57 protein-coding genes and 1 pseudogene (1 of these 58 running past the window's edge) are annotated in these 54,899 nt (G+C 66.0%); 34 read left to right on the forward strand and 24 right to left on the reverse strand.

The window, feature by feature from the left end; translation table 11 throughout:
• The 4 genes from AC6EKW_RS10165 to AC6EKW_RS10180 form a co-directional block, all read left to right on the forward strand.
• Nucleotides 1-684 (forward strand): C40 family peptidase (locus AC6EKW_RS10165; protein WP_498514311.1); only part of this gene is annotated, 684 nt, incomplete at its 5' end.
• A 219-nt stretch (nt 685-903) separates the two neighbouring features.
• Nucleotides 904-1,356 carry an ATP-binding protein gene (locus AC6EKW_RS10170; RefSeq protein WP_498514312.1) on the forward strand — a complete coding sequence of 151 codons (453 nt, stop codon included), beginning with the start codon at nt 904-906 and terminating at the stop codon, nt 1,354-1,356.
• A gap of 88 nt (nt 1,357-1,444) precedes the next feature.
• Nucleotides 1,445-2,695, forward strand: a complete 1,251-nt coding sequence (locus AC6EKW_RS10175) for a glycosyltransferase (protein WP_498514313.1) — start codon at nt 1,445-1,447, stop codon at nt 2,693-2,695.
• A gap of 38 nt (nt 2,696-2,733) precedes the next feature.
• Entirely contained in the window at nt 2,734-4,182 is a 1,449-nt protein-coding gene (locus AC6EKW_RS10180; RefSeq protein ID WP_498514314.1) for an alpha,alpha-trehalose-phosphate synthase (UDP-forming), read from the forward strand.
• A 23-nt stretch (nt 4,183-4,205) separates the two neighbouring features.
• Here AC6EKW_RS10180 and AC6EKW_RS10185 read toward each other — a convergent pair whose 3' ends face one another.
• Nucleotides 4,206-4,664: an Asp23/Gls24 family envelope stress response protein gene (locus AC6EKW_RS10185; RefSeq protein ID WP_273886529.1), complete on the reverse strand. Its 459-nt coding sequence runs from the start codon at nt 4,662-4,664 to the stop codon at nt 4,206-4,208.
• Between the two features lie 134 nt (nt 4,665-4,798).
• Entirely contained in the window at nt 4,799-5,503 is a 705-nt protein-coding gene (locus AC6EKW_RS10190; RefSeq protein WP_498514315.1) for a hypothetical protein, read from the reverse strand.
• 180 nt (nt 5,504-5,683) lie between these two features.
• Between AC6EKW_RS10190 and AC6EKW_RS10195 the strand changes: the two genes are divergently transcribed.
• The 8 genes from AC6EKW_RS10195 to AC6EKW_RS10230 all read left to right on the forward strand — a co-directional run bounded on the left by AC6EKW_RS10195 (nt 5,684) and on the right by AC6EKW_RS10230 (nt 12,046).
• A complete protein-coding gene (locus tag AC6EKW_RS10195) occupies nt 5,684-6,322 on the forward strand; it encodes a hypothetical protein (RefSeq protein ID WP_420541996.1) in 639 nt (212 codons plus the stop codon).
• Between the two features lie 18 nt (nt 6,323-6,340).
• Complete coding sequence (locus tag AC6EKW_RS10200; protein ID WP_273886533.1) at nt 6,341-7,693, forward strand: cytochrome ubiquinol oxidase subunit I; 1,353 nt, start codon at nt 6,341-6,343, stop codon at nt 7,691-7,693.
• Nucleotides 7,694-7,737: 44 nt separating this feature from the next.
• Nucleotides 7,738-8,448: a QcrA and Rieske domain-containing protein gene (locus AC6EKW_RS10205; protein WP_273886534.1), complete on the forward strand. Its 711-nt coding sequence runs from the start codon at nt 7,738-7,740 to the stop codon at nt 8,446-8,448.
• Between the two features lie 22 nt (nt 8,449-8,470).
• Nucleotides 8,471-9,241: a cytochrome b gene (locus AC6EKW_RS10210; RefSeq protein ID WP_273886535.1), complete on the forward strand. Its 771-nt coding sequence runs from the start codon at nt 8,471-8,473 to the stop codon at nt 9,239-9,241.
• Between the two features lie 83 nt (nt 9,242-9,324).
• Nucleotides 9,325-9,810 (forward strand): cytochrome b family protein, encoded by a 486-nt coding sequence (locus AC6EKW_RS10215; protein WP_273886536.1) that lies wholly within the window; start codon nt 9,325-9,327, stop codon nt 9,808-9,810.
• 3 nt (nt 9,811-9,813) lie between these two features.
• Entirely contained in the window at nt 9,814-11,181 is a 1,368-nt protein-coding gene (locus AC6EKW_RS10220) for a cytochrome ubiquinol oxidase subunit I (protein ID WP_498514316.1), read from the forward strand.
• Nucleotides 11,144-11,296, forward strand: a complete 153-nt coding sequence (locus AC6EKW_RS10225; protein ID WP_273886539.1) for a hypothetical protein — start codon at nt 11,144-11,146, stop codon at nt 11,294-11,296. The genes AC6EKW_RS10220 and AC6EKW_RS10225 overlap by 38 nt, the downstream gene beginning before the upstream one ends.
• Nucleotides 11,297-11,404: 108 nt before the next feature.
• Nucleotides 11,405-12,046, forward strand: a complete 642-nt coding sequence (locus AC6EKW_RS10230) for an LON peptidase substrate-binding domain-containing protein (RefSeq protein WP_273886540.1) — start codon at nt 11,405-11,407, stop codon at nt 12,044-12,046.
• A 16-nt stretch (nt 12,047-12,062) separates the two neighbouring features.
• Here the strand turns inward: AC6EKW_RS10230 and AC6EKW_RS10235 are convergent, their stop codons facing one another.
• The 6 genes from AC6EKW_RS10235 to AC6EKW_RS10260 form a co-directional block, all read right to left on the reverse strand.
• Entirely contained in the window at nt 12,063-13,004 is a 942-nt protein-coding gene (locus AC6EKW_RS10235) for a mechanosensitive ion channel family protein (RefSeq protein WP_498514317.1), read from the reverse strand.
• 7 nt (nt 13,005-13,011) lie between these two features.
• Nucleotides 13,012-14,070 (reverse strand): D-alanine--D-alanine ligase family protein, encoded by a 1,059-nt coding sequence (locus tag AC6EKW_RS10240; RefSeq protein ID WP_498514318.1) that lies wholly within the window; start codon nt 14,068-14,070, stop codon nt 13,012-13,014.
• 72 nt (nt 14,071-14,142) lie between these two features.
• On the reverse strand, nt 14,143-14,697 hold the full coding sequence (locus tag AC6EKW_RS10245; protein ID WP_420542005.1) for an HDIG domain-containing metalloprotein: 555 nt from the start codon (nt 14,695-14,697) through the stop codon (nt 14,143-14,145).
• A gap of 58 nt (nt 14,698-14,755) precedes the next feature.
• Nucleotides 14,756-15,244: a hypothetical protein gene (locus AC6EKW_RS10250; RefSeq protein WP_498514319.1), complete on the reverse strand. Its 489-nt coding sequence runs from the start codon at nt 15,242-15,244 to the stop codon at nt 14,756-14,758.
• Nucleotides 15,245-15,323: 79 nt separating this feature from the next.
• A complete protein-coding gene (locus AC6EKW_RS10255; protein WP_273886545.1) occupies nt 15,324-16,025 on the reverse strand; it encodes a uracil-DNA glycosylase in 702 nt (233 codons plus the stop codon).
• On the reverse strand, nt 15,994-17,202 hold the full coding sequence (locus AC6EKW_RS10260) for a 2,3-bisphosphoglycerate-independent phosphoglycerate mutase (protein WP_498514320.1): 1,209 nt from the start codon (nt 17,200-17,202) through the stop codon (nt 15,994-15,996). The genes AC6EKW_RS10255 and AC6EKW_RS10260 overlap by 32 nt, the downstream gene beginning before the upstream one ends.
• Nucleotides 17,203-17,297: 95 nt before the next feature.
• On the opposite strand from AC6EKW_RS10260, the gene AC6EKW_RS10265 reads away from it, so the two are divergent.
• Nucleotides 17,298-18,209: an MBL fold metallo-hydrolase gene (locus AC6EKW_RS10265; RefSeq protein ID WP_498514321.1), complete on the forward strand. Its 912-nt coding sequence runs from the start codon at nt 17,298-17,300 to the stop codon at nt 18,207-18,209.
• Between the two features lie 34 nt (nt 18,210-18,243).
• On the opposite strand, the gene AC6EKW_RS10270 is transcribed toward AC6EKW_RS10265, so the two are convergent.
• The 3 genes from AC6EKW_RS10270 to AC6EKW_RS10280 are packed head-to-tail and all read right to left on the reverse strand — an operon-like array spanning nt 18,244 to nt 21,244.
• Nucleotides 18,244-19,659: an NAD(P)(+) transhydrogenase (Re/Si-specific) subunit beta gene (locus tag AC6EKW_RS10270; protein WP_498514322.1), complete on the reverse strand. Its 1,416-nt coding sequence runs from the start codon at nt 19,657-19,659 to the stop codon at nt 18,244-18,246.
• Nucleotides 19,656-19,967, reverse strand: a complete 312-nt coding sequence (locus tag AC6EKW_RS10275) for an NAD(P) transhydrogenase subunit alpha part 2 (RefSeq protein WP_273886549.1) — start codon at nt 19,965-19,967, stop codon at nt 19,656-19,658. Before AC6EKW_RS10275 ends, AC6EKW_RS10270 begins: the two co-directional genes overlap by 4 nt.
• Nucleotides 19,967-21,244 (reverse strand): NAD(P) transhydrogenase subunit alpha, encoded by a 1,278-nt coding sequence (locus tag AC6EKW_RS10280; RefSeq protein WP_498514323.1) that lies wholly within the window; start codon nt 21,242-21,244, stop codon nt 19,967-19,969. The genes AC6EKW_RS10275 and AC6EKW_RS10280 overlap by 1 nt, the downstream gene beginning before the upstream one ends.
• 152 nt (nt 21,245-21,396) lie before the next feature.
• Here AC6EKW_RS10280 and AC6EKW_RS10285 point away from each other — a divergent pair, with 152 nt between their 5' ends.
• Together AC6EKW_RS10285 and AC6EKW_RS10290 are read left to right on the forward strand one after the other, a co-directional pair.
• Nucleotides 21,397-21,969 carry a class E sortase gene (locus AC6EKW_RS10285; RefSeq protein ID WP_273886551.1) on the forward strand — a complete coding sequence of 191 codons (573 nt, stop codon included), beginning with the start codon at nt 21,397-21,399 and terminating at the stop codon, nt 21,967-21,969.
• A 20-nt stretch (nt 21,970-21,989) separates the two neighbouring features.
• Nucleotides 21,990-22,454 (forward strand): hypothetical protein, encoded by a 465-nt coding sequence (locus AC6EKW_RS10290; protein WP_498514324.1) that lies wholly within the window; start codon nt 21,990-21,992, stop codon nt 22,452-22,454.
• 3 nt (nt 22,455-22,457) lie between these two features.
• On the opposite strand, the gene AC6EKW_RS10295 is transcribed toward AC6EKW_RS10290, so the two are convergent.
• Nucleotides 22,458-23,150 (reverse strand): 2'-5' RNA ligase family protein, encoded by a 693-nt coding sequence (locus AC6EKW_RS10295; RefSeq protein WP_498514325.1) that lies wholly within the window; start codon nt 23,148-23,150, stop codon nt 22,458-22,460.
• 116 nt (nt 23,151-23,266) lie between these two features.
• Between AC6EKW_RS10295 and AC6EKW_RS10300 the strand changes: the two genes are divergently transcribed.
• Nucleotides 23,267-23,710, forward strand: coding sequence for an SRPBCC family protein (locus tag AC6EKW_RS10300; RefSeq protein ID WP_273886554.1), 444 nt, complete (start codon nt 23,267-23,269; stop codon nt 23,708-23,710).
• Nucleotides 23,711-23,714: 4 nt separating this feature from the next.
• Here the strand turns inward: AC6EKW_RS10300 and AC6EKW_RS10305 are convergent, their stop codons facing one another.
• Nucleotides 23,715-25,328, reverse strand: coding sequence for an L-lactate permease (locus AC6EKW_RS10305; RefSeq protein WP_273886555.1), 1,614 nt, complete (start codon nt 25,326-25,328; stop codon nt 23,715-23,717).
• A gap of 235 nt (nt 25,329-25,563) precedes the next feature.
• Here AC6EKW_RS10305 and AC6EKW_RS10310 point away from each other — a divergent pair.
• Nucleotides 25,564-26,115: pseudogene (locus AC6EKW_RS10310) on the forward strand (glutathione S-transferase family protein); the annotation flags it as partial.
• Nucleotides 26,116-26,221: 106 nt separating this feature from the next.
• Here the strand turns inward: AC6EKW_RS10310 and AC6EKW_RS10315 are convergent.
• From AC6EKW_RS10315 to AC6EKW_RS10325, 3 genes are all read right to left on the reverse strand, one after another.
• Nucleotides 26,222-26,584, reverse strand: coding sequence for an ArsR/SmtB family transcription factor (locus AC6EKW_RS10315; protein WP_498514326.1), 363 nt, complete (start codon nt 26,582-26,584; stop codon nt 26,222-26,224).
• Nucleotides 26,585-26,648: 64 nt separating this feature from the next.
• Nucleotides 26,649-27,764: an N-methyl-L-tryptophan oxidase gene (gene solA, locus AC6EKW_RS10320; RefSeq protein WP_498514327.1), complete on the reverse strand. Its 1,116-nt coding sequence runs from the start codon at nt 27,762-27,764 to the stop codon at nt 26,649-26,651.
• Complete coding sequence (locus AC6EKW_RS10325) at nt 27,761-29,365, reverse strand: aldehyde dehydrogenase family protein (protein ID WP_498514328.1); 1,605 nt, start codon at nt 29,363-29,365, stop codon at nt 27,761-27,763. The genes solA and AC6EKW_RS10325 overlap by 4 nt, the downstream gene beginning before the upstream one ends.
• Before the next feature lie 246 nt (nt 29,366-29,611).
• Here AC6EKW_RS10325 and AC6EKW_RS10330 point away from each other — a divergent pair, with 246 nt between their 5' ends.
• The 4 genes from AC6EKW_RS10330 (at nt 29,612) to AC6EKW_RS10345 (ending at nt 34,193) form a co-directional block, all read left to right on the forward strand.
• The gene (locus AC6EKW_RS10330; protein ID WP_420542007.1) at nt 29,612-30,988 is read left to right on the forward strand and encodes an amino acid permease; all 1,377 of its coding nucleotides are present in this window, start codon (nt 29,612-29,614) and stop codon (nt 30,986-30,988) included.
• Nucleotides 30,989-31,005: 17 nt separating this feature from the next.
• Entirely contained in the window at nt 31,006-31,935 is a 930-nt protein-coding gene (locus tag AC6EKW_RS10335; protein WP_498514329.1) for a proline dehydrogenase family protein, read from the forward strand.
• Nucleotides 31,936-31,950: 15 nt separating this feature from the next.
• A complete protein-coding gene (pruA, locus tag AC6EKW_RS10340; protein ID WP_498514330.1) occupies nt 31,951-33,501 on the forward strand; it encodes an L-glutamate gamma-semialdehyde dehydrogenase in 1,551 nt (516 codons plus the stop codon).
• 83 nt (nt 33,502-33,584) lie between these two features.
• Entirely contained in the window at nt 33,585-34,193 is a 609-nt protein-coding gene (locus AC6EKW_RS10345; RefSeq protein WP_273843652.1) for a GntR family transcriptional regulator, read from the forward strand.
• A gap of 1 nt (nt 34,194) precedes the next feature.
• Here the strand turns inward: AC6EKW_RS10345 and AC6EKW_RS10350 are convergent, their stop codons facing one another.
• The 3 genes from AC6EKW_RS10350 to AC6EKW_RS10360 all read right to left on the reverse strand — a co-directional run bounded on the left by AC6EKW_RS10350 (nt 34,195) and on the right by AC6EKW_RS10360 (nt 35,758).
• Nucleotides 34,195-34,722 carry a Crp/Fnr family transcriptional regulator gene (locus AC6EKW_RS10350; RefSeq protein ID WP_498514331.1) on the reverse strand — a complete coding sequence of 176 codons (528 nt, stop codon included), beginning with the start codon at nt 34,720-34,722 and terminating at the stop codon, nt 34,195-34,197.
• Nucleotides 34,719-35,249 (reverse strand): cyclic nucleotide-binding domain-containing protein, encoded by a 531-nt coding sequence (locus AC6EKW_RS10355; protein WP_498514332.1) that lies wholly within the window; start codon nt 35,247-35,249, stop codon nt 34,719-34,721. The genes AC6EKW_RS10350 and AC6EKW_RS10355 overlap by 4 nt, the downstream gene beginning before the upstream one ends.
• A gap of 110 nt (nt 35,250-35,359) precedes the next feature.
• Nucleotides 35,360-35,758 (reverse strand): septal ring lytic transglycosylase RlpA family protein, encoded by a 399-nt coding sequence (locus tag AC6EKW_RS10360; RefSeq protein ID WP_273886565.1) that lies wholly within the window; start codon nt 35,756-35,758, stop codon nt 35,360-35,362.
• Between the two features lie 208 nt (nt 35,759-35,966).
• Here AC6EKW_RS10360 and AC6EKW_RS10365 point away from each other — a divergent pair, with 208 nt between their 5' ends.
• From AC6EKW_RS10365 to AC6EKW_RS10380, 4 genes are all read left to right on the forward strand, one after another.
• Nucleotides 35,967-37,781, forward strand: a complete 1,815-nt coding sequence (locus AC6EKW_RS10365) for a S9 family peptidase (protein WP_498514333.1) — start codon at nt 35,967-35,969, stop codon at nt 37,779-37,781.
• Nucleotides 37,778-38,647 (forward strand): EamA family transporter, encoded by an 870-nt coding sequence (locus AC6EKW_RS10370; protein WP_498514334.1) that lies wholly within the window; start codon nt 37,778-37,780, stop codon nt 38,645-38,647. The genes AC6EKW_RS10365 and AC6EKW_RS10370 overlap by 4 nt, the downstream gene beginning before the upstream one ends.
• A gap of 122 nt (nt 38,648-38,769) precedes the next feature.
• Entirely contained in the window at nt 38,770-40,122 is a 1,353-nt protein-coding gene (locus AC6EKW_RS10375; RefSeq protein WP_498514335.1) for a TrpB-like pyridoxal phosphate-dependent enzyme, read from the forward strand.
• Nucleotides 40,123-40,171: 49 nt separating this feature from the next.
• Nucleotides 40,172-41,143 (forward strand): aldo/keto reductase, encoded by a 972-nt coding sequence (locus tag AC6EKW_RS10380; RefSeq protein WP_498514336.1) that lies wholly within the window; start codon nt 40,172-40,174, stop codon nt 41,141-41,143.
• Here AC6EKW_RS10380 and AC6EKW_RS10385 read toward each other — a convergent pair.
• Together AC6EKW_RS10385 and AC6EKW_RS10390 are read right to left on the reverse strand one after the other, a co-directional pair.
• The gene (locus tag AC6EKW_RS10385; protein WP_273886570.1) at nt 41,140-42,486 is read right to left on the reverse strand and encodes an FAD-dependent oxidoreductase; all 1,347 of its coding nucleotides are present in this window, start codon (nt 42,484-42,486) and stop codon (nt 41,140-41,142) included. The genes AC6EKW_RS10380 and AC6EKW_RS10385 overlap by 4 nt on opposite strands.
• Nucleotides 42,487-42,579: 93 nt before the next feature.
• Nucleotides 42,580-43,197: a superoxide dismutase gene (locus AC6EKW_RS10390; protein WP_273886571.1), complete on the reverse strand. Its 618-nt coding sequence runs from the start codon at nt 43,195-43,197 to the stop codon at nt 42,580-42,582.
• 123 nt (nt 43,198-43,320) lie between these two features.
• Between AC6EKW_RS10390 and AC6EKW_RS10395 the strand changes: the two genes are divergently transcribed.
• The 3 genes from AC6EKW_RS10395 to AC6EKW_RS10405 all read left to right on the forward strand — a co-directional run bounded on the left by AC6EKW_RS10395 (nt 43,321) and on the right by AC6EKW_RS10405 (nt 46,551).
• Complete coding sequence (locus AC6EKW_RS10395; protein ID WP_273886572.1) at nt 43,321-45,042, forward strand: SpoIIE family protein phosphatase; 1,722 nt, start codon at nt 43,321-43,323, stop codon at nt 45,040-45,042.
• Nucleotides 45,043-45,128: 86 nt separating this feature from the next.
• On the forward strand, nt 45,129-45,596 hold the full coding sequence (locus tag AC6EKW_RS10400) for an NfeD family protein (RefSeq protein ID WP_273886574.1): 468 nt from the start codon (nt 45,129-45,131) through the stop codon (nt 45,594-45,596).
• A gap of 1 nt (nt 45,597) precedes the next feature.
• The gene (locus tag AC6EKW_RS10405) at nt 45,598-46,551 is read left to right on the forward strand and encodes an SPFH domain-containing protein (RefSeq protein ID WP_273886575.1); all 954 of its coding nucleotides are present in this window, start codon (nt 45,598-45,600) and stop codon (nt 46,549-46,551) included.
• 25 nt (nt 46,552-46,576) lie between these two features.
• Here AC6EKW_RS10405 and AC6EKW_RS10410 read toward each other — a convergent pair whose 3' ends face one another.
• Nucleotides 46,577-48,217 carry an APC family permease gene (locus tag AC6EKW_RS10410; RefSeq protein WP_498514337.1) on the reverse strand — a complete coding sequence of 547 codons (1,641 nt, stop codon included), beginning with the start codon at nt 48,215-48,217 and terminating at the stop codon, nt 46,577-46,579.
• A gap of 191 nt (nt 48,218-48,408) precedes the next feature.
• Here AC6EKW_RS10410 and AC6EKW_RS10415 point away from each other — a divergent pair, with 191 nt between their 5' ends.
• On the forward strand, nt 48,409-49,302 hold the full coding sequence (locus tag AC6EKW_RS10415) for a TIGR01777 family oxidoreductase (RefSeq protein ID WP_273886578.1): 894 nt from the start codon (nt 48,409-48,411) through the stop codon (nt 49,300-49,302).
• Nucleotides 49,303-49,322: 20 nt separating this feature from the next.
• Here the strand turns inward: AC6EKW_RS10415 and AC6EKW_RS10420 are convergent, their stop codons facing one another.
• Together AC6EKW_RS10420 and hisC are read right to left on the reverse strand one after the other, a co-directional pair.
• Nucleotides 49,323-50,372 (reverse strand): prephenate dehydrogenase/arogenate dehydrogenase family protein, encoded by a 1,050-nt coding sequence (locus AC6EKW_RS10420; RefSeq protein ID WP_273886579.1) that lies wholly within the window; start codon nt 50,370-50,372, stop codon nt 49,323-49,325.
• Nucleotide 50,373: 1 nt separating this feature from the next.
• Nucleotides 50,374-51,435 (reverse strand): histidinol-phosphate transaminase, encoded by a 1,062-nt coding sequence (gene hisC, locus AC6EKW_RS10425; RefSeq protein WP_498514338.1) that lies wholly within the window; start codon nt 51,433-51,435, stop codon nt 50,374-50,376.
• A 140-nt stretch (nt 51,436-51,575) separates the two neighbouring features.
• Here hisC and AC6EKW_RS10430 point away from each other — a divergent pair, with 140 nt between their 5' ends.
• The 5 genes from AC6EKW_RS10430 to rpiA all read left to right on the forward strand — a co-directional run.
• Nucleotides 51,576-51,857 carry a chorismate mutase gene (locus AC6EKW_RS10430; RefSeq protein WP_273886581.1) on the forward strand — a complete coding sequence of 94 codons (282 nt, stop codon included), beginning with the start codon at nt 51,576-51,578 and terminating at the stop codon, nt 51,855-51,857.
• Between the two features lie 3 nt (nt 51,858-51,860).
• Nucleotides 51,861-52,676: a 3-deoxy-7-phosphoheptulonate synthase gene (gene aroF / locus AC6EKW_RS10435; protein ID WP_273886582.1), complete on the forward strand. Its 816-nt coding sequence runs from the start codon at nt 51,861-51,863 to the stop codon at nt 52,674-52,676.
• Between the two features lie 59 nt (nt 52,677-52,735).
• Nucleotides 52,736-53,863, forward strand: a complete 1,128-nt coding sequence (locus AC6EKW_RS10440; RefSeq protein ID WP_498514339.1) for a S1C family serine protease — start codon at nt 52,736-52,738, stop codon at nt 53,861-53,863.
• 140 nt (nt 53,864-54,003) lie between these two features.
• Entirely contained in the window at nt 54,004-54,213 is a 210-nt protein-coding gene (locus AC6EKW_RS10445; protein WP_273886584.1) for a cold-shock protein, read from the forward strand.
• Nucleotides 54,214-54,234: 21 nt separating this feature from the next.
• Nucleotides 54,235-54,899, forward strand: the 5' portion of a protein-coding gene (gene rpiA / locus AC6EKW_RS10450; RefSeq protein ID WP_498514340.1) for a ribose 5-phosphate isomerase A. It continues 58 nt past the right edge of the window; only the first 665 of its 723 coding nucleotides appear in the window; it begins with the start codon at nt 54,235-54,237; its stop codon lies off the right edge, out of view.

A 54,899-nucleotide genomic window follows, 5' to 3' on the forward strand; every position in this document is an offset into this window, starting at 1 on the left:
GAGGAGGCCGCCGCGAGTGAGGCCGCATCCACCGGCCAGAGCACATCCCCCGTCGCCTCGTCCCCTTCGTCTTACTCCAGCGTGGCGAGCGCCGGAGCGTCCGGGACGGACCCGGCTTCGGGGACGGGGGGGACCGGGCGATCCCCTGCCGCGAGTCCCAGCCCGGACTCCTCCAGGACCGGCGGGTCGTCCGGAGCATCTTCCTCCGCGGCGAGCGGCGCCGCTGCCACCCCGTCCGGCGGGGCGCAGCAGAGCAGCGGCGCGTCCTCCGGGCCCTCGCAGCCTTCTGATCCCTACTCCTCGTCTCCGGCCAGCGGGCAGGGCGGCTCAGCCTCCGGGTATGCGGTGGTCGAGGAGGCCAAGACGTGGCTCGGGGTTCCTTACGTGTGGGGAGGTGCCTCGCGGCAGGGCGTCGATTGCTCGGGGCTGACGATGGAGGTCTACGCCCACTTCGGCATCTACCTGCCCCACTCCGCCGCCGCGCAGTACTCCTACGGAACCGCGGTCTCGAGTCCCTCTCCCGGGGATCTCGTCTTCATGAACTTCGACGGGGGGAGCTCCATAACCCACGTCGGCATAGTGGTCGGTGGAGGGCAGATGATCGACGCCCCCTATCCAGGGACGGTCGTGCGCTACGATCCCATCTACCCGCAGTACACGATAGGGTACCGGCACCTCATCTGAGGACGTAGGAGGATTTCCGGGGGGAGGAGGGGCCCCTCCTCCCCCCTTGGGCTTCCGCCTTTTCGAGGAAGATGGGTTCCTCGGGGAGGAGATTTTCCTTCGGCCTGGTTAACTGCGGGCACCAGATGGGTAAAGATACGCTCGTAGACATGGATTTTACAGAGCTTTCGCGGGGAAGCCCGTCACGATGATGGAGATGGTCGGAGGCCAGAGGAACAGATGAACCGGGAGACCACGAAGTCCGAGAGCAGGGCCGGGAGGGGATTCTCTGAGCCCGTCTCGCTCAAGCTTCCGAGTCACCCGGAATATATCCTGCTCGCCCGGCTGGTCGTTGCGCGGATCGGTCAGCTCGCCGGCTTCGGCCCCGAGGACGTCTACGATCTCAAGCTGGCCGTCACCGAGGCGGCGACCAACGTCATCAGGCACGCTTCGGTCGACTCTTTCGAGATAGAGTATTTCGCCCGTCCGGGGTTCGTCGAGATTACGGTCATGGACGAGGGGGGAGGGTTCGACGTCGAGGATCTCACGCGTTCTCCGGATGGCGAGGGAGGGTTCGGGCTGGCGGTCATCCGCGGGCTCGTCGACGAGGTGATCCTCAACTCCACCCCCGAAGGGACGCGGCTGAAGATGATCCGACGCCTGCAGGAGGAGGGTGGCAAGAGGGACCGCTAGTTTACCCCGCGCTACTTGCTTATTGCGCAGGGAACAATAAACTACGCTGCGTGAGTCGGTTGCCATCTTCCGTCGCTGAGAGGGTACGGTGCTGCAGCGCGTAAACCCCGGGAACAAGGCGCTCGCGGACTACCGCAGCATAGTCCGCCGCGAGCTCTACGAGGAGATACAAGAGCTCCGCCTGCGGCTCAAGGGCCGGCGCGTGCTGCACATCAACGCGACCAGCTTCGGCGGCGGGGTCGCGGAGATCCTCTACACCCTCGTCCCGCTCACCCGCGACGCGGGGCTCGAGGTAGAGTGGGGAGTGATGTTTGGGGCCGAGCCCTTCTTCAACGTCACGAAGGGCTTCCACAACGCTCTGCAGGGGGCCGACTACGAGCTCTCCGTCGAGGATAGGGCGATATACGAGGAATACAACCGGCAGTCGGCGCGGGCGCTGGTGGAGGCCGGGGAGGAGTGGGACATAATCTTCGTGCACGACCCGCAGCCCCTCCTCATAAGGCACTTCTCGCAGGGACTCTCCGAGCGGACTCGCTGGATCTGGCGCTGCCACATAGACTCCTCCACGCCCAACCGGGCCGTGCTCGATTACCTCTCGCCCTACATAAAGGATTACGACGCGCAGGTCTACACGATGCGGGATTACACCCCGCCGGACCTCGAGCTGCCGAACCTCGCGATCGTGCCACCGGCCATAGACCCGCTCTCCCCCAAGAACATGGCGCTCTCGGCCGACGACGCGAGCTACATCGTCAGTCAGTTCGGGGTGGATGCCGAGAGGCCGTTCCTGCTCCAGGTCTCGCGCTTCGATCCCTGGAAGGACCCTCTGGGCGTCATAGACGTCTACCGGCTGGTCAAGGAGGAGATCCCGGAGATACAGCTCGTTCTGGTCGGTTCGATGGCTCACGACGACCCCGAGGGGTGGGAGTACTGGTACAAGACGACGAGCTACGCCGCCGGAGACGAGGACATCTTCCTCTTCTCCAACCTCACCAACGTCGGGGCCATCGAGGTGAACGCCTTCCAGTCGCTGGCCGACGTCGTGATCCAGAAATCCATCCGGGAGGGGTTCGGCCTGGTCGTCACCGAGGCGCTCTGGAAGGGAAGGCCGGTGGTCGCGAGCCGGGTCGGGGGGATCCCGATGCAGCTCGAAGGGGGAGGGGGCATCCTCATAGACACCGTGCCGGAGGCCGCCGCCGCCTGCGTCAAGCTGTTGCGGGACCCGGAGTTCGCCTACACGATGGGCCGGAGGGGCAAGGAGCACGTGCGGGCGAACTTCCTGATACCGCGTCTGCTGCGCGACGATCTCCGGCTCTTCGCTAAACTACTGGGGGTGTAGAGAAGAGGGAGTCCCGGCAGCGCTTTCGAGGGGGTGAGATGCCCGGCGGTCGTTTCGTCATAGTGTCCAACAGGGGGCCATTCACGTTCTCCCGCGACGAGTCAGGCAAGAGGACGTATAGCAGAGGAGCGGGGGGGCTGGTGACCGCCCTCACCGCCGTGGCGCGTCGCAGCGAGGGCTCCGTCTGGCTCGCCTCGGCCACGACCCCGGAGGACGTCGAGGTGGCCCGCCGGGGAGAGGTACTCGAGGTCGAGGAGCTGCGGGTGAGGCTCGTCGAGCACGACGAGGGCGCTTACGACATGATGTACAACCGGATAGCCAACCCGTTGCTCTGGTTCGTGCAGCATGGGCTCTACGATCTCCCCTACCATCCCCGGCTCGGGGAGGGGACCAGAGCCGCCTGGGAGGAGGGGTACCTGGCGGTGAACCGTAACTTCGCCGAAGCCGCCGCCGAGCTCGCGCGCCGCGAGAAGGCCGACGCCGTGCTGCTGCACGACTACCAGCTTTACATGACCCCTCTCTTCCTGCGCGAACGCCTCGGCGAAGATGGTTTCGTCTCCCTCTTCGTGCACATCCCGTGGCCCGGGCCCGAGGAGTGGCGCGTACTTCCCCGCTACATGAGAGAGGGGATTCTGGAGAGCCTGCTGCAGACGAACGTTCTGGCCTTCCACACCGCGCGCTACGCCCGCAACTTCCTGGATACGGTCGCAGACGTGCTCGGCGCCAGGGTGGACCGGGACGAGAGTATGGTGCTCCATGAGGACAGACGCGTGTGGGTGCGACACTATCCTATCTCCATAGACCCGGCGGAGTTCGAGGAGCTCTCGCGCAGCGAGGCCGTCCTCGAGCAGGAGGAGTTCGTGAAGAGGCTGCCCGGCAGGCTCGTTCTGCGGGTCGACAGAATGGATTTGTCGAAGAACATCGTGCGCGGATTTCTGGCCTACGGGCGCATGCTGGAGCGACATCCCGAGATGCGGGGGGAAGTCACCTTCCTCGCCCAGCTCCAGCCCTCCCGCGGTGGGGTGCCGGAATACGCGGCCTACGCCAGGGCCATAGAAGAGGCGGCGGAGGAGGTCAACCGGAGATGGGGTGGCGGAGGTTGGCGCCCCATAGAGCTCTCCATGCAGGACAACTTCCCCCGCTCTGTGGCGGCCTACAAGAACTACGACGTGCTCTTCGTCAACGCCGTGCGCGACGGGATGAACCTGGTCGCCAAGGAGGCGGCCGTGGCGAACGAGACGGACGGTACCCTCATCCTCTCGGAGACCGCCGGAGCGCACGAAGAGCTCGGCGAGTACGCCATCAGCGTCAACCCCTTCGATCTCGACGAGCAGGCCGAAGCCATCTACCGCGCTCTGACCATGCCCGAAGACGAGCGGCGCGAGAGGGCCCGTTTCCTGAGGCGGGCCGTCGAGAAAAATACCATCGAGGACTGGGTGTCCGATCAGGTCAGCGACATGGAGGAGTACCGCAAAAGCGTGGGATGACCCGACCGGAACGGAGAAAGCCTCTATGTATCCTGCCGCTGGCTCTTCTCTCCTGACGCTTCCTGTGGGAAGAAGATGTTGCTCACGGTTATGTTCACCTCCGTGACCCTGAGGCCCACGAGGTTCTCGATGCGGTTTATGACGTTGCGGCGGACGGCCTCGGTGAGCTGCGGGATCGACCGCCCGTACTCGGTGGACATCACGAGGTCTATCGCGGCCTCTTCCTGTCCCACCTCGACCGAGACCCCCTGCGTCTGACCGCCGCCGGTGAGGCTCCCGATGAAGCCTCCCATCGCCTGGGAGGTCGCGCCGCCCATCCTGATGCCGTCCACCTCCTGCGCCGCGATGCCGGCCACCTTGGCCACCACGGTCTCGGATATGCTCGTGCCGCCGCGTTCGGTCTGTAGCGGGCTCGGACGCGCCTCGTGGGGCGCTCCCTGTTCGGGGATTCGGCCTGCTGCGGGGGTTTGCTGTTCGCTCACTGACGGGCTCCTTTCCGAAAGCGTCTCCGGTTCGCGCTCCGAACCAGCCGGGAAAGGAATCTTTGGCCTCTCCATGGCTGGTCGCGCGAACGTAGTCTTACTCTACCCCCATCGTCGTCCGCGGAAACCGGAGTTCAGTGCTTGACGAGCGGGGTGTTGCGGCGCCAGAGCAGCCAGATCACGGACAACGCCCAGACGGCGAAGATGATGGAGTAGGTCGGGAAGATCCGGCGATAGTAGCCGGGCGTCTCGCCGGTCTCCACCACCGGTATGCTGCGGTCGCGCGGCAGGTGTGCCTGCTGTAGAGCGGCCTGGGTCGTGCTCGGGAAGATGACGCTGCCCACCGTAGAGAGCTTGCCCTTCCAGACCCGCTTCCCACGCTCGTTGACGTTCGGGGCACCCTGAGCGATCGTCCCCGGCGCTCCCTTGCTCGTCTGGATCAGTAGGTGGTCGCCCGTCTCCTTGAGCCTGAAGTAGAAGTAAGAGACCTCGTAGCGAGAGGAGACCGCTATCTTCGAGGCCGGGCTGCCGTAGGTCTTGAAGTCTTTGCCGTAGTCCGGCGTGCCCCGGACCTCCACGTAGTCGCCCGGGTGCACGTTCTGCGGCAGGTGCCCCGAACGCAGCTCACCGGCCGTCAGCACCTTGGGCTCCTTCTGCAGGCCGTAGATGAAGTTGGAGACGACGAGCGAGGCGGAGAGCGTGAGCACGAGCACGAAGAAGAGCCTCGAGAGCAGCGAATAGTTACGCTTCATCCAGGGCCAGAGGCCCCGCTTGCCGTATCCCTCCCGGCCGTAATGGTCCGGGGTGTCCCGCCCGGTGTCGCTCCTGTGAGTCTCCATCTCCCACATTCTAACCGAAGCCGGCCCCCGGTTCGGCGGGGTGCAGAGAGGAGACGGGGAAGCGTGTGAAAAAATTACTTCCCGGGTGTTCGAGGGGGGTGGTTTGCGGGGGGCGAGCAATGGTAAGCTGGTTCCGCTAGAATCGCGCTACAAGCGGGGCTGGAACGTGGAGGTGTGAGCTTGGAGAAAGGGCAGGAGTCACCGAAGCCCGAACCCGAGTACACGGTCGTGGGCGTCATAGACGACGGGGAGCCGCTCAACCGGGCCATCAAGGAGATAAGGGATCTCGGCGTGAGGAACGACGACCTCACCGTGATCCTCAAGCGCAAGGACATCGACGAACCCGAGCCCTTCCCTGCTGGCACCCGCTACATCGTGGTCCCCGACGACCGGCGGGGGCTGGAGGTTCCGATAGGATTCTCCATAGTGTTCGTGCTCGTGGGCATCTTCTTCGCTCTCATAACCCCTCCCGTGGGAGTGCCGGCGCTGGTCTTCTTCATCGCCATCGCCGCGATCCTTCTTGCGTCCTCCTCGTTGCGGGTGGGCATCGCTCCCATCCTCACCGACATGGAGCCCCCGCGTGAGGAGGCGGACATCTGGGGTGAGCAGTTCGAGATGGGGAAGGTTCTCATCTTCGCCAGCACCAAGGAGAGGCGTCTTATCCGGCCGATAAGGGAAGCGCTTCAGTCGGCGGGCGCCACGTACTACATAGTGGACCGCAGGCTCGAGCCGAGGGCCATACCGCAGGCCGTGATGCGGCGGGCGGGAGAGCGGCGCCTGCGAAGTGAATCTGTTGCGGACCGCTCCGGGAGCGTCTAGAGAGGAAGGGTTGATCCTGTGGGTGAGGTGATCTTCTCGGGTTTGCACGCTACGCTCGCTCAGGTGGACCTGAAGTCGGGGATACATTTCTCTCCCCGGGCCTTTACGGCCATCGTGATCCTCATACATATATTCTTCGCGGAGCTGTTCGTCGGGTTTGCGATAGCCTCGCCGGTTCTGCAGGCGTGGGGGGCACGGACCGGCAGCGCCAGGATGGACAAGCTCGCGCACTCGATGATCCGCTTCAACGTGCTCACGTTCAGCACGGGAGCGACCTTCGCGGTGCTCTTCCTGGTGCTCCTCGTGGGTTTCTACCCACAGGTTACGGCCTCGCTCTTCACGCACTTCTTCTACTTCTTCCCGGTGATCGCGATGATCTCGATGATCGCCGCGCTGTGGTCCATGTACTCCTACTACTACAAGTGGGACCGCTACAGCGTCCTGAACAAGAGACGGCACATCGCGATCGGGTTCCTCTCCGGGTTCGCCATCTGGGTGTGGATGGTCATCCTGAGCGGGGTGGACACTTTCATGGTCGACGGGGGTGGGCCGAACGGCAAGCTCACGAGCGGCAACATCGCGAGCGTAGGTTCGGCTTTCAAAGGTATCTTCAACCCGATGCTCACGGAGATGGTCCTGCACCGCACCGTCGCGAACCTCTCCTGGCCCGCCTTCGCCCTCGCCGCGTGGGCGGCATTTCGGTACATGCGCTCGAAGAGCGCCGAGGACAAGGCCTTCTACGACTGGGCCTCCTCGCTCGGCCTGACGTGGGGGGTGGGCTTTTTGCTGCTGCAGCCGTTCGTGGGCTTCGGGCTCGCCTACGCCATGAAGCAGGCGCAGCCGGCCAACCCGGCGAACCCCCAGTACCCGGGCTCCTTCGACCGTCTGATGGGGGAGGGGCCGCAGGCGGGCAGCTTCACCTCGCACCTGCTGTACTTCAACCTCATCCTGGTCGTCGCGCTCTTCGTGCTCTCCAACCTTGGAATGTATCTCGGTGCCGTACGGCATCCCGACCGGGGAGGGCAGGTGGCCATAAGGGCGTTCGGGCTCGTCGCCACGATAGCGGGCCTCTACTCGATCGCCCCGCCCGCGATGTTCCCGGTCTTCTGGGTACGCTACATCGCGATGGCGGTGATGGCCGTGGCCACCTTCGGGACGCTCGTCGCCTACGTGCGCGGGAGGCTGCGTTTCCGCTACGGTAGCCCCAGCGCCTGGTACCGGGTCACGATCATGGCGCTCGGGGTCATCGCCGCGACCACGGCCCTGAGCATGGGGCTCATGAAGTCCAACTCACGATATCCGTACACGGTATATAATCAGCCGGGGTATACGGTGAACGAGAGCCCGCCGCCGACGAACTTCGGCAAGTAGCTTGGCCTGCGCAGGAGGAGTTTCCGGAGAAAGGACGGCAGAGGTTGGCAGAGCTACAGAAAGATCCCATCACCCGCAGCGACTTCCTGGGGTTTGGGGCGATGGGGGTGGTCATGGGAGCCGTACTCACGATACCCCCAGCGGCTTATCTGCTCCAGCCCGTCATACAGGCAGACTTCGAGGGGAAGACGAACGTCTCGCAGAAATGGGTCAAGCTGGGGTCGATCGAGGAGATCCCCCACGACACGACACCGAAGCTCTACAGGGTATCCTTCCCGATCTCCCAGATCTACGGCAGCGAGAAGATCCAGAAGGAGAGCGGGGTCGGCGACACCAAGTGGGTCGTGGAGAACGCCATCTACGTCTCGTGGAAGGCCCCGATAATCAAGAACGTGCCCACGGGTGTGGGGCCGGACAAGATAGGCAAGAGCCAGCCGCCACAGTTCGTCCTCAAGGGGCTGAAGAAGCCCCTCTCGCAGGCGCAGATAAAAGAGGCCGAGCAGAAGCTCAACGTCATGAGCAACTCCTGCGCGCACCTGGGGTGCCCGGTGCGCTGGGTGGACAACCAGCAGCTCTTCCTCTGTCCCTGCCACGGAGGGCTCTACGACATAAACGGCAACTGGGTGGGGGGCCCGCCGCCCCGGGGGCTCTACCACATGGAGCACAAGGTGGGAGAGGATGGGGCTCTCTACGTCAGGCACAAGTACGTGAACGTCGGCGGCAAGAACGGCTTCCAGCGTCCGTTCGTGGCCTAGAGAGGAACCGGGAGGAGCTTCGATGGGCAGGATAAGAACCCAGACCTCCGAGCTCGGGAGGTCGCTGGTGGACTGGATGGAGGATCGCACCGGCATCGTCACGTTGCTGGAGCATTTCCTCTACGAACCGGTCCCGAAGAGGGGAGCGTGGCTCTACACCCTGGGGAGCGCGACCCTCTTTCTGATAACGCTGCAGTTCCTCACCGGGATCCTGCTTCTGTTCTACTACGTGCCCACCACGGACCACGCGTGGAACTCGATCTACTACATAATGCACGACGTCTACTTCGGGAAGCTCATCCGGGGGATCCACTACTGGTCGGCGAACTTCCTGATGGCGGTCATCGGGCTGCACATGGCACGCACGTTCTTCTCCGGCTCCTACAAGGCACCGCGGGAGATGAACTGGGTGGTCGGCGTGGTCCTTCTGCTGCTGACCGTCGGGCTGGCGTTCACCGGGTATCTCCTCAGGTGGGACCAGGACGGCTTCTGGGCGTCGGTCGTCGGGATGAAGATCGGCTCCTACACGCCCTTCATCGGGCCGTGGGTGATCCACTTCCTCCTCGGCGGGGACGTGGTCGGGCCGGCGACCCTCTCCAGGTTCTTCGCCATCCATGTGTGGCTCTTGCCGGCGCTTTTGGCCCCCTTCATCGGGATACACCTCTTCCTCCTGCGGCGTCACGGCGAGTTCGGCGCCGAGTTCGAGTACACCAACCGGCTGGCCAAGCTGCGTGAGAACCGGCAGGCCGAGGAGTACAGCCGCTACGAGCTCGATGAGGAGGAAGAGGAGTGAGAGTTCTTACTTTGCGGAACGGGTTTCTCCCGCATAATGGCGGGAAAATCGGGTCGGAAGCCGAGAAGAGAGGGTTTTAGGCCATGGAAGTAGCGCCAGGAAGATCCAGGCCCGTAGAGGAAGAAGTAATAACCGAGGAGAACGTCTACGACCGTCCGGACGAGACGATGGCGTTCTTCCCCGGACAGGTGCTCAGGGACGGGTACGTTTCGACGGTGCTGCTCATCGCCATCTGCGTGCTTTCCTATGTCTCGCCGGCGCCGTTGACGCACCCGGCGAACCTGGCGACGCACACCTACGTGCCGCGGCCGGAGTGGTTCTTCTTCTTCTACGAGCAGATGTTGATGTTCTTCCCCGGCTACGCTCTCATCTCCTTCGGGGCGGTCATCGTGCCGCTGTTGTTCATCATCCTGCTCTTCGCGCTGCCCTGGCTCGACCGCACGCCCAGCTACAGCCTGACCAAGCGACCCTTCGCTATAGTGGTCGGGTTCCTCATAATCGCGACGATAATTTTGAACATGCTCCTCGGAATCAGCCGGGTGATGAACTTCCCCGGGGCAGGAGGTTGATAGATGCCGATAGGTGACCTCAACGTACCTGTAATCGGTAAGAACGTCGTCATCGCGACGCTGGTTCAGACGCATGTGCTGATAGCGACGTTCATCCTCGGGTCGGCGCTCATCGCACCCACCGCCGAGTACCTGGGTATGATCACCAAGCAGAAGCGCTACGAGCGCTTCGCCCGAAACCTGGCCCGGTTCATCGTGCTGTTGTTCGCCTCCGGGGGGGCGCTCGCGATAGCGTTCGTGCTCGCGCTCATCACGCTCTTCCCGGTGTTCTTCTCCTACCTGCAGAACATCTTCTTCTGGGTGTTCATCTTCGAGGCGTTCCTGTTCCTCGGGGTCATCATCGTCATCTACGCCTGGTACAACACCTGGGACAAGCTCGCCTACCGCAAGACGGTACACATAGTCTTCGGCTTGGTGGCTGGTGGTGTCGGGCTCGTCCAGATGACGATGATCGACGTGGTCGCCTCCTACATGCTCACGCCGTCTGAGGCCCCGATACAGGACGTGGCCCGCACCTACCTCGACCCGACGTTCATCCCGCTCAACATGCACCGCTTCGTCGGGAACTTCTCCTACGTCGGGTTTTTGATCGCCGGCTGGGCCGGATGGCGTTACCTGAGGAGCACCAAGCAGGAGGATAGGGAGTACTACGACTGGATGGGTCACTGGGGCCTTCTGTGGGGCTTCGGCTTCATGCTGCTGCAGCCGGTCATCGGCTACGGGTACCTCAAAGCGATCCGTGAGGCCTCCCCGAAGGCATTCGACGTGATGATGCTCGGCAACGAGGCCTGGCACTTCAACTTGCTGATGCTCCTGCTCGCCATCCTGGGGATCTCTTCGGTCGCGTACTTCGTGCACAAGCTGCGCTTCGCGATAAAGCCGATGGAGACGACGCGCAAGATCACGATAGGTGCCCTGGGCTTCACGGCGCTGTTCTCGATTTTGAACGTCATCCCGTTCACCGGCAACATAGCGCCGCAGGTCGGGCTCGTCTTCGGCAACTCGCAGATACCGCTCGGGGCTATGTACCCGTGGAAGTTCATCGGCCTCATCGGGCTGATGCTCGTCGGGTTCGTCGCGGTGGGGCTCTACCTGAAGGCCTCGGCGACCGGGTTCCACTGGGGTCGGGCGAGCCGCTGGAGCCAGTACATGCTGATGGTGTGTGCGGTCACGATAGTGCTGACGATGATAGATATGGGCTCGGCGCGCGAGTCGGCCCGCCGGCTGGACAACAACCCCGGCTACCTGATAAACGGCTGCATCACGCTCAACCAGAAGATAACGCCCAAGACCTGTCCGGCGGGTGACAGCCTGTTGAAGGGGGTGAAGAACAATGGAGGTAGCGCCGTTCCTGGCTCTTCTGGCAAGTAAGCCCACCGAGCCTCTGACCGGAGGCCCGCTGAACCTGTTCATAGGGTTCTTCCTGATCCTGTGCATCTTCAGCGGGGCCCTGCTCTTCACCTACTGGATCAGCAAGAACGAGTAAGCGGTCAGGAGAGGTTTACCGGGGCCGCTCGCCTTCCGCGGCGAGCGGCCCCGGCTTCTCGGCGGGTGGGTTAGAATCCCGTTCGAGGAGACCGGAAAGGAGTGCGTGGTGGCCGAGGACATACCTCTTTTCCCGCTCAACGTCGTGCTCATGCCGGGGGCACCGCTGCCGCTGCACATCTTCGAGGAACGATACAAGCAGATGATCGGGGAGTGTCTGGAGGAGGACAAAGAGTTCGGGATGGTGCTCTCCGACGAGTCCGGGACTCGCGAGGTCGGGTGCACCGCGCGGATCGTCGAGGTTCTGGAGCGCTTCGAGGACGGGCGGATGAACATCCTTGTCGAGGGCTCACGACGTTTCAGGCTCAACAACATCCTCACCGGCAAGCCCTATTACGTCGGGGAGGTCGAGTACATAGAGGACGAGCCGGAGGATGGGGAAGAGATAGAGGGGTTGGCCCGGGAGTGCATCTCCCTACTCGAACGGGTCGTGAAGGCTGCCACCGGGGGATCGGTGGGGATAGAGATAGAGCCGCCCTACCAGAACCTCTCCTTCGCCATCGCCGGGCGCATAGACTTCGAGTCCGAGGTTCGCCAGCAGATCCTGGAGCTTCCCACCGAGAAAGAGCGGCTGGAGAGGCTGAAGGTGCTCTTGGAGCGCGCGGCCGAGAGGCTCGAGCGAGAGCGCGAGAACCAGCGCAGGGCCGAGAAGAACGGCTACCTGCACAAGGGGTGGGAGCGTCCCTCCTGAGGGTGATAGGAGGTTGTCAGCCTCCCTTCTCCCGGGGGACGAGCCTTCTGATCCTACCGAGGCTCGAGCTGTCCACGTCGTAGATCAGGGGCTCCGCGAGGAGGGCGTCTTCCCCGGCTGCCGCCTTTATCCGGCCGACCAGCCCCTCCCTGACGAGCCATTCCGTGGAGGGGAGCACGCCGACCCGTATCCTCAGGCGGACCATCCCCTCCCGGTCCTCGCGGCTGATGAGCCGGGGAGGGCTGACGTAGAGGCTGGCGGACTCCTCCAGCGACCTCGACACCCGCGTGGCCGCACCATCGTCCTTGAGCTGAACCTCGACGGTGAAGCGCTGCTGCCCCGAGACGTAATTGGTCACGCCCGTGATGGAGCCGTTCGGGACGAACACCAGCTCTCCCGAGGGGGTTCTGAGCTTGGTCGTCCTGATCCCGAACTCCTCGACCAGGCCGGAGACCTTCGTCGGCTCGAGCCGGACGAAGTCGCCCACGCCGTACTGCCCCTCGAAGAGGATGAAGAACCCCGCGATTATGTCCCTGAGGAAGCTCTGGGCGCTGAACCCTATTATGGCCACGAGGATCGATGCGCCGGCCACCGCGGGCAGCGTCTGGCGCAGGAAGATGCTCAGGATGACGAGCGCGACGGTCCCGAAGACGCTGTAGCGCAGGATGTGGCGCGCGAGCGTGATGGCAGTGTCCTGATGCTTTATTCGCGCCAGCGCAGCCTCGTCCAGGACCCCTTCTTCCCGGGGGCGGCCCAGCCGGAAGAGCCTCGGGATGAGGCGTGAGGCGAGTTTGTAGAAGGCGGTGGCCAGCACGATGAGCGCCACTGCGGAGATCACGTTCCCGACGAACTCGGAGCTTTTCAGGTACTGGATCAGGCTCTCTGCGAGTCCCCCAGCGCCCTGCAGACCGTGTGCGGCGGCGTCCTGCAACACGGCGGGCGTCCAGGATCGGGACATGCCTCGCTCAGGTGGAGGTCACGCTCTCTCTGCCGTGCCGGTCGAGAGCGAGTTCTATGAGACGGTCGAGCAGGCGTTCGTACGGCAGGCCGCTCGCGGCCCACAGCCGGGCGTAGACGCTGGTGGGGGTGAAGCCGGGGATCGTGTTTATCTCGTTTATGAGCAGGCGTTCCGTGCCGCGCTCGAGGAAGAAGTCCACGCGGGCCATCCCGGCGGCGTCCAGCGCTTCGAAGGCTGATCGGGCCACACGCCTTATCTCTTCTTTGATTCCCTCGTCCACCGGAGCGGGGACGTGCAGCTCGCTTTTGCCCTCGGTGTACTTGGCCTCGTAGTCGTAGAAGTCGTTGCTCGCGACCACGATCTCCCCGGGGACCGAGACGTCGGGGTTCTCGTTGCCGAGCACGGCGACCTCCACCTCTCGCGCGTCCACCGCGGCCTCGACGATGATGCGGCGGTCCAGGGAGGCGGCCTCTTCGACCGCCGAGGTCAGGGACTCTCTATCACGGGCTTTGTTTATCCCGACGCTCGATCCCAGGTTCGAAGGTTTGACGAAGCAGGGGTAGCCCAGGGAGCGTTCGATCTCGCGGGTTATCGTCTCGCGGTCCCGCGCCCACCGCTCGCGGGAGAACCCCAACCACCGCACCTGCGGCAGCCCGTGGTAGGCGAAGACCTTCTTCATCGTGATCTTGTCCATCGCCACCGCGCTCGCGAGCACCCCGGAGCCCACGTACGGGACGCCGGCCATCTCCAGCAGCCCCTGCAGCCTGCCGTCCTCCCCGTAAGGGCCGTGCAGGACGGGAAAGACCACATCACCCTCCAGCGAGGCCGGGAGCTGAGCGGGGGATGTCGCCGGGAGGAGGTCCGCGCGTGAGGTCTCACCGTCCGCGGCGCGTCTCTCCTCCAGTTCCCGCATGGGGTCCCCCCCGAGGAGCCAGCGCCCCTCGCGGGTTATCCCGACCGGCACTACCTCGTGGCGGCCTTCGAGCCCCGCGATGACGGCCCGGGCCGAGGCGAGGGAGACCTCGTGCTCCCCGCTCCTTCCCCCGAAGATGACCATCACCCTCATCCTGTCCTCTTCCTCCCCTCCGTTTCCGGGGAACAGTATCCTAGCAGAGAGGTGCCGGAGAAGCCCCTCTCTTCAGGCGACGAGGTGCAGCTCGCCGTTTCTCTCCCGCAGGGCGGAGGCGACGAACTCTATGTGTTCGTTCAGGTCGACGCCGAGCTCCTCGGCTCCCCGGACTATGTCCTCGCGGTTGACGCTCGCCGCGAAGGACTTCTGCTTCATCTTCTTTCGCACGCTCTTTGCCCCGAGGCCCTCCAGGCCCTGCGGCCGCACCAGGGCGCAGGCCACGATGAACCCGGTGAGCTCGTCCACGGCGTACAGGGTCTTCGCCATGAGCGTCTCGCGCGGGACGTTCAGGTAGGTCGCGTGCCCCTTTATCGCGTCGATGACGTCCTGCGGGTAGCCGAGCCGCTCCAGCTCGCGTACCCCCGTCATGGGGTGTTCCTCCGGGGTAGGGTGCTTCTCGTAGTCCAGGTCGTGCAGAAGCCCGGTTATGCCCCACTTCTCCTCGTCTTCGCCGAACCTGCGGGCGTAGGCGCGCATGGCGGCTTCCACCGCGAGCATGTGCTTGCGCAGCGATTCGCTCTCGGTCCATCGGCGGACGAGATTCCAGGCTTCCTCACGGTCCATGCTCATCCTCCTCCCTCTTCGAGCTTCGTGTGCGGCTGCGGCTCGTCGCGAGCCGGATTCATCTTCCACCGGAGTAGGAGACGTGGATGGTACCCTTGCGTACGCTGGTCTGCTGCACGGAGCGGGTCGTGTTGCCCACGAGGAGCGTCACCCGCAGGGCGCCCTTGCCTCCCTGCTTCTGTATCCTGCAGGAGAGCCCCTGTCCTTGCAGCCTGTAGCTGAAGAGTTTGGGGACGGTCCCGCTTATGACCGTCTCCTTTCCCCCAGACTCACAAAGCCCGGAGAACTTCACCCCCCGGTCCCCTTCCACGCTCAGCGTGACCTTCCGAGGTGGTGCAGAGGTGGTTCCGGACGCGGTATCTCCCTCCCTCATCGTGGCGGCGGGGGCGGAGGAAGTCCGGATCGTGACCTGCGCCGCGCTGCTCGCGGAGATCGTGGAGGTTCCCCCGGGCGCCCCGGGGGCTTCTCCCGTGCTGCGCTGGGAGCAGGCTGAGAGGAAGAGCAGCGCCACGACCGCGACGAAGGCCACCCCACGGACGCCGACCACGCTATGCCACGCTTTTCCGAACACCCGGATAATTCTAGCAGCCGAGCATGGCGGCGCGTTTTCCTCCGGAATGCGGCGATCATCCCAACCCGGCGAGCTCCTTGCTTTGCCGCAGAACCTCGTCGAGCATCGCCGGGGTGAGGACGCCGGTGAAGGTGTTCTGCTGGGAGACGTGGTAGGAGCCGAGTAGCACGATGTCCCCGACCCTGTGCTCGGCGCCGTGGGCGAATTTGGGCTTCGGGCGCACCGCGAAGAGCCTGAGCGCCGCGTCCCAGGCGAAGGCTCCCAGGCATAGCAGGACCCTGGCCTCGGGCAAGAGCTCCAGCTCGCGCTCGAGGTAGGGCAGGCACGCGTCACGCTCTGCGGGGGCGGGTTTGTTCTGCGGTGGGGCGCAGCGGACGGCGGCGGAGATCCAGACCCCCTTCAACCTGAGCCCGTCTTTTCGGTGGGTGGAGGTTGGCTGGTTCGCCAGGTACGCCCGGTGGAGCGCGGCGAACAGGAAGTCCCCCGAACGGTCGCCGGTGAAGATGCGACCGGTACGGTTCGCGCCGTGGGCGGCGGGGGCGAGGCCCAGGATCACGACCCGCGCCTGCGGGTCCCCGAAGCCGGGGACCGGACGCCCCCAGTACTCCTCGCCCCGGTGGGCGGCCTTCTTCTCGTGTGCCACCTGCTCGCGCCAGGCTACGAGCCTGGGGCAGCGGCGGCAGGAGACGATCTCGCGCTCGAGCGCCGCCAGCTCCGCGGGGAGCTTACGCCCCGTAGCGCTGGAGCTTGAGGGCATGTCCCATCAGCAGGCCCATTATCTCCTCGGCCGGGAAGACGCCGAGCGAGCCGCCCGCGCACGCCCGCTCGCCGAAGGAGTCTGCGGTGGGCAGGGTGTAGGGGGAGTGGAGCAGGAACGGGACGCCGTGCCAGGAGTGGCTCTTGAGCTTGGCGGGGGTGCCGTGGTCGCCGGTCACCGCGAGCACGTCGGGTCCGAGGTCGAGGAGGCGTGGGATCTGGGCGTCGACCGTCTCGATGACGCGCGACTTCCTCTCGTGGTCGCCGTCCTCGCCGGCGGAATCGGTCGGCTTGACGTGGACGAAGAAGAAGTCGTGGTTTTCCCAGTTCTCCTCGAGCGCGGAGAACTCGTCGGCTATCTCGCTCCCGGTCTTAAGGAGCTGCATCCCGGCGAGCCGGGCCAGCCCCCTGTACATCGGGTAGACCGCGATAGCGCCCGCGTCGAGCCGGTAGGTTTCGTCGAAGGAGGGGAGGGCCGGATGCATCCCGAAGCCGCGCATCAGTACGGTGTTCGCCGGGTGGTCGTCCGCGAGGATCCCGTTCGCCTGCTCGATGAAAGCGCCCGCGATCCGGGCGCTTCTTTCTGCCTCCTTCGAGCCGTCGGTCGGCTTTACGGGGAGCGGCTCGAGGCCGGTGCGCTGCGGGTCGGAGTCCGAGAGCGCGTCCGAGAGACCCTCGCCCCGGAAGATCACCACGGCCCGGTACTCCTTCTCGTGCAGGACGAAGGTCTCGACGCCCTCTATCTCGACGCCCGCGTTCAGCTTCTTCACCAGCTCTTCGCCCTTCTCGGAGGGGATGCGCCCGGCTCGCCGGTCGGAGATCTTGCCGGAGGAGTCTTTGGTCGCGAAGTTGAGCCGGGCGGCGAGGTCGCTCTCCTTGAGGTCGAAGCCGACGCCCAGAGCGCTCAGGACGCCGCGTCCGACCCGGTAGCGCAGCGGGTCGTACCCGAAGAGGCCCAGGTGTCCCGGGCCGCTGCCCGGGCTCACCCCGGCCGCGACCGGGCGCGAGAGACCGAGGTCCGAAGCGGCGGCGAGGGTGTCGAGGTTCGGGGTGTCCGCCGCCTCGAGCTCGGTCTTGCCGCCGGGCTCCATCGGGAGCCCCCCGAGCCCGTCCATGACGAGCAGCACGATCTTCGAGTCGGTCTTGACGGAGAGCTCGCGCATGAGGTTCAGGTCCATCTCAGAAGGTCCTCCTCTACTCCAAAGAAGCCACAGCGAGTCTACCAGAGAGCCCCTGTATAATCCGGGTCTGTGGCGACCTGCAGAGGGGGAAGATGAGAATAGAGACCATCGATTTGAACTTCCTCGGCACCGAGCACATCATAGCCTCGTATCTTCTGCGCGGCGAGGGCGCGGCGGCGCTGGTGGAGACCGGTCCCACCACCTGCCTTGAGGCGCTCGAGGGCGGGCTCAGGGAGCGTGGCGTCGCACCGGAGGAGGTGACCCAGGTCTTCCTCACCCACGTCCACCTCGACCACGCCGGGGCCTCCGGTCATCTGGCGGAGATGCTGCCCCGGGCGAGATTCTACGTGCACCGGGTGGGCTACCCGCACCTCGCGGACCCCACGAAGCTTCTGGCGAGCGCGACCCGCATCTACGGCGAGAGGATGGACGAGCTGTGGGGTGAGGTGCGTCCGGTGCCGGAGGAGAGGCTCGAGGCGCTGCCGGGCGAGGGGGAGGAGATAGAGCTCGACTGCGGCGGGGCGCTGGTCGCGCACGACACGCCGGGGCACGCCTACCACCACCTGGCCTACCACGAGCCGGAGAGCGGGACGCTCTTCGCCGGGGACGTCGCCGGCATCCGGATGCCGGGACGCTCGTACGTGCGTCCCCCGACACCGCCGCCGGAGGTGGACGTCGAGGCCTGGAAGGAGAGCATCCAGAAGATCCGGCGGATCTCCCCCGCGAGCCTCCGTCCGACGCACTTCGGCTGCTACGAGGACGTCGAGCGGCACCTGAACGAGCTGGAGCAGCGCCTGGAGGACTGGCTGCTCTTCGTCGAGGAACGAATGGAGCGGGGAGCGGAGCGCGACGAGATCGTCGCCGCGCTCGAGAGCAAGGGCGACGAGGAGCTTCTCGCCGAGGGGGTCGACCGGGAAGAGGGCGTTCACTACGACCTGGCGGGCAACTACCCGATGCTCGTGGACGGTCTGATGCGCTACGTGCTGAAACGCGGCAGAAGGTAGGATCACCTCGCCGGAACGGCGGGTCTGAATGCCGCTACTGGCCGCTCTTTACGGCCGCGATGACGTCCTGCAGGCCCTGTTTGGCGTCGGCGAAGAGCATCATCGTCTTCTCGGTGTCGTAGAAGAGCGGGTTGTCCACCCCGGCGAAGCCCGGGGAGAGGGAGCGCTTGATGAAGACGACGTGTCGGGCGGACTTCACGTCGAGGACGGGCATGCCGGAGATGGGGCTCTCCACCTCCGGGTCGCTCGCGGCGGGGTTCACGACGTCGTTGGCTCCGACGACGATGACGACGTCCGTCTCGGCGAACTCGTCGTTTATGTCCTCCATGTCGTAGAGCCGGTCGTAGGGGACGTCGGCCTCGGCGAGGAGCACGTTCATGTGGCCCGGCATCCTCCCGGCGACCGGGTGGATGGCGAACTTCACCTCCTTGCCGCGCTCCTCCAGCAGGCGGGCGAGCTCGGCCATCGCCCCCTGCGCCTGGGCTACGGCGAGGCCGTAGCCGGGGACCATGATCACCTTCTCCGCCTCGTAGTTCAGGAGCGCGGCCACGTCTTCGGGACTCGCCGCGTTGACCGGGCGCTCCTCGTCCCCTTCAGACTTCTTCACTGCCCCAGAGACGCTGGCGAAGAGGATCTTGCCCAGCGGTCTTCCCAGGGAGCTGCTCATCAGTCGGGTCAGGATGGTGCCCGAGGAGCCGACGAGCGTCCCGCTTATGATGAGGACGTAGTTGCTCAGGACGAAACCGCTCATCGCCGCCGCGAGCCCGGTGAAGGCGTTCAGGAGCGAGATCACGATCGGCATGTCCGCCCCGCCTATCGGGACGACCAGGAGCACCCCGAGCCCGAGGGCGAGGAAGAACAGGACGGCGATCGAGGCGAAGGGGGAGAGGAACGGGAGTATCGCCCCGCCGGCGATAGCGTTCGCTCCGCACAGCAGCGCGACGAGGAGGACCGCGGCGTTTACGGTGCGCTGCAGCGGGAAGGAGACCGAGCCGGTGAGGAAGAGGTCCTGCAGCTTGGAGAATGCGATGACGCTCCCGGCGAAGCTCACGCAGCCGATCAGGATGCTCAGGACCGCGGTTATCGAGCCGACGAGCGTCTCCGGGCGGGTGCCGAGCACGTCGGCCTGGTAGAACTCGGAGAGCGCGATCAGGGCGGCCGCGCCGCCTCCCACCCCGTTGAACGCGGCGACCATCTGCGGCATGGCGGTCATCTTGACCTTCTGGGCGCTTACGGCGCCTATCGCCCCGCCGATGACCATCCCGGCGAGGATCTCCGGAAGGCTCAGCGTCCCGGTGATGAAGAGCGTGGTGCCGAGCGCGATGAGCATCCCGAAGGCGGAGATCGAGTTGCCCGAACGGGCGGTCTCGGCCGAGCGCAGCCGGCGGATGCCGAAGATGAAGAGGACGGCGGCGAGCAGGTAGGCGAGGAAGGCGGGGGCGGCCGTCACCGGGGGCGCCTCCTTCTTCGCGCCGGGCGGGCGCGGAACATCTCGAGCATGCGGTTGGTGACCCAGTAGCCGCCCATCACGTTCATCGAGCCGAAGACGACCGCGATGAAGCCTATGACCCGGGTGAAGGTGTCGCCGGGGGCGGCGAGCGCGAGGATCGCCCCGACGAGCACGATCCCGTGGATGGCGTTCGTCGCGCTCATGAGCGGGGTGTGCAGCAGGCTGGGGACGCGGGTGATCAGCTCGAAGCCCAGGAAGGCGGCGATGACGAAGACGGCGAACTCGGAGAGAAGGAGCGTGCTCGACACTAGCCCCGCCCCCTCTCCAGCGCCTCGCGGGTGGGCTCGTGGCGGATCTTGCCGGCGTGCGCGATGCAAGCGGAGGCGGTGATCTCGTCCTCGAAATCGAGCGAGAGCTCACCTTCCGGGGCGAGGTGTTTTAACACGTTCTCCATGTTGCGCGAGTAGAGCTGGCTCGCGTGGATGGGCATCATGCCGGGGACGTTGACCGGACCCATGATCTTGACCAGCCGGTGCTCGACGGTCTTGCCGGCCTCGGTGAGCTCGCAGTTGCCCCCGCTCTCGGCGGCGAGGTCGACGATCACAGATCCCGGCGCCATCTCCTCTGCCATCTCGCGCGTTATGAGGATCGGAGCCCTCCTCCCCGGTATCTGGGCTGTCGTTATGACGAGGTCCGTCGTGCGCAGCTCCCTGCGGATGAGCTCCCGGTCCTGCCGCTGCTTCTCTTCGGGCTGGAGCGTGGCGTAGCCGCCGGTCCTCTTCATCGATTCGGCCTCGGCGGAGGTCTTTCGCCCGTTCTTCTCCCGTTCTTCCGGGGGCTCGGCGAAGGAGTTGAAGCCCAGCGCGACCATGATCCTGGCGAGCCCCTTCGGCTCGTACTCCTCGTAGGGCTCCTCTTCCTCCTCCGGTTCTTCTCTCTCGGGCTCCAGAAAGCGGGCTCCCAGGGATTCCACCTGCTCCTTGACCTCCGGGCGGACGTCGAAACCCGTGACCTCGGCGCCGAGCCTGCCGGCTGTGGCTATCGCCTGCAGCCCGGCGACCCCGGCCCCGAGCACCAGGACCTTCGAGGCCCTCGTGGTCCCGGCTGCCGTGGTCATCATCGGCAGGTATTTGCCGAGCGCGTTCGCCCCGAGCAGCACGCTCTTGTAGCCCGCGATCGAACTCATCGAGGAGAGGGCGTCCATCGACTGCGCCCGCGAGATGCGCGGGATGGCCTCGAGCGAGAAGACCGTCACGCCCTTTGCCGCGAGCCGCGCGACGAGCTCCGGGTACATCGGACCGTTGAGAAAACAGACGAGGAGCTGCCCATCGTGCATCATCTCGGCCTCCTCCGGGGAGGGACGGAGCACCTTGACCACGGCGTCGGATTCGCCGTATACCTCCTCCCGGGCTTGCAGCACCCGCGCTCCAGCCTCCTCGTAGGCGGAATCCGGGTTGTACTCCCGGCCCGCCCCCGTCTCGACCAGAACCTCGAACCCCAGGCGTACAAGCCGTGCGACCGTCTCCGGTACGAGCCCGACCCGATTCTCTCCCGTCGCCCTCTCCCTCGGGACCCCCAGTTTCATGGAGGGCATTCTATCGTATCGGATGGAGCTTGACACCTTGATTGGAGCTGGAAATGTAACCTGCAGGGAATCTTTCTGTAACCGGGTTGTTATCCATCCGGTGTATCCTTCTCACGGTCCGTTTCGGAAGGACTTCGGCCGGAGGAGGGAAGATGAGAACCTACCGCAGAAGGAGAAGAGGGCGGGTGCTCTTCGGGAGCCTGCTCTCTCTGGTCATGATCCTGGCCGGGCTCACGATAATAAGCTATTCGATGTTCGGCAACCCGCTCTCGGCCTACGCGGCCCGCAGCGCGCCGGACAACACGAACATGCGCCTCACGGTGCCGGCGATGGCGCGGGTGCACGACGTCCCGGTCTACAACGGCCCGACGACGGACGAGGAGGACCTCAACCGCGGGGCGCTGCACATCTCGAGCACCGGCTACCCCTGGCAGGCCGGTTCGAACACCTACATAGCCGGTCACAGGCTCGGGTACGCGGGAACCGGGAGCTTCCTGCTCTTCTACGACCTGAACAAGCTGCACAACGGGGACGAGATCATCATCACCGACTCCAACGGCACCCGCTACACCTACCGGGTCTTCCGCAAGGTCGTCGTCTCGCCGGACAACCTGAGCATCATGCAACCGGTCCCCGGGAAGACCGTGGTGAGCCTGCAGAGCTGCACGCTCCCAACCTACACCCACCGCCTCGTGGTACAGGGTGAGCTGGTGAGCGTGAGCTAGGGGTCTTTCGGAGCCGCCGCGTGAGCACGGTCTACTTCGCCGAGGAGCAGTGGTTGTGGCGGAACCGGATCCTCCAGAGGGCGCTGGCCTCGGGGGTTGCCTTCTGCGCTCTGCGGTGGCGGGCCGTCGGCAGGGGACGAGCCCTCGCGGAGGGTATATCGTGCGCCGCTGCTGCATCTTTTCTCGCCACCGTGCGGCTCGATGTGCGCGTGGGCCCCGGGATGCTCGAGATCGAGTTTTGGCCCTTCGTGCGCCGCCGGATCCCAACCCGGGAGATAGTCTCCTGGCAGGCCGTTGGATACCGTCCGCTGGTCGGGTGGGGTGGATGGGGCATCCGCTGGCGTCCCGGCGGGTGGGCTTACACGGTCTTCGGGGACCGTGGGGTTCGGGTCCGGCTCGCCGGTGGGAGGGAGGTACTCGTCGGCTCGCGGCGTCCGGAGGAACTCGCCGAGGCGATAGCGGCTTCCAGAGGGGAGCGTCTCTAGGGGTCAGGGCTCCGCGAGCGTGAAGGATGGAGTGTGTCCTCCCAGGGGTATACTCGCCAGGACTCTTGGCTTCGGGTAGGGGGCACGCAGGTCCAGGAGCGAGAGCTCCACTTCCTCCACCAACACCTCTCCGACGGGCCACTCTCTGAAGCGTTCGAGAACTTCGATCAGCTCCACCGGGGCGCGGGTTCCGTCCGGGGCGTGAAAGTACGCGAGTGTGAGGTGCGGTGGACCCGCCGGGCGTCTCATGCCGCACCCCACGCTCAGGAGTTCCTGCAGGCGTTCGAGCCCTCCTTCCGGGTGTGCCTCGATGAAGGCCGCGGAGGGGAAGGCGTTGAGGTTGGCGAGGCGTACCCGGAAAGGCCGGACGCGAGAGAGCGTCGTGCGGGCCCGCGTCTCCAGCTCACGGAGTCTGGCGTGGGAGATCTCTCCTTTGCGGCGGGGTGTCTGGACCGGGAAGCCGAGCATGAGCAGCGTTATGTGCATGAAATGGTCCGGGTGGAGCGAGACGAACGGGAATCTCCCGAGCGCCCTGCGTATCGGATCGAGTCGCTCGCGCATACGCCGGGCGTCCACCCGGACGATGAAGGAGGCGGAGGTCGCGTGTCCGTGGCGCCAGGAAGGGTCCGTGTGCCCGCCGAACTCGAGCTCCCCGGCCACCGCGAACCGTCGCCAGACCTCTTCGTAGTCTCCCACCACGAGAGACTCTACCAGGGAACGGGGGTTCCTGAGACCCTTTTGCGGGTAACAGAGTATAAGATTCTCTGAGTCGTGCATGACGGAGGAAGTTTTCCGGGAGGAGGTGCTTCGCAGTGGCACACGTGAAGGCGACGGCGGAGAGGACGGTGTCGGCCGAGAAGCAGAAGGTCTACGAGTTCATCTCGGACTTTCGCGAGAAACACCCTCGGATACTCACCGAGGCTTTCGCGGATTACGCTGTCGAGGAGGGAGGGAAGGGAGCCGGGACGCTGGTGCGCTACCGGCTGCGAGCCGGCCGTGAGCGGCCCTTCAGGATGCGCGTCGAGGAACCGGAGCCGGGGAGCACGCTGAAGGAGAGCGATGAGGACTCCTCGTTCACGACGACGTGGCGCCTTTTCCCGCAGGGGGAAGACGAGACCCGGGTGCGTGTCGTCGTCGAATGGAACGGAGGACGGGGAGTGGCCGGCTTTTTCGAGCGGCTCTTCGCCCCCGCCGGGATAAGGCGCGTCTACGAGGGAGTGCTGGAGAAGCTGGATGAGGCCGTGAGGGAAGAGTAGCCCCTCACAGCCTCATCACGCCCGGCAGCACGAAGTAGTAGAAGAGTCCGACCACGATCAGGTACCCGAGGAGGATGAGGGTCCAGCCCATGTTGTGCCGGATCACCTCGCCCTCGTTGCGGACGAAGCGGCTGGTGGAGACGCCCACGCTCGCGGTCTGCGGGGCGACGGGCTTGCCGACCTCCGCGCCGACCGAGCCGAGTGAGGGAGCGAGCAGGACCGGGAAGCCGAGGAGCTTCCCGGCAGTGGCCTGAACCGCCCCGAACATGGTGTTGGTGGAGGTGTTCGAGCCGGAGAGGGCGACCCCGATCCAGCCGAGTATCGGGGCGAGGACTATGAACGCCGGACCGATGCGCGAGAACCCGTAGGCCAGAGAAGGCGCCATGCCGGAGTAGATGAACACGTAGGCGAGCCCGAAGATGAAGACGCCCACCAGCAAGGCTCCCCACATCTGGGAGAAGGTGCGCGAGAAGACCTGCCTCAGGTCGGCGGCGCTGGGCCTGAGCACCGCGAGCATTATGATCCAGGAGACGAGTATCGCCGTGCCGCCTATGAACGGGGCGAAGTTGAACGTGGAGGAGACGGCCTCGTGCGTTATGGCGGATCTGGCCTGCACCTCGACGGAGAAGAGGCTCACCCCCGGAAGCGGTGACCAGGGACCGGTCCACAGCACGACTACCAGGAGCAGGATTATGAAGGGAGTGAAGGTGGCGGCGAGGTCTCTGCCGGAGAGCCGGGGAGCACGCGAGGCTTCGCTGTAGGCGGCGTTCTCCTCTACCGGCGTCCCGCCGAATCCCAGCACCGTGCGGGGGCGCCAGACCTTGAGCAGGCCGAGCAGGGCGGCGAAGCAGACGATCGAGCCGATGATGTCCGGCAGATAGGGGCCGAGGTACTGCGAGGTGGGATACTGCCCGGCGATGTACGCGAGCGAGCCCACGATCGCGAGCGGCCAGCCGTCCCTGAGCCCGCGCCTGCCGGTGACCAGGTAGATCAGGACCCACGGCGGCAGCAGAGCCAAAAGCGCGACGATCTTACCGATCGAGGCGGAGAGCGCAAGAAGCGGCAGCCCGGTCACGGCCGAGAGCGCGATGATCGGCACCCCGAGGGCCCCGAAGGAGACCGGGGCGTTGTTTGCTATCGCGGCGACGCGTATGGCGTCGAGGTCGCGGATCCCGAGGGTTATGAGGATGGGCGCGACGAGGGCCCAGGGGTACCCGAAGCCCACGAGGCCCTCGAGCAGGGCCCCGAAAGCCCATGCCAGAAGCAGCGTCTGCACCCGCACGTCGGCGGTGGCCTGCTGGATGAGCCATCCCTGCAGCTTCTCGAAGGAGCCTGTGACCACCAGGGTGTTGAAGATCACGACCCCCCAGAACGTGATCCAGTCCACCGCCCACACGCCGGTCGCGGCGCCGTAGACGTAGGCTTGCAGCGCGTTGCCTACTGGGGCTTGCCAGACGACCACGGCGATGATGAAGGTAACTATCGAGGCGATGATCACCGAGAGCCAGGCCGTGATCCTGAAGACGGCCAGAAGGAGCAGCAACACCACCAGCGGGATCAGAGCCAGTGCGACCGTGGCCCCCAGGTTGCCCGTAGGGTTGAGTATCTGCTGGAACACCCCCATACCCCCCTTGTCCCACCCAGAAACGTACGAACTTTTGCGCGGGCAGCATAAATGAGAAGCGGACTCTCGTCAACCCTTCCCCGTTCTCCTCGGTGTGGGTGGGTAAACTTGGGGGCGGGGGCACGAGCGTCCCGTGGCATGCAGAGGATATTTCGGAGGCTGTGTTTTCAAGGAGGTGCAGAGGTTGGAGATCCGGCTGTACAACACCCAGGCCTGACCCTACGCCCGGCGGACCAGGATGGTCCTGCACGAGAAGGGCGTTGATTTCGAGACGCGCGAAGTGGACCTCGCGAACAAGAGCAGGGAGTTTCTGGAGGCGAGCCCCACGGGGAAAGTCCCGGTGGTCGTCGTGGACGGGGAGTCGCTCTACGAGTCCAACGTGATAAACCAGTACCTCGACGAGGTCTTCCCGGAGCCTTCGCTGATGCCCGGTGATCCAAAGGCGAGGGCGCACGCCAGGATCTGGATGTCGTTTGCCGACACGAAGTTCTTCCCGGCGGTCTTCGTGGCCGCCTCCGGGCGGAGGAGGGGTCTCCCGGAGGAGCGCATCTCGGAGGGAATGCGGAGGCTGAAGGAGCATCTCTCGGAGCTGGAGGTGCGCCTCGAGGGACGGGAATATCTGGCGGGATCCTTCTCGCTGGCGGACGTCGCCTACGCGGGCAACTTCGTCCGTCTGCGGGAGCTCGCGGAGGGGAGAGAGCTCTCCTTCGAGGAGTGGCCGAGGGTCGCTTCCTGGATGGAACGCATCGAGTCGAGGGAGAGCTACGAGAAATCCCTCTGAGCGCGCAACCCGGAGAGGGGGTGGAGCGTATGAAGGGTGAGGATAGGCCGGTTCCCCCTACCTGCCGCCTGGCCGGCCTATCTCCTTCTTTCCCCGCCGTGTGCGATCAGGTAGCGAGGCGGCCGTCGTGCAGCAGCGATTCCCCGAGCCGAAGCATCTCCAGCACCCGCACGTCGGCGACGGAGTAGAAGGCGTTGCGACCGGCGCGCCGCACCTGCACGTACCCGCAGCGACCCAGACAGCGCAGGTGGTCCGAGACCCGCGGCTGCGGGGCGCCCAGGATCTCCACGAGCTGTCCGACGCTCATCTCTCCTCTGCAGGCCAGCAGGATCAGGATCGAGAGCCGGGTGGGGTTGGCCAGGCCGCTGAAGAAGGATGCCAGATGGCACATCTCCTCGCTCTCCCGTCCGACTTCTACTTCCCCTACTCCTGCGAGCCTGCCCGTCAACGTGACCTTGTCTTCCTGCATGCGCGCTCCTTCGTTCCGCCACCAATATACACCGCTGCGGCGGTGAGGAGGGGGTGAAAAGACCTCAGGCTTGGAGCTGGAGCCGGGCGGGGGAGAAGAGTTTTATGGGATGATCCGTCCTGCCTGCGGTCACCAGGTCGGCTGTGACCTCCCCGATGAGCCCGCTGAACTTGTAGCCGTGCCCGGAGAAACCGCAGGCGAGGATGATCCGTGGATGGCGCGGGTGGGGCCCCACCACGAAGTGAAGGTCCGGGCTGTTGGTGTACATGCACACGGAGCCCTCTACGAGGGCTCCTGCGAGGGCGGGGGCGTACTTCCTCAGATATCCCTTTATCGCCTCCACGTCCTCTTCGTGCACCCGGCGGTCCAGCGTCTCCGGGGTTGTCCTTTTGCCTCCGTGATGCAGCGCCGCCTTGATCCTCTCCGGACCCTCCGGGATGCAGTAGAAGATGCGTCCGTCATCGGCCTCCCACATGATGACCGGCAGCCCGTCGCAGGAGGCCGAAAACCACACCATCACCTGCCGCTCGACATACAGCGAACCCCCGAGCTCCCCGAGAAGCTGCGGAGCCCAGGGTCCGGGGGCGAGCACGAGATGGGAGGCACCGTAGGAACCCCGGCTGGTTTCGACGAGCACGCCGCCATCACTCTCTTCCCAGGAGAGGAGGCGTTCTTCGAAACGGAGCTCGGCTCCGAGGGATCCGGCGAGTTGCAGATGGGCCTTCACCCCCTCCTCGGGCACGATGAAGCCGGCCCGCTCCTCGTAGAGAGCTAACGTGTCGGGAGGGGGATCGAGAGCCGGGAAGCGCCGTCGGATCTCCCCCTCGTCGAGCACTTCGTGGGGCAGGTCGTGCTCGGTGGCGCTGCGCAGGCTGCCGCGGAAGAGTTCGCTCTCCGAAGAACCGACCATCAGGGCCCCGGTCCGGGAGAGGAGCTTGCGCGCGCTCCTCTCCTCGAGCTCCTCCCACAGCTCCCATGCCCGCAGCAAGAGCGGCACGTACTCGGGGGATTCGTAATAGGCGAGGCGGATGATGCGCGAGCGACCGTGGCTCGAGCCCCGCTCGTGGGCCGGGGAGTATTGCTCGACGCCGAGCACGCGCAGCCCGCGCGATGCCAGGTGGAAGGCGACGGCGCTTCCCATCGCCCCCAGACCCACGACGATGACGTCTTGGGAGGTCAAACGCCATCCCCCTCAGGATCGAGGCGGAAATCCTCGTCCGCGGGGAGCTCGATGAGATCCATCTGTGCTTTCTGCAGCCTGCCGGAGTAGTCCCAGTTCATCGACTGCCAGCGGGTGAACTGGTCGAGCACCCAGATCCCGGAGAGGCGGCTGCCGTTGCCGCTCTTGCCGTTGCCGCCGAAGGGCAGGTGCGCCTCGGCCCCGCTGGTCGAGTTGTTGATGCTGAGCATCCCCGCCGAGATGCGCTCGCGGAAACGCAGGGCCTCTCTGGCGTTCTCGGTGTAGATGGACGCCGACAGCCCGTAGCCGTGGCCGTTCGCGAGCTCCACTGCCTCGTCGAAGGTCGAGAACTTCGCGACCCCGACGATCGGGCCGAAGGTCTCCGTCCTGTAGAGCTCGTCCTCGGGAGTGATGCCGTCGACTATGGTCGGGTGGCAGTAGAGACCGTCCTCGGGGTTTCCGACGAAGTTCTCGCGCGGGTTTTCCTTCGTGATCCTGCCGGTCCCGGTCGAGCCGTGCAGGCTGTGGTGGTCTCTCGTGAGCTCCAGCCAGCCCAGGAAACGCTCGTAGAAGCGCTCGCTGAGCATCGGGCCGTAGAGCACGTCCTGCATCGGATCCCCTATCCTGGCCTCCCCGACGGCCCCCGAGAGGCGCCTCAAGAACTCGTCGTGCACCGACTCGTGGACGATCGCGGTCCCGAGCGAGGTGCACCGCTGCCCGGCGGTACCGAAACCCGAGAAGAGCGCACCCTCGACGGCGAGGTCGAGCCGGGCGTCGGGCATGACGACGAGCGGGTTCTTGCCGCCGAGCTCGAGGCAGGGGGTCTGCAGGTGACGCCCGGCGAGCTCGCCGATCCTCCTGCCGACCTCCGTGGAGCCGGTGAAGCCGATCTTGTCGACGAGCCCCTCCTCGAGCGCCCGCTCGAGACCCTCGAAGGCGACCGCCCCCTCGGCCTGCACGACGTTGAAGACCCCGTCCGGCAGGCCGCCGTGGGTGAAGATCTCGTAGAAGGCGTCGGCGGTCGCCGGGGAGTACTCGGCGGGCTTCCAGACGACCGCGTTGCCGCACAGAAGCGCCGGGACGATGTACCAGGAGGGAACGGCGACCGGGAAGTTGCCGGCGGTGATGATCGCCGCGACCCCCACCGGCATCCGGAAGGTGAACAGCTGCTTGTCCGGCATCTCCGAGGGAACGGTCTGCCCGTAGAGCCGTCTGCCCTCGCTGGTGAAGAAGTCGCAGGTGTCTATTATCTCCTGTACCTCTCCGAGCGCCTCGGCGTAGGGCTTGCCGATCTCACGCGTCACCAGACGTGCCAGCGCCTCCTTGTTGGCCATCGTCAGATCCCCGATCCGACGAATCACTCGCGAGCGCACCGGAGCCGGCACCTCAGCCCACCCGCTCTGCGCCTCCCTCGCCGCCCGGCAGGCCGCCACGAACGTGCCCGCGTCCCCGAGCGAAACCTCCGCGACCACCTCGTCCAGATGCGCCGGGTTGATCGAACGAAGCTCCCCTCCGGACGCTCCATCCCATCGCTCTCCACCTACCCTCGAAGATACGCGCAGAGCCGGTACACGCTCCCCGCGAGCTCCAGCAGATCCCATTATCAACCTCCCTTCTCCCCGACAGGCCCCTCCCGGAGTGTCCCCGGAAGACCCGGGGCCGTAGCCATGGCCCTGGACTCGACTCGAAAGTATACTTTATACTTTCGTTCCCGAAGGAAGCTTTCGAGTGGGTGTGCTCTGCGGTGAGGGAGTGGGGCGCATCCTGGAGAGGAGGGGGCTTTGGCGAGAATCGCTGATGTAGAAGGAGGTAGGGAGAAGGCTCCTGAGCTGAGGAAGCAGCTCAGGATGCGGCACATGACGATGATCTCCTTGGGTGGGGTCATCGGGGCCGGGCTCTTCGTGGGCAGCGGGGCGGTCATAAGCACGGTGGGGCCGGCGTCGTTCATCTCCTATGCGATAGCTGGGCTGATCATCGTGATGGTGATGAGGATGCTCGGGGAGATGGCGGTCGCCTCGCCGCAGATAGGTTCGTTCGCGGAGTATGCCCGGATCTCTCTGGGAGATTGGGCCGGGTTCGCGGTCGGGTGGCTCTACTGGTACTTCTGGGTCATCGTGCTCGCGGTGGAAGCGCAGGCGGGTGCTTTGATCATTCAGGGGCTCTTCGACCTCTCCTCGCAGTACCAGTGGCTGATCTCGCTGGTGCTGATGTTGCTTTTGACCGGCACCAACCTGTTCTCGGTCGGTTCCTACGGCGAGTTCGAGTTCTGGTTCGCCTCGATCAAGGTCGCCGCGATAATAGGGTTCATCGCGCTCGGGGCGCTGTACGTGCTGGGGCTCTGGCCCGGGGCGAGCCTGGATTTCTCCAACCTCACGGCCCACGGGGGGTTCCTTCCCCACGGCGCGCTCGTGATGTTCGCCGGGGTTACTACCCTGATCTTCTCGTTCGTCGGCGCCGAGATAGTCACGCTGGCCGCCGCAGAGTCGCGTGAGCCTGAGCGCAGCGTGGCGCGGGCGACCAACTCGGTCATCTGGCGGGTCATGCTCTTCTACGTGCTCTCGATCTTCCTGATCGTGACCATAGTGCCGTGGAACGACCCGGCGCTCGAGCCCAGGGGACAGACCCGCGGGCCGTTCGTGGCGGCCCTCGAGCAGATCAACTTCCCCGGCGCCGCCACGATAATGAGCGTCGTCGTGCTGGTCGCGGTACTCTCCTGCCTGAACTCCGGCCTCTACACCTGCTCGAGGATGCTCAACGCCATCGCCCGGCGTGGGGACGCCCCGAAGGCTTTCCTGCGGGTCAACGGACGCGGCGTGCCGGTGTGGTCGATACTCATAAGCACGGCGGTCGGGTACCTCTCGGTCATCGCGGCCTTCTACGCTCCGAACGCCGTTTTCACATTCCTGCTCAACACCTCCGGGGCGGTCGCGCTCTTCGTCTACCTCCTCATCGCCATCTCCGAGCTCAGGCTCAGGCGGCGCATAGAGCGGGAGAATCCCGAGAGGCTCGCCATAAAGATGTGGCTCTACCCCTACCTGACCTGGCTCACCATAGGCGTCTTCGTCGTGGTCATCGTCGCCGTGGGCATCAACGCCGACACCCGCTCGCAGCTTCTGCTGACCCTGCTCAGCATAGGAGTCGTGCTGGTCGCCTACGCGCTCACGTGGTATTTCGGTAAGAGAAACCGGGAGGCCGGCCCATCGCGAGCGCCGGCGGACCGCTAGAGAACGGGGGAGGTGAGGTGGGGCTCTTCGACAGGGTGATGGCCGGTGCGGTTCCGGTGATGCCGCGTCCCATCGTGCGCGAGGTCTCGAGCCGCTACATCGCCGGGACCCGCCTGGAAGATGCCGTGCGCGTCATAAGGGCGCTCAACTCCGAGGGGTGCGTGGCGACGGTAGACGTGCTCGGCGAGAGCACGACCGACAAGGCCCGGGCCTCCGCCACGCTCTCTGAGTACAAACGCGTGGTCGACACCCTGGAGAGAAACGGCCTCGAGAGCGGCATCTCGGTCAAGCTCACCGCCCTCGGGCTCGCGCTCGACGAGGAGCTCTGCCGGGCGAACTTGGAAGAGCTCGTGGGGTACGCCGGAGAGCGGGGCCGCTTCGTGCGGGTGGACATGGAGGACTCGCCCTACACCGAGAAGACCATACGAATGGTACTCGACGCCCGCTCGCGCCACGAGAACGTCGGGGCCGTAATCCAGGCGTACATGCGGCGCAGCATAGACGACGTGCAGCGCCTGGTTGAGGCCGGCGTCTCGGTCCGGCTGTGCAAGGGCATCTACGACGAGCCGCGCGAGATCGCCTACAAGGACTACGACACCGTGCGTCAGAACTACGTGTTTTTGCTCGAGGAGCTGCTGCGCGGCGGCTGCTACGTCGGGGTGGCCACCCACGACGAGTACCTGGTCTGGCACGCGCTGCGCCTCGTCCACCAGCTCGGGGTTTCGAAGGACCGCTACGAGTTCCAGATGCTCCTCGGTGTGGACGAGGAGCTCAGGCGCATACTCGTCCGGGACGGTCACAAGGTGCGCGTCTACGTGCCCTACGGCGAGCAGTGGTACGAGTACTCCACCCGGCGCCTCAAGGAGAACCCGAAGATAGCGGGGTACGTCACGTTGGACGTACTTCAGAGTGTGGGCGGTGCATTGAAGAGGGTCGCCGGACACTGAGACAGGAGGAGAGACATGGGACTTCCGCCCTTCAGAAACGAGCCTTACCTCGACTGGAACGACCAGGAGAACGTAAAGAGGGTGCGCGCCGCGCTCGAGAAGGTGGGAGGAGAGCTCGGCAGGAGCTATCCTCTGATCATCGGGGGCAAGGAGGTAGAGACCGAGGGTGAGATCGTCTCGGTAGACCCCGCGCGACCGCAGCAGGTCGTGGGCCGCGTGGCCCGGGCGACCGAGCGGGAGGCCAGCCTGGCGCTCGATGCCGCGACGCGGGCCTTCTCGGACTGGAGCCGCACCGCTCCGGAGGCCAGGGCGCGCATCCTGCTGCGCGCCGCCGCCATCATGCGCCGCAGGAAAGCGGAGATGATCGCCTGGGAGATCTACGAGGGCGGGAAGCCGTGGCCCGAGGCCGACGCCCAGGTCTCGGAGGCCATAGACTTCCTCGAGTACTACGCCCGCGAGATGCTGCGCCTGAAGGAGGGGGCGGAGGTGCACTCGGTCGCGGGTGAAGAGAGCCGCTACTTCTACCAGCCGATGGGGGTGGGGGTCATCATCGCCCCGTGGAACTTCCCGACGGCGATCCTCACCGGGATGTCCTCGGCGGCCATCGTCACCGGCAACACCATCGTCATGAAGCCTTCCGAGTTCACCAGCGTGATCGGGGCGAAGGTCGCAGAGATCTTCTTCGAAGCCGGGCTGCCCGAGGGGGTGCTCAACTTCTGCGCCGGGTACGGCTCCGAGATAGGCGACTACCTGGTCTCCGACCCCAGGACCCGCTTCATCTCGTTCACCGGCTCGATGCGGACGGGACTCAGGATCAACGAGCTCGCCGCGAAACCCAACGGGCAGAAGTGGATAAAGCGCGTGATCGCCGAGATGGGCGGCAAGGACGCGATGATAATCGACGACTCCGCCGATCTCGAGGCCGCGTCCTCGGACATCGTGAGGAGCGCCTACGGGTACGCGGGTCAGAAGTGCTCGGCCGCGAGCCGCGCGATAGTCCACGCCGACGTCTACGACGAGGTCCTGCGGAGGGTCGTCGAGAAGGCTCGGGCACTCCGCGTCGGTGCTCCCGATGGACCCGAGGTCTTCGTCGGGCCGCTGATCAGCGAGCCGCAGTTCGAGAAGGTCTCGGGCTACATCGAGGTCGGCCGGGAGGAGGGCGAGCGGGTCCTGGGTGAGGACCCCGGCGATCCGAAGGACGGCTACTTCGTGACGCCGACGGTCTACGCCGGCGTGGACCCCAAAGCGAGGATAGCGCAGGAGGAGATCTTCGGCCCCGTCCTCGCGTTCATAAAGGCCCGCGACTTCGAGGACGCCCTGGCGATAGCCAACGACTCCCCCTACGGGCTCACCGGAGGCCTCTACTCGAACGACCGGGAGCACCTGGAGAGGGCCCGGCACGAGTTCCACGTCGGCAACCTCTACTTCAACCGGCACATCACCGGCGCCCTGGTCGGCGTGCAACCCTTCGGCGGCTTCGGGCTCTCGGGAACCGACTCGAAGGCCGGCGGCCCGGACTACCTGCAGCAGCACATGCTTCCCAAGACCGTCGTGGAGAGGTTCTAGGGCGCCGGGAGGGCGCCTGGAGAGGACACACTCTGGAAGATCTCGCTGGGAGAGCGGGCAGGGGATACCGCACGGCGCAGGACATGGTCGCCGCCGGGCTGCGCGACGCCATACTCAGCGGCGTGCTCGCGGGTGGTACACCTTTGCGGCAGGAGGAGATCGCCCGCCGCTTCGGGGTCAGCAAGATCCCGGTGCGCGAGGCGCTCAGGCAGCTGGAGGGCGAGGGGCTCGTCTCCTTCTACCCGCACCGCGGCGCGGTCGTCTCCCGGCTCTCGCGGCTCGAGGTCGAGGAGATAACCGAGATCCGGGAGATGCTCGAGCCCGTGGCGCTGGGGAAGGCCTTCCCCAGGCTGGGAGAGGAGGAGTTCGCCCGCGCGGAGGACATCCTGCGCCAGATAGACGAGGAAGAAGATCTCATCTCACGCTGGGGGGAGCTGAACTGGCGCTTTCACGCCACGCTCTTTGCCCCGGCCGGAAGGCCGCGGCTCATGGAGATCATCCGGATGCAGCACGTGGCCTTCGAGCGCTACATCAGGATGCACCTGGCTCTTTCGGACTACGAGAAGCCCCAGCGGGAGCACTACGAGCTGCTCGAACTCTGCCGACGGGGTGATGAGGAGGCCGCGCTCGCCCTCCTCGCCCGCCACGTCCGGGAGACCGGGGATCTGCTGCTGGAATCTATAAAGGAGTAGCTCAGGTCTCCCATTCCTGGATGAGGGTGTCCCGGAAGATCTCCGGTCCCTGGATGTCTCCGCCCTCCTCCAGCCGGGTCACGAGCTGCGCGATGGTATCGTCGGTCTTCGCCATGCGCTCGGCGAGGAGCCGCCCCAGCTCGTAGACTACCTTGAGGGCGGCGAGTGAGCCTTCCTCGACGAGCCCGACGAAGGCCTCGCGCGGGATCTCGTACCCTCGTGTCCTGGTTCGCGCCCGCACGAGAGCCGTGGACCGCGCTCCTCCGGCGAGGAGCCCCACCTCACCCACCACGGTCGGGGCCTTGAGGACGGCGAGCTGGCGGGTGCTGCCCGGCAGAATCTTCTTGCGTACCTCGACGGTTCCGGAGGCGAGCACGTAGAGTGCCCGGCACGGCTCCCCTTCGCGTATCAGCGTGGCGCCCGGACCAAACTCGATTTGACGGGCTATCCTGCGGATCTGCTCCAGCTCTGCAGGATCCAGACCCCCGAAGAGATCCAGCTCTTCCAGTGGGTGCGGCGCCTCCCTCATCGTCCCTCCCGCGCGGACCACTCGGTCATCAACCTGTCTCGGAATGCCTCGAGGTCCACGTCTCCTCCACCTTCGAGGTCGCGTGCCGTGCGCGCGACCTCTTCGTCGAGCCGGGCCAGACGCCGGGCCAGCGTGCGCGCGATCCCGTAGGAGAGCTTGTAGGCGGCTGGATTCCCGCCGGAGATCATCCGCCGGAACCTTGCGCGCGGGATCTTTAGCGCCTCCACCTTCGTCCGGGCCCGTACGGTTGCGGTAGCCGCGCTCTCCGCCAGCAGCCCGACCTCCCCGACGACGGCCCGTTCCCTGCCGGCGTCCATGCGCGCCAGCACCCTGGGCCTGCTCCCCGGCACCCGCTTGAGAACCTCCACCTCGCCCGAGAGTATGACGAAGAGGTGCTCGTGGGGCCTGCCCTCCTGGATCAGGACCTCCCCTGCACCGTAGACCGCTTTCTCCGAGACCTCCGCGAACTCCTCCAGCTCCTCCTGCCCGAGAGACTCGAAGAGCGGCATCTTGCTGAGCTCTTCCATCTGCATCCCTACGCTAATCCTAATACAGGATCACGGTCAGCGGGACCGGCACACGAAGATCGGGGCCCTTTCGAAAGGGCCCCGATCTTACTGACCTCTCCGTTGGCGGCTTAGTAGTAACCGTAGCCGTAGTAGTAGGGGTTGTAGTAGCCGCCGCCGACGATCGTGGCGTCTATCGTGCCGACGCCGACGGAGGTCAGGCCGATGGCCTGCGCCGCACCGTAGGAGAGGTCGAGCTGCCTGCCCGCCACGTACGGACCCCGGTCGTTGACCGTGACCACCACGCACCCGTCGTAGCAGACCCTAAGCTTGGTGCCGAACGGCAGGTACGGAGAGGCGGCCGTGTAGTCGTACATGTTGAACGGCTCCCCGCTCGCCGTCAGCGCACCCTGAAAGCCCGGCCCATACCAGCTGGAGACCAACGGCTCGGCCTGCGCGTTCTTCTGGACGAACGCTACCGATAGGGCCAGAACACCAGCAACGAACAGCATCTTGAGTAAAGACTTCAAGGAAGCCCCCTCCAGATCTTTGCCTTCACAACAACAACGGTGCGAGAGAATAGCAGAAAGCCCCCCTTGCGCAAGCACGACGCAAGAATGTTTGTGAAATAGTTCACAAACATCTCGTAACAGGAAATTCCACAGATGCATAGTAAGAAGACGACATTCGAGGGACATTCGACGTGAAGGTTGCGTTTTTGCTGCGGTTTTCGCTGGGATGTATGCTTTGGGTCCGGCTACTGGCGTACGGGAGGAGGAAACTGTGGCGAGGCCTTTTCACCGATATTTGAAGATAAGAAGTTCCTACGGAGCGTCCTGGTCCCCGGACGGTCGCTCGCTCTCTTTTCTGACCGACGTCACGGGGGTGCCGCAGCTCTGGGAGGTTGGGGTGGAGGGCGGCTGGCCGGAGCAGCGGACGTTCTTCGAGGAACGGGTCGTGCGGGCTGAGTACTCGCCGGTGGACGGGCGCATCGTGTTCGCGATGGACGCCGGGGGGAACGAGCGGATGCAGCTCTTCGTGCTCGAGGGTGGGGAGGAGAGGGATCTGACGCGGATGCCGCAGGCGATCCACAACTTCGGGGGGTTCTCTCCGGACGGGAGTTGCATCGCCTACACCGCGACCCGGCGCAACGGCACCGACTTCGACGTCTACGTGCAGCGCCTCGACGGGGAGCCGGAGATGGTCTGGGAGGTCTCCGGGTACCACGGCGTCGCCGGCTTCTCGCCCGACGGTGGGGTGCTCCTCGTCTCGCGACATCACTCCAACGTCGACGGCGACCTCTACCTGCTGGATCCCGGCGACGGTAAAGCGCGCCTTCTCACCCCGCACGAGGGTGAGGCCCGGTTCGTCTCGCCCGTCTTCTCGGCCGACGGTCGGTCCATATATCTGGCCACCGACCTCGGGGCGGAGTTTTTGAGGCTTGCGAGGTTGGATCTCGAGACGCTCGACCTCGAGTATCTCACCCCGGACGAGTGGGACGTGGAGGAGGTCGAGGTTGCGAGGGATGGCCGCTACGTCGCCGCGGTGCGCAACGTCGAGGGCTACTCGGAGCTCTTGCTGTTCGACGGGGAGGGCAAAAAGGTGGTGGGCTCTGTCCTTCCCGGCGGTGTCTTCGGGGGGATAGCCTTCTCGCCGGGCTCCGACCACCTCGCCCTCACCCTCACCGGTCCGGACCGCACCCCCGACGTGTGGGTCGCCGAGCTTCCCGACGGCGAGGTGCGGCGTGTCACACGCTCATCCCTCGCCGGGATACCGCGTGAGAGCTTCGTGAGACCCCGGCTCGTGCGCTATACGTCCTTCGACGGGCGTGAGATCCCGGCCTTCTTCTACGAGCCGAAAGAGGATGGTGCCCCGGTGATCGTGAACGTACACGGCGGCCCCGAGTCGCAGGCGCGCCCCGCCTTCGCGCCCGTGACCCAGTACTTCGTGCACCGCGGGTACGCGGTCTTCGCACCCAACGTCCGCGGCTCGACCGGCTATGGGAAGACCTACACCCGGCTCGACGACGTGGAGAGGCGGATGGACTCCGTCGCCGACCTCGCGCACGCGGCTTACTGGCTCAGGGAGAACGGGCACGAGAAGATGGCCGTCATGGGCGGCTCCTACGGCGGGTTCATGGTCCTCGCCGCGCTCACCGAGTACCCGGAGCTTTGGGACGCCGGGGTGGACATCGTCGGGATCGCCAACCTCGTCACCTTCCTGGAGAACACCGGCAGCTACCGCCGGGCGCTAAGGGAGCGGGAGTACGGATCCCTCGAGCGCGACCGCGAGTTCCTGGAATCCATAAGCCCCATATACAAGGCCGAGCGCATCCGGGTCCCGCTCATGGTCATCCACGGCAAGAACGACCCGCGGGTGCCGGTGGGGGAGGCCGAGCAGATAGTGGCGAGGGTCGAAGAGAACGGCGGGGTGGTCGAGTACCTCCTCTACGAGGACGAGGGGCACGGGCTCGCCAGGCTGAAAAACCGCCTCGACGCCTACCCCAGGATAGCCGCCTTTCTCGACCGTCATCTCATGGACGATGATAGATGACCACCCTCGCTCTGGTTCTCGTCGTCTGCTCGGGGCTCATTCACGCCACCTGGAACCTTCTGGCCAAGCACTCCGGAGAGGACGGTGTGCCCTTCGTCTGGCTCTACAGCGTGCTTTCCACCCTGATCTACACCCCGGTAGCCGCCATCTTCGTGCTGCGCGGAGCAGGGGGCGACGTGGAAAAGATCGGAGCCCTGTTCATGATCGGAACCGGCATCCTGCACGCCGCCTACTTCCTCTGCCTGCAGAGAGGCTACGGGGCCGGGGACCTCTCGGTCGTCTACCCGCTCGCGCGCGGCACGGGACCCCTGCTCTCGAGCTTCGCCGCGACGATCGTCTTCGGAGAACGCCTCGGGCCCCTCGGCGTGGGCGGGGTCTTCGCGATAACGGCCGGTGTGTTCCTGCTGGCGCGTGAGCCGGGTGTAGGGAGAGGTGGAAAGAGCGGGCGTGCGGGCGTCGTCTACGGAATTCTCACCGGCATACTCATCGCCGCCTACACTTTATGGGACAAGTACGCCGTGAGCGACCTCGCGCTTGCCCCCCTGCTCTATTACTGGGCGTCCCTGTTCGTGGAGAGCGCCCTGCTCACCCCGCTCGCCCTGCGTGAGAGGCAGGAGGTCGGTCGCACCTGGCGCGAGCACCGGGCGGAGGCCGTAGGCGTGGCGGTCCTCTCCCCGCTCGCCTACCTCCTGGTGCTCACGGCGATGGTCTTCACGCCGGTCAGCAGGATCGCGCCGGTGCGGGAGGTGGGTATCCTCTTCGGCGCCCTCATGGGGGGCAGGCTGCTCGCCGAGGGAGGGGTGGAGAGGCGTCTTTTCGCCGCCGGGCTTATGGTTGCGGGGATAGCGGTTCTGGCTGTTGGTTGAGAAGATCGGGGCACATGGAGACGCTCTCCGGAGGCTTCGGGCGCACCGCGCAGGTTTTGTTGACAACCGACTCCCGAGACGGCTAAGCTCAGCCGGACCGGACGTACGACGGAGGTGGTGGGATGGAGCAGACGAAGTTTCTCCTCGACGAGCGGGAGCTGCCGGAGAGCTGGTACAACCTGGTCGCGGACCTGCCGTTCGCGCTGGAGCCACCGCTCGACCCTGCGACCCGGAAGCCGGTGGGGCCGGAAGCGCTCGCGGCGATCTTCCCGGAGGAGATAATCCGCCAGGAGGTCTCCACCGAGAGATACATCCCGATTCCGGAGGAGGTGCGTGAGATCTACAGCCTCTGGCGCCCGACGCCGATGTTCCGGGCGCGACGGCTCGAGCGGTATCTGGACACCCCGGCGCACATCTACTACAAGTACGAGGGGGTGAGCGCGCCCGGCAGCCACAAGCCGAACACCGCCGTCCCACAGGCCTATTACAACCGCGAGGCGGGCGTAAAACGCCTGACCACCGAGACCGGGGCGGGGCAGTGGGGCTCGTCTCTGGCCTTCGCCTGCCGGCTGATGGGGATGGAGTGCACCGTCTACATGGTGCGCGTCTCCTACGAGCAGAAACCCTACCGCCGCGTCATGATGCAGACCTACGGGGCGGAGGTGTACCCGAGCCCGAGCGAGAAGACCGGGGCCGGACGCCGGGTCCTGCAGGAGGATCCGCAGACGACCGGGTCTTTGGGGATCGCGATCTCCGAGGCCGTCGAGGATGCGGCGTCGAGCGAGGACGCGAACTACTCTTTGGGGAGCGTCCTGAACCACGTGCTTCTGCACCAGACGGTCAACGGCCAGGAGGCCATGAAGCAGATGGAGATGGCCGGGGAGTGGCCGGACGTCGTGATCGGGTGCGCGGGGGGCGGCTCGAACTTCGGCGGGTTCGCGTTCCCGTTCCTGCGCGAGAACCTGGTCAACGGCAGGAAGACCCGCTTCATCGCCGTAGAGCCCTCCTCCTGCCCGACGCTGACCAAGGGCAAATTCACCTACGACTTCGGGGATGAGGCGGGGATGACCCCGATGCTCAAGATGTACACCCTGGGTCATGACTTCGTCCCCGCCGGGATCCACGCCGGCGGGCTGCGCTACCACGGCGACTCTCCCATACTCAGCGCGCTGGTGCACGAGGGGCTCGTCGAGGCCCGTGCCTACCCGCAGAACCCGACGTTCGAGGCCGGGGTGACCTTCGCCCGGGTCGAGGGGATACTCCCCGCCCCGGAGGTCAACCACGCGATAAAGGCTGCCATAGACGAGGCGCTCGCGGCGAAAGAGGCGGGCGAGGAGCGGGTGATCGCGTTCAACCTCTGCGGACACGGGCACTTCGACCTCGGAGCGTACGAGCGCTATCTCGCCGGGGAACTCGTCGATCTGGAGTACTCCGAGGAGGAGATCGAGCGGGCCGTCGCGCGCATACCGGGCTGAGGAGTGTGCTATACCCTCTCTCGCCTGTTTCCTCTGACGGAGGGTTCTCATGCAGCAGGATGGCAAGGTGAAGCTCGGCTCCGAGATGGAGGTCGCCCCGCTCGGGGTCGGAGCGTGGGCGTGGGGCACACGCTACCTCTGGGGCTACGGCAGTAGCTACGGCAGGGAAGACGCCGAGGCGGCGCTCCGGGCGAGCCTGGAGAGCGGGGTCGAGCTGGTGGACACCGCCGAGATCTACGGCAACGGGGCCTCCGAGCGGATCATCGGCGAGGTCCTGAGGTCCGGGGAACTGCCGCGCCGACCCGTCATCGCGACCAAGTTCGCCCCGCTTCCCCACCGGCTCGACCCGAGAGCCCTGCTCCGGGCGCTCGACGGGAGCCTGCGCCGGCTCGGGGTCGAGTCGGTCGACCTCTACCAGGTGCACTTCCCCTCGCCGCTGTTGAAGGTGGAGAGCCTGATGGACGCGCTGGCCGAGGCGGTCAAGGAGGGGAAGGCGCGGGCCGTCGGGGTCTCGAACTACGGTGCCTCGCAGATGCGCCGGGCGTACGAGCGGCTCGCGCATCATGGAGTCCCGCTCGCCTCCAACCAGGTGCGCTACAACCTGCTCGACCGCTCACCGGAGTACAACGGGGTGCTCGACGCCTGCCGGGAACTGGGAGTGACGCTCATCGCCTACAGCCCGCTCGCGCAGGGGCTCCTGACCGGCAAATACCGCCCCGGCGTGCGGCCCTCCGGGCTCGTGCGGCGCTTCGACCGGCGCTTCAGCCCCCGCGGGCTCACACGGATAGAGCCCGTCGTCTCCGCCCTGGAGCGCATCGCCGAGAAGCGGGGCAAGACGCCCTCTCAAGTCGCGCTCAACTGGCTCGTGACCCAACGCGACGTGCTCGCGATCCCCGGGGCCAAGAACGGCGAGCAGGCCCGGCAGAACGCGGGGGCTTTGGGCTGGTCGCTCTCCCCCGAGGAGGTTGGAGAGCTGGATCAGATCACGTCCGTATTACGGACCCGGGTTCGGTCCGGTTAGATCCTGCCGGAGAGGACGCTCGCGGCCTGGATCACGGGGCTCAGCGCCGGGCCGAAGGGTGGCGCGTAGGCCAGGTCCAGATTGACGAGATCCGCCACGCCCAGCCTCCCCCAGATCGCCGTCGCGCACACGTCGACGAGCCTGTCCGCACCATCCCCGGCGGCCTGCGCCCCGAGGAGGGTGCCGCCGTCGCCGTCGGCGACGAGTTTGAGCGTGACCTTTTCGGCGCCCGGATAGTAGGCGGCGCGGCTCGTGGAGCCTATCGTGGCGCATACCGTCTCGAAGCCCGCCTGCTGAGCCTCGCGCTCGGAGAGGCCGGTCTTCGCCACCGGTAGCTCGAAGACCCTGAAGATGCCGGTCGCGAGCACGCCGGGGAACTCCAGCTCGTCCCGGCCCGTCGCCGCGTTCGTCCCGACGACCCGACCCATCTGGTTCGCCGTGTCCCCGAACGGTGCCCAAACCGGGAGACCGCTCGCCAGGTTCGTCGTCTCGACGCAGTCCCCGGCTGCCCACACGTCGGGCAGGCTCGTTTTCATGTGGCGGTCCACCCGGATCGCGCCGGTCCGGCCGATCTTCGCCCCCGCCTCCCGCGCCAGGGTGACCTCGGGCTCTATCCCCACCCCGACGAGCGCGAGGTCGGCATCCAGGCATCTTCCGGCGAGCCTCACGCCCCGCAGACGACCTGCTTCGCCGTAGAACCCCTCCGCCGCCCTGCCGGTGTGGACCTCGACCCCGTTTTCAGCGAGCTCCCGTTCGACTAGCTCCGAGAACTCCGGGTCGTGGGTGGGGGCGACGTGCTCTCCCGCCTGGACGAGCGTGACTTCGAGGCCGATCTTCCTTAGGTTCTCCGATGCCTCGAGGCCGATGTAGCCGCCGCCGACCACGACGGCCCTCTTCGGGGAGCGATCCTCCAGGTAGCGGAGGATGCGGTCGGCGTCGGTCAGGAAGCGCAGCGTGAAGACCCCTTCGAGCTCCGTGCCCTCCACCGGGGGCACCACGGCCCTCGCCCCGGTCGCGACGATGAGCCGGTCGTAGGAGTCCTCGAAGGTCTCGCCCGAGCGCAGATCACGCACCAGGAGCCCTTTCGAGGCCGGGTCGATGCGCTCCACCCGGTGGAGCGTCCTGACCTCGATGCCCATCCGGGCGAACTCCTCCGGGGTGCGGGCGACGAGCCTTTCGCGCCCTGAGACGGTGCCCGAGAGGAAGTAGGGCAGCCCGCACTCGCTGATCGAGACCTCCGGCTCCTCCTGGTAGAGCGTTATCTCCAGCTCCGGGGCGACCCTGCGGGCCCGGGATGCCGCCTTCGTCCCCGCCGCGACCCCGCCAACGACTACGAGACGCACGATGCTGCGTTCCCGCCGGAGACGGAGCCCCCGGCGTCAGACGCCGGGGGCTCCGTGAGAAGTCTCACCAGGTGTCCTCGCTCAGGAGGCGTACTACTTTGCGGCCTGGTAGCGGCGGTTCGCCTCGTCCCAGTTGACCACGTTCCACCAGGCGTCCACGTAGGCCGCGCGGCGGTACTGGTACTTCAGGTAGTAGGCGTGCTCCCAGCAGTCGAGCCCGATGATCGGGACTTTGCCCTGCATGTAGGGGGAGTCGCCGTTCGGGGTCGTCTCTATCGCGACCGACCCGTCCGGGTTCGCGACGAGCCAGCACCAGCCCGAGCCGAAGAGCGCGCCCGGTGCGGCCGCGGCGGCGAACTGCTGCTTGAACTCGTCGAAGGAGCCGAAGGCCGAGTCTATCGCCTGACCCAGTTCACCGGCCGGGGCCCCGCCCCCGTTGGGGCTCATGATCTGCCAGAAGACCGAGTGGTTGGAGTGCTGGCCGCCGTTGTTGCGTACGGCTCGCCGGATGTCCTCCGGGACGCTGTCGAGGTCCGCCAGAACCTCCTCGATGGAGCCCTTGTCGGCCTCGGGATGCTTCTCGAAGGCGCTGTTGAGGTTCTGGACGTAGGTGTTGTGGTGATTGTCGTGGTGGAAGCGCATGGTCGCTTCGTCTATATGCGGCTCCAGAGCGTCGTAGGGGTAAGGGAGATCAGGAAGTTCGTAAGCCATTCTCTCTCCTTTGATCCGGCTTCACCTGCACAACAACCCTTTAATACCCGCAAGCGACCCATTCTTAACGTCTCCGGGGCTCCGTATGGTCGGATTTACATGCGGGACTGTAGAATGTCGGCGATGAGGCCGACTTTTGCAGAGGACGGGCCGGGAGGGGGGAGGTCTTCCGGCGACGAGATGCGCCGGTTGCTCGACCGTGCGGTCGCCGCGAGCTCCAACGGCATCGTCATAACCGATGCCCGGCAAAAGGACAACCCGATCATCTACGTCAACCCGGCTTTCGAGCGCACGACGGGATATTCCTTCGAGGAGGTACGGGGGCGCAACTGCCGCTTCCTGCAGAACGGGGACCGTGACCAGCCGCAGCTCGAGGAGCTGAGGAGGGCCGTCCGCGAGGGCGGGGAGTGCAGGGTGGTTCTCAGGAACTACCGCAAGGACGGTGAGCAGTTCTGGAACGAGCTCTACATCTCGCCGGTCTTCGACGAGGAGGGGCGCCTGACCAACTTCATCGGGGTCCAGAACGACATCACCGAACGCAAGCGGGCCGAGGAGGAGCGCGACCTGCTGCTCGCCCGCGAACAGCTCGCGAGGGCCGAAGCCGTCTCGGCGCGCAAACGGCTCTCGCTGCTCGCCTCGGCGGGGGCGATGCTCTCCTCTTCGCTCGAGTACTCCGAGACCCTGCACACGATAACGCGTATCGTGGTGCCTGAGATCGCGGACTGGTGCCTGGTAGACGTGGAGGAGAACGGCGTCGTGCGGCAGGCCGCCGAGGCCCACGCCGACCAGAGGCTCGAGGCTCTGCTGCACGCCCTGCGCGGCGGGAGACGTCTCGAGGAGACCGCGCGGGACGTGTGGGACCATCTGCCGCGTCTCTACAGGGGCGGGGAGGGGTTGGGGGGTGACCTCGAGGGGCTCCCGGACGAGCTCCGACCGCGCTCCTGCATCCGGGTGCCGCTTCTGGCGCGGGGCAGGATGCTCGGGGTCATGACCCTCGCCGCGACCCGCCAGGACCTCCGCTACGACGAGGAAGACCTCGCGCTCGCAGAGGACCTCGCGTACCGCTGCGCGCTCGCGATGGACAACGCCAGGCTCTACGGGGAGCAGAACTACATCGCCCAGACCCTGCAGCAGAGCCTGCTGCCCCGCCTGCCCGAGCCGCCGGGTATCGAGGTCGGGGCGGAGTATCTCCCTGCGGGGGAGGGCAACGAGGTCGGCGGGGATTTCTACGACCTGATCGAGTGCGGCGGGAGGGATTGCTGGATCTCGCTCATCGGGGACGTGTGCGGGCATGGGGCCGTGGCGGCGGCGACCAACGCCCTCGCCCGCTACACGGTGCGCGCCATCGCCCTGCTCGAGGACTCTCCGGCTAAGATACTCTCGGACCTCAACGAGGCGATGCTCCGCCAGCTCTCCGGCCGGCAGTTCTGTACCTCGGCCTGCATCAGGATATCCCTCCCCGCCGCGAGCGGGCTCGACCTCTCGGTGACCCGCGCCGGCCACCCATCCCCGCTCATCGTGCGTGCCGGGGGGGAGGTGGAGAAGATCGGGCGCCCGGGGAGGGCGCTGGGGGTCTTCGACGACCCCGAACTCGTCGAGGTTCCGGCCCGGCTCGAACCCGGCGATGCCATCGTGCTCTACACCGACGGGGTGACCGAAGCCCGCTCTCCGGAGGGTGCGTTTTTCGGCGAAGAGAGGCTGCGTTCGCTGCTCGGCTCCTGCGCCGGTCTCGAGGCGCCCGAGATCGCGCGGGTCGTCAGGGCGGCCGTGCTCGGCCATGCCGCCGGAGCCCCACGCGACGACATCGCCGTGCTCGTGCTGCGGGCACCGAAGACGTCTCGCTGAGCGTTCCCACGCGAAGCTCTCCCAGATGTGATCCAGGGGACTATCTATCCGCGGGGGTGGTATAGAATCATGTGAGAAAGGAGACTATGAGCGAGCTCGATACGATCATCTGGGCCGTGGTGCTGGCTCTGGCGTTCATCGGGGAGATGGTGACGCTCTCTTTCTTCCTGATCTTCTTCTCCTTCGGGGCTGCGGTCGCCCTGCTCATCTCCTTTGCGGGGACCGGGGTGATCTCTCAGCTCGCTGGATTCGTCGCCGCCTCACTCATCAGCATGGCCCTGCTGCGCCCGGCGCTCGTGAACCGGCTCTCGCTCGGGGGTGGTGAGCGGTACGAGAGGCACAAAGGGATAGTGGGGCGCAGCGCCGTCGTAACGGAGGAGATCGAACCGGGCTCCAGCGGCATGGTCCGGATCGGCAGGGGGGAGTTCTGGACGGCCCGCGCGCTCCATCCAGGTATGAGGATAGAGGAGGGGACGCGGGTTCGGGTGCTCGACAGCGACGGGCTCACGGCCTTCGTGGAGCCCCTGGAGGAGAACGGGGAAGGAGAGGCGTGATATGTCTGCCGGTCTGATAGTGGTAATAGTCGTCGCGGTCATCGTGCTCGCGTTCGTGGCACGCAGCGTGCGGGTGATTCCGCAGAGCAGGGTGGGGATCGTGCAGCGGCTCGGGCGCTACCACCGAACCGCCGAGAGCGGGCTGACGTTCATCATACCCCTGGTGGACAAGATGTTGCCCAAGACTGACCTGAGGGAGCAGGTCGTCTCATTCCAGCCGCAGGCGGTCATAACCAACGACAACGTCGGTATCCAGATCTCGGCGGTGGTCTACTACCAGATCATCGACCCCCGCGCCGCCGAGTACGAGGTCGCGAACCTGACGGTGGCGATGGAGCAGATCACGCAGACAAATTTGCGCAACGTGATCGGCAACCTCACGCTGGACGAGACTCTGGTCTCGCGCGACGAGATAAACGCCAAGCTGCGTGCCGTCCTCGACGAGGTGACCGAGAAGTGGGGCGTGAGGATAACGCGGGTGGAGATCAAGGAGATCATCCCGCCGCACGACATCCAGCAGGCGATGGAGAAGCAGATGCAGGCGGAGCGCAACCGCCGCGCCGCCATCCTCACCGCCGAAGGGGACAAGCGGGCCGCGATCCTCAAGGCCGAGGGCGAGAAGGAGTCGGCGATCCTCAAAGCGCAGGGTGAGAGGGAGGCTGCGGTCCTGCGGGCGGAAGGCGAGGCTGAGGCGTACCGCAAGCTCCAGCGGGCCCAGATAGAGATGGCGGGTGCCCTCTTCGAACGGCTGCACACCTCGGACCTTTCCGCCGAGGCCCTGCGCTACCTCTACCTGATGACCCTCCCGAAGATAGCCGAGGGAGAGGCCAACAAGCTCTTCGTCGTCCCCTCCGAGCTTCAGGACCTCGCCGGGGCGGTGGGCTCGCTCGCGGCGGGCGCGAAGATGGCTTCGGGCGGCAGGGACGGCCTCTCGGATTCCTCGCGCGAGGATTGAACGGCTTGGGGCCTCACCGGCTCCCCTATACGGCCAGCTCCCGCTCCTCTTCTTCGAGCTCTTCCCGGGCGACGTCTATGTGGTGACGGATCTCCTCCGGCGTGAGGCTCACCCCCATCGCGAGCGCGTAGATCGCGAGGCTGAAGACGGCGACCACCAGGATGTCCCACCCGAACGGCAGGATATCCGCTCCTCCCCCGAAGGTTCCGAGGTAGGAGATCACCGCCATCCCGGCGAGGTAGGGCCACAGCCACAAGGATCCCTTCCAGTCGAGCGGAGCCCGCTCCTGGTTCGTGAGGCGCGCCATGCCGAGCAGGGCGAACCCGAAGAGGATGGCCACGAACAGCTTCCAGTCCACGTCCCAGCCGGTCCAGTAGATGACCAGGTTCGCGATGATGAACGCTACCGGTGCGAGCACGCCTCCGGCCGGGAGCCGGAACGGACGGGGGTGCTCCGGCTGGCGCCTCCTGAGCGCCCCGAACGCCAGCGGCGCCGTGGCGTACCCCATCACCGTGGCCGAGGTTATGAACCCGACCAGCTCCTGCCAGCCGGGGAAGGGCAGGAACATGAACATCCCGATGATGAAGCTGAAGATGATGCTCACCACCGGGACCCCCCTCGTGCTCAGCTGCCCGAAGACCTCCGGAATATATCCGTTGCGGGCGAGGGAGAAAGAGAGGCGGGAGCTGGAGCCGGTGTAGATGAGTCCGGTACCTCCGGGGGAGATGACCGCGTCTATGTAGAGCAGGACGGCGAGCCATCCGGCGCCCACGGCGGTTGCTATGCCGGCGAAGGGACCGGCGAGCCCCTCGAAGGAGAGCTTGGCCCACCCGTGGGAGAGCTCGTGCGGTGTGAGAGCACCGATGAACGCCACCTGCAGCAGGATGTAGAGGACGACCCCGATTATCATCGAACCGATTATGGCTATCGGGATGTTGCGCTGCGGGTTGCTCCCCTCACCGCCGAGCTGGATGGCCTGCTCGAAGCCCTGGTAGGCGAAGATGATGCCGCCGGTGGAGACCGCGGAGAGCACGCTCTGGAATCCGAAGGGCATGAACCCGCCCGAGGCGGTGAAGTTCGAGGCGTTGAACGAGAGCACGATGAGCACGATCACAGCGAGGAAGGGAACGGCTACCTTCCACGCCATGATCAGGTTGTTGGACTTCGCGAGCCAGCTGACGCCCATGATGTTGAGGATCGTGAAGACGAGCATCAAGACACCCGCCACCGCGATGCCTTCGTCGGTGAGTACCGTCACCCCGGAGGCCGTGCTCGTCAGCCCGGAGAGGTAGTTGGAGGCGTACTGTATAGCCGCCTCGACCTCTATCGGGGCTACGGTCACGGCGCCGACCCAGGTGATCCAGCCGGAGGCGAAGCCGACCATGCTGCCGAAGGTGAAGTGCGGGTAGCGCGCCGATCCCCCGGCGACCGGGTACATGCTGCCGATCTCGGCGTGGACGAAGGCCAGGATGAGCATTACCACGGCTCCTATGATCCAGGCGATCAAGGCCGCAGGCCCGGCGATCTGCGAGGCGGTAAGCGCCCCGAAGAGCCACCCGGAGCCGATGATGGAACCCAAAGAGAAGAATACGAGCCCTATGAGGCTCACGTCACGCCTCAGGCGGCGCTCCCCCGCTTCTCCTCTTTCCTGCGCGCTGGCGGTCATGCGTTCCTCCCCTGCCCGCGAAATCCCTTCTCCCACTCCCGCCCGCTCACCGCGGACGCCAAATACTAGCATTTCTTTAAGCTTTTAGCTGGTCGTTGGTTGATCGTTCGGGGACTCTCCGCGGGGTGCTCCCGAGGAGATCTGGTACGGTACCATTGTCGTCGTCGAGCACTGCGAGGTGGGAGGCGAGGGTGAAGGTTCTGATCAGCGGCTCTACAGGGCTCGTGGGGTCTGCTCTGGTGTCGGAGCTGGAGGAGATGGGGCATGTGGTGGTACGCCTGAGCCGGTCGCGGCCTTCTTCGGAGGATACGATCCGCTGGGACCCCGATGCGGGCAGGATCGACGTCTCGCGGCTCGAGGGGGTGGAGGCGGTCGTGCACCTCGCCGGGGAGAGCATCATGGGCTACTGGACGCAGGCCAAGAAGCGCCGCATCCGGGAGAGCCGGGTGCGCGGGACGCGCCTGCTGGCCGAGGGTGTTGCCGGGTTGCGTAGTAGGCCTCGGGTGATGGTCTCGATCTCGGCGAGCGGCTACTACGGGGATCGGGGGAACGAGCTTCTCACCGAAGAGAGTGCCCCCGGCGAGGGTTTTCTCGCCGGGGTCTGCCGGGAATGGGAGGCCGCCGCCGACCCGGCGCGGGAGGCCGGGATCCGGGTCGTACATCCCCGGCTCGGGATCGTGCTCTCCGCGAAGGGCGGGGCACTCGGGGCCACCCTGCCCATCTTCAGGCTCGGGCTGGGCGGCAGGATAGGCTCGGGGAGGCAGTACTGGAGCTGGGTGGCCGTCGAGGACGTGGTGGGGGCGATCGTTCACTCTCTGAAGACCGATTCCATCGAAGGGCCGGTCAACGTCGCCGCCCCCGAAGCTGTGACCAACGCCGAGTACACGCGGGTTCTGTCGCGGGTGCTGGGGCGTCCGGCGCTCTTCCCGCTCCCGGCGTTCGCGGCCCGTGCCGTGCTCGGGGAGATGGCCGACGAGATGCTGCTCGCGAGCGCCCGAATGGAGCCCGCGAAGCTCAAGGAGAGCGGCTACCGCTTCCGTTACCCGGAGCTCGAGGGGGCGCTGAGGCACCTGCTCGGGAGGTAGAAGGCCGAGGCCGTTTGCCTCTAGTCCTCCGTCTCGACGGTGAACCCGGCCTCCTCGAGCAGCCGGCGCGCCAGCGGAGCGGCCTTGGAGTCCAGCGTGAGGACGAGCGCGGCGCGTGACGTGTTCGAGTGACGCAGGTAGAGATCGAGGATGTTTATGTTGTTCCTGCCGAGCAGCGTCGTGACCTCGGCGAAGACCCCTGGACGGTTCTCCACCGGGACGGAGATCTCGACGTTCTTCCCGCCCTTCTCGATCAGGATGCCACCGAGCGCTTCGTAGGCCTCCCGCGCCTCGCGGAAGCGGCGTTCGATGATCTCTCGGTTCGAGATCTCGCTGCCTATCTGGGCCATCGCCCCGGCGAAGCGGCCCAGGACCTCCCCCAGGGCCGGGGCGTTCTCGGCCAGGATGTCCGCCCAGAGAGAGGGGTTCGAAGACCCCACGCGGGTGAGATCCCGGAAGGAGGGCCCGGCGAACGAGAGCGCCTCCGGGGAGATGTCCGAGGCTACCCTGAGCAGCGCGACCGCCATCAGGTGCGGCAGGTGCGAGAGCGCCGCCATCAGCAGGTCGTGCTTGTCTGCCTCCACCGCGGTGGGCGTCGCGCCGAGGCTCCTGACGAAACCCGAGACCTCCCGGTAGTCGTCCGGGTCGGTCCGTTCGGTCGGCGTGAGGAAGTAACGGGCACCCTCGAAGAGGTCGGCCCGGGCGTTGTCGACGCCGGAGAGCTGGCTGCCGTTCATCGGGTGTCCGCCGACGAAGCGCAGCCCCAACCTCTCCGCCTCCCGCACTATGCCGGCCTTGGTGCTCGCCACGTCGGTCATGAGGGCCCTGGTGGGCGAGAGGTCTTTCAGGAGGGTGACTATCTGAGAGATGGGGGCGGCGAGGACGACGAGGTCTGCTCCGCGCGCCTCCTTGAGCGTCGAGGGGCGGTCTATCGCACCGAGGGCGGCGGCCTTCTCCAGCACGCCGGGTCGGTCCACCCCGATCACCTCCCAGTCCCCCCTGCTGCGGGCGGCGAGACCGATGGAGCCTCCGATCAGGCCGACCCCGACCACGGCGAGCGTGCGGCGCACCCTACCTCCCCGAGAATGCGGAGATCACGCGGTCGTTCTCCGTCGAGTTCCCTATGGTGATGCGGCTCCAGCCCGGATACCCGAGCGCCTCGCCCTCCCGCACCAAAACCCCGGCCTTGCGGAAGACCGCCGGCTCTATCTTCGCCAGCACGAAGTTGGCCTGCGAGGGGACGTACTCCACGCCGGCCTCGCCTAGCGCCCGCTGCAGCCGTGTGCGCTCCTCGATCACGAACGAAGCACGCTTGGCGATGCGTTCGGGGGCGCGCATCGAAGCCGCCGCGGCGACCTGGGCGGCCAGGTTCACGCTGAAGGGGAAACGGACCCGCTCGGCGTAGTCTGCGATCTCCCGGGGGGCCAGACCGTAACCCACCCTGAGGGCCGCGAGGCCGTGCACCTTCGAGAAGGTGCGCACGCAGACCACGCTCTGCGTGGAGAGTGCCAGCTCGTGCGAACCCGGGTACGACGGGTCGTCGACGAACTCGTAGTAGGCCTCGTCCAGGATCAGCAGGACGTCTTCCGGCAGCCCGTCCGCGATGGCCCGCACCTCTTCCAGCTTCAGGTGTGTACCGGTCGGGTTGTTCGGGTTACAGAGGATCACGGCCCGGGTCTTCGGGGTCAGCGCGGCGAGCAGGGCGTCAGGGTCCACGGCGTGGTCCGCCCGCAGCGGCACCCTGCGCGCCTCGAGCCCGACGATGCGGGCTATCGTCGCGTAGAGGCTGAAAGAGGGCCACGGGAAGACCACCTCCCCCGGCCGCTCGACGAGCTGCAGCAGGTTCAGGAGCACCTCGCTCGATCCGTTGCCCACCACCACGTTCTCCGGGCGTATGCCGGCGTTGGCCCCGGAGATGGCCTCGCGCAGGGCGGCGGCGTGGCGGTCCGGGTAGCGGTTGAGGCGGGGCAGAGCCTCGCTGATGGCGGCCTCCGCCTCCGGGAGCGGTCCGAAAGAGAGCTCGTTGGCGGTGAGCTTCACGTAATCGCCCTCGCCGCGTTCGGCTTTTGCCTCGTGCGAGATCCACGGCGGGTTGTAGGGCTTGAGGAGGTCGAGCTCTCTTCTGAACTTCAACTTGCGGGGCTCCTTGTTCTCGAAAGGTTGCTTGACGTATCCAGGTATAACAGACTAGTCTCTCGGGGGAAGGCTTGCAACGGCCTCTCCTTGTCCGGAGGGTCGCAGGCGGCTACAATCGCAGACTCATGGAGAGAATCTTGGATGCGAACGAGAGGATAAGCTCTCTCCGGGAGAGGATCGACGAGGTGGACGAGGAGCTCGTCCATCTTCTCAACGAGAGGGCCCGGCTCGTGCAGGAGCTGGCCGAGCACAAGCTGGAGGCAGGAATACCGCTCTTCGATCCCAGGCGCGAGGAGGAGATCCTGCGGAGGGTCGTCGAGATAAACGAGGGGCCCATCTACGACTCCTCCATGCGCGACATCTTCGAGCTGATCATGCACAGGATCAGGGACATCGAGCTTCAGAGGCGCGGGGAGTAGCGGATGGAGGTAAGAGAGAGCACCGGGGTGCAGGCCCGGACGAACAACGGGATGATAAGACCGCAGAGCTTCAGGGTGGTCGCGGGCCCCTGCACGGTGGAGAGCTACGAGCAGTTCGAGGCTTCGGCGAGGGCCGTCAAAGAGGCGGGTTTCTCCTACGTGAGGGGCGGGGCCTTCAAGCCCCGCACGTCCCCCTACTCCTTCCAGGGCCTCGGCGTGGAGGGGCTGAGGATAATGTCCGAGGTGGCGGGGGATCTCGGGCTCAAGGTGGTGACCGAGATCATGGACCCCGCCGACATAGACGTGGTGATGGAGCACGCCCAGATCCTGCAGATAGGCACCCGCAACATGCACAACTTCTCGCTTTTGAAGCGGGTCGGCTCTGCGATAAAGGGCTCGAAAGAGCACGGGGTGATCCTGAAGAGGGGGTTCGCCGCGACCGTCGAGGAGTGGATCCTTGCGGCCGAGTACATAACCTCCTCCGGCGGGGACAACGTGGTCCTCTGCGAGAGGGGGATAAGGACGTTCGAACCCTCGACCCGCTTCACGCTCGATCTGTCCGCCGTGATAGTGGCCAAGCGGCTCTCCGAGCTCCCGGTCATCGTGGACCCCTCGCACGCAGCCGGGAGGAGGGATCTGGTCGTGCCCCTGAGCAAGGCGGCCGTGGCCGCGGAGGCCGATGGTCTTCTGGTCGAGTCGCACCACGAGCCCAGGGAGGCGCTGTGCGACGGGGAGCAGGCCCTTCCCGTCGAGGATCTTATGACGCTCAGGGAGACGCTCTCCCCCTTCGCCTCGGCGATGGGCAGGCAGGTAATCTAGACCCCACGGGAAGGTGAGCTGACCTGAGGACCGCCCTCATCGCGATCGTCTCCGCCGTCTTGGGTGGGGTCGTCGCCGCGCTCGTCGTGCTGCAGGTCGGTCCGGGTGGACGGACCGGCGACGTGACCATAAACCAGGCCCCCGCTCCACGGGTGAGCGTCGTGAGCTCCGGAAGAGGGTCGGCCTCTTCCATCGCAGCCATGGTCTACCACCGCGACGGACCGGGGGTAGTGAGCATAGACGTGGTCTCCGGGTCCGGCACCGCCGGGGGATCGGGCTTCGTGCTGGACAAAAACGGCCACATAATCACCAACCAGCACGTCGTCGAAGGGGCGAAGGATATCTCGGTCGAGTTCGCGAGCGGGATGCGCCGCAGCGCGGAGGTCGTGGGCTCCGACCCTTCCACGGACATAGCGCTCCTCAAGGTGGACGCCCCGAAGAGCGTGCTCAAGCCGCTCACGCTCGGTGATTCGAGCGCGGTGAAGGTAGGGGACCCGGTAGTGGCGATCGGCAACCCGCTCAACGTCGGGATCAGCGTCACCAGCGGGATAATAAGCGGGCTGGACCGTTCGATCCGGGCTCCCAACAACTACACCATAAGCGGGGCCCTGCAGACCGACGCCCCGATAAACCCGGGGAACTCCGGCGGGCCGCTCATCGACGCGAGCGGCAACGTGATCGGGGTGAACGCCCAGATAGCGACCGAGACCGGCAGCTATGAGGGGATCGGGTTCGCCATCCCGATCGACACCGTCAAGAGCGTCGTGGAGCAGCTCGTGACGAAGGGTCAGGTCCGGCACGGCTACCTGGGCGTGAAGATGTACGGGCTCGGGATCGGCGAGATCTCGGCCTATACGGGCATGTCTGCCCAGAGGCTCTCCGAAAGGTACGGGTTGCCGGACCACGGTGCCATAGTCGCGGGCGTGACGAAGGATGGGCCGGCGCAAAGGGCCGGGATAAGAGGGGCCGGGAAGAAGAAGGTGAACGTGGGCGGGATCCCGGTCCCGCTCGGCGACGTCATCACCAGCGTCGACGGACGGCGCGTCTCGGGCCCCGACGGCGTGATCTCGGCGGTTAACGCCGGGAAGCCGGGTGATCGGCTGCGTCTCGAAGTAGTGACGCCGGGCAAGGCACCGAGGGAGGTGACCGTGAGGCTCGGGGTGCAACCCGGGCATGCCTCCCCGTAGGAGACTTTGCCGGCAGGTCCGCTTGGTGGTAGAGTCTTGCTTTGCCGCCTCCCTTGGCGGAGTGTCGTGAGGTTGCTCCGGGCGCGGCCGTTCTCCTTGCGGCCTCATCCGGGAGCTGGTGTGAGTTTCGTGGAGGTATCGTGGCGCGCGGCAGAGTGAAGTGGTTCTCGGATGAGAAGGGATACGGCTTCATCGAGAACGAGGATGGTGGGGAGGATCTCTTCGTCCACTACTCCGAGATAGTGGGCGAGGGCTTCAAGACGCTCGAAGAGGGCGCCCTCGTCGAGTTCGAGGTGGTGGAGGGTCGCAGGGGAAAGATGCAGGCCTCGAAAGTCGAGGTCGTGGGCTAGCGCCGCGGCGGGGGGACGGAGTTGCACGGGCCTCGCTCCTCCCCTTCCGGGGAGGCCGATCTCAAGCGGCGTGCCGGCTACCGGGCGGTCGAGGAGTTCGTTAGAAGCGGGATGGCCGTCGGGCTCGGGACCGGAAGCACCGCATCCTGGGCCATAAGGAGGGTGGGCGAGCTGTTGCGCGAGGGGGTCCTGGAGGACGTCGTGTGCGTCCCGACCTCCGAGCGCACCGCAGAGGCTGCGAGGGCACTCGGTATCCCGCTCGCCACGCTCGCCGAGACCCGTCCCCGGGTCACCATAGACGGGGCGGACGAGATCTCCCCCGACCTCTCCGCGATAAAGGGGCGTGGCGGGGCGCTCCTGCGGGAGAAGATAGTCGCCTTCGCGAGCGAGAGCTTCGTGCTCGTCGCCGACGAGACCAAGCCGGTGGAGAGGCTGGGAGAGGGGGTGGTCCCGGTCGAGGTCGAACCCTTCGGGTGGCAGGCCACCCTGCGGGCGCTCTCCGCGCTCGGGTGTGAGGCCTCCCTGCGGAGGGCTGAGGGGTCGGATGCCCCCTTCGTCACCGATGGAGGTCACTACACCGTCGACTGCCTCTTCCCGCCGATAGAAGACCCGGCCGCGCTGGAAAGGGAGATAAAGCACGTGCCGGGGGCTCTGGAATGCGGGCTGTTCGTCGGGATGGCCGAGGC

The organism is Rubrobacter sp. M3-4, assembly GCF_059772285.1.

Excerpts from the sequence above, each read along its gene's own strand:
- AC6EKW_RS10170 (WP_498514312.1), top strand. The coding sequence starts at position 904 with ATGAACCGGGAGACCACGAAGTCCGAGAGCAGGGCCGGGAGGGGATTC.
- AC6EKW_RS10180 (WP_498514314.1), top strand. The coding sequence starts at position 2,734 with ATGCCCGGCGGTCGTTTCGTCATAGTGTCCAACAGGGGGCCATTCACG.
- AC6EKW_RS10190 (WP_498514315.1), bottom strand. The coding sequence starts at position 5,503 with ATGGAGACTCACAGGAGCGACACCGGGCGGGACACCCCGGACCATTAC.
- AC6EKW_RS10210 (WP_273886535.1), top strand. The coding sequence starts at position 8,471 with ATGGGCAGGATAAGAACCCAGACCTCCGAGCTCGGGAGGTCGCTGGTG.
- AC6EKW_RS10215 (WP_273886536.1), top strand. The coding sequence starts at position 9,325 with ATGGAAGTAGCGCCAGGAAGATCCAGGCCCGTAGAGGAAGAAGTAATA.
- AC6EKW_RS10220 (WP_498514316.1), top strand. The coding sequence starts at position 9,814 with ATGCCGATAGGTGACCTCAACGTACCTGTAATCGGTAAGAACGTCGTC.
- AC6EKW_RS10225 (WP_273886539.1), top strand. The coding sequence starts at position 11,144 with ATGGAGGTAGCGCCGTTCCTGGCTCTTCTGGCAAGTAAGCCCACCGAG.
- AC6EKW_RS10235 (WP_498514317.1), bottom strand. The coding sequence starts at position 13,004 with ATGTCCCGATCCTGGACGCCCGCCGTGTTGCAGGACGCCGCCGCACAC.
- AC6EKW_RS10240 (WP_498514318.1), bottom strand. The coding sequence starts at position 14,070 with ATGAGGGTGATGGTCATCTTCGGGGGAAGGAGCGGGGAGCACGAGGTC.
- AC6EKW_RS10245 (WP_420542005.1), bottom strand. The coding sequence starts at position 14,697 with ATGGACCGTGAGGAAGCCTGGAATCTCGTCCGCCGATGGACCGAGAGC.
- AC6EKW_RS10255 (WP_273886545.1), bottom strand. The coding sequence starts at position 16,025 with ATGCCCTCAAGCTCCAGCGCTACGGGGCGTAAGCTCCCCGCGGAGCTG.
- AC6EKW_RS10260 (WP_498514320.1), bottom strand. The coding sequence starts at position 17,202 with ATGGACCTGAACCTCATGCGCGAGCTCTCCGTCAAGACCGACTCGAAG.
- AC6EKW_RS10265 (WP_498514321.1), top strand. The coding sequence starts at position 17,298 with ATGAGAATAGAGACCATCGATTTGAACTTCCTCGGCACCGAGCACATC.
- AC6EKW_RS10280 (WP_498514323.1), bottom strand. The coding sequence starts at position 21,244 with ATGAAACTGGGGGTCCCGAGGGAGAGGGCGACGGGAGAGAATCGGGTC.
- AC6EKW_RS10285 (WP_273886551.1), top strand. The coding sequence starts at position 21,397 with ATGAGAACCTACCGCAGAAGGAGAAGAGGGCGGGTGCTCTTCGGGAGC.
- AC6EKW_RS10315 (WP_498514326.1), bottom strand. The coding sequence starts at position 26,584 with ATGCAGGAAGACAAGGTCACGTTGACGGGCAGGCTCGCAGGAGTAGGG.
- AC6EKW_RS10325 (WP_498514328.1), bottom strand. The coding sequence starts at position 29,365 with ATGGGATCTGCTGGAGCTCGCGGGGAGCGTGTACCGGCTCTGCGCGTA.
- AC6EKW_RS10330 (WP_420542007.1), top strand. The coding sequence starts at position 29,612 with ATGCGGCACATGACGATGATCTCCTTGGGTGGGGTCATCGGGGCCGGG.
- pruA (WP_498514330.1), top strand. The coding sequence starts at position 31,951 with ATGGGACTTCCGCCCTTCAGAAACGAGCCTTACCTCGACTGGAACGAC.
- AC6EKW_RS10345 (WP_273843652.1), top strand. The coding sequence starts at position 33,585 with ATGGTCGCCGCCGGGCTGCGCGACGCCATACTCAGCGGCGTGCTCGCG.
- AC6EKW_RS10350 (WP_498514331.1), bottom strand. The coding sequence starts at position 34,722 with ATGAGGGAGGCGCCGCACCCACTGGAAGAGCTGGATCTCTTCGGGGGT.
- AC6EKW_RS10355 (WP_498514332.1), bottom strand. The coding sequence starts at position 35,249 with ATGGAAGAGCTCAGCAAGATGCCGCTCTTCGAGTCTCTCGGGCAGGAG.
- AC6EKW_RS10365 (WP_498514333.1), top strand. The coding sequence starts at position 35,967 with ATGTATGCTTTGGGTCCGGCTACTGGCGTACGGGAGGAGGAAACTGTG.
- AC6EKW_RS10370 (WP_498514334.1), top strand. The coding sequence starts at position 37,778 with ATGACCACCCTCGCTCTGGTTCTCGTCGTCTGCTCGGGGCTCATTCAC.
- AC6EKW_RS10375 (WP_498514335.1), top strand. The coding sequence starts at position 38,770 with ATGGAGCAGACGAAGTTTCTCCTCGACGAGCGGGAGCTGCCGGAGAGC.
- AC6EKW_RS10380 (WP_498514336.1), top strand. The coding sequence starts at position 40,172 with ATGCAGCAGGATGGCAAGGTGAAGCTCGGCTCCGAGATGGAGGTCGCC.
- AC6EKW_RS10390 (WP_273886571.1), bottom strand. The coding sequence starts at position 43,197 with ATGGCTTACGAACTTCCTGATCTCCCTTACCCCTACGACGCTCTGGAG.
- AC6EKW_RS10395 (WP_273886572.1), top strand. The coding sequence starts at position 43,321 with ATGAGGCCGACTTTTGCAGAGGACGGGCCGGGAGGGGGGAGGTCTTCC.
- AC6EKW_RS10400 (WP_273886574.1), top strand. The coding sequence starts at position 45,129 with ATGAGCGAGCTCGATACGATCATCTGGGCCGTGGTGCTGGCTCTGGCG.
- AC6EKW_RS10405 (WP_273886575.1), top strand. The coding sequence starts at position 45,598 with ATGTCTGCCGGTCTGATAGTGGTAATAGTCGTCGCGGTCATCGTGCTC.
- AC6EKW_RS10410 (WP_498514337.1), bottom strand. The coding sequence starts at position 48,217 with ATGACCGCCAGCGCGCAGGAAAGAGGAGAAGCGGGGGAGCGCCGCCTG.
- aroF (WP_273886582.1), top strand. The coding sequence starts at position 51,861 with ATGGAGGTAAGAGAGAGCACCGGGGTGCAGGCCCGGACGAACAACGGG.